The organism is Caballeronia sp. LjRoot29 (assembly GCF_964252755.1).
Lineage (GTDB): Bacteria > Pseudomonadota > Gammaproteobacteria > Burkholderiales > Burkholderiaceae > Caballeronia.
The window spans coordinates 1-55,631 of sequence record NZ_CAXUPU020000002.1; the positions used below are offsets into that span (position 1 = coordinate 1).

The following is a 55,631-nucleotide window of genomic DNA, read 5'->3' on the forward strand; positions in this document are numbered from 1 at the left end:
GCTAACGTATAACCCGCGGCGACCTGGAAAGCAGCAACCCGGCATTGACCCCGACCGCCGCCCCAGAACCAAACTCCGGGCATTGCCCCCGACCGCTAACCCCAGCCGCCCCCTACTCCTCCGCCCTCCCAAACCGCCCAATCGAAAACGCCTCAATCGGCGTCCCCGATTCCCCTTGAACAATTAGATCAGCGAGCACCGCTCCAACCCCTGGCGCAAGCAAAAACCCACCCCCCGAAAATCCAAACGCGTGCAGCAGTCGCGGCGTGGTTCCGCTAAAACCAATCACCGGATTATCATCCGGCGTACTGCCTTCCACCCCGGTCCACGTTCGCAACAACAACGCATCCTTCAACGCCGGCAAAAGCGCATACGCCGCGCGCATCACTGTCCGTGTAGTCTCCGTGAGCGGCTGAGCATACTCACCATCGCCAATCCCACGACCACCACCAATCACCACATTGCCACGCGACACCTGTCGGGCATAAATACCGCCGCCATACACCCCAAGATTGTGATCGATGAAATAGGGCAGCGGCTCAGTCACCCACATATTCGGATAGATCGGCTGCATCGGAATGGTCTCGCCAAAGTACCCGGCCACCGTGTTACCCCACGCGCCCGCAGCATTGACCAGCCAGTCACTCTGAACCTCGATCGCAGCCCCCGAGTCATGCCGCGCCTCAACAACAAACCGATCCCCCGCGCGCGCGATGTTCGTCACGGTAGTCTGCTCACGGACATCCGCACCCGCTGCACGCGCCGCACGCGCGAACGCAGGCGACACCACGCGCGGATTGGCATGACCATCACCCGGACACAACGAGCCACCCACGGCAGCCGCTCCAAGCCACGGGTATCGACGCCTGAACGCAGGTCCGCTCATCACCTGCAAATCGAGGCCGAACGGGTTGGCAAGCTGCGCGTACGCGTCGAGCGCCTCAAGATCCGCCTCGCTGCGAGCGAGGCGCAAAATGCCCCGATACAACGAACTCTCCATCGGTGCCCACGAGTTCCGGCAACTGATCCCAGATCGCTCGTGCACGCACCGCCAGAGGTAATTGTTCGGCCGGCCGCCCCTGACGACGCACGCCGCCATAGTTCACGCCGCTCGCCTGCGCGCCGCAATATCGGCGTTCGAAAAGCCCAACCTTAAGCCCGCGCCTTGCAAGCATCAAAGCCGTCGATGACCCCACCAACCCGCCACCCACTACCAGCACGTCAAACCGCAAAGTCTCAGTCATCGCGCGCGTGCTCCGGGATCGCGGCGAGATGATCGGCTGCGGATGCCTCGTCCATCATCGCTATCGATAAAGGCACAGGCTTGATCGGCGCCTGTCCGCGCAAACGTCCGACTTCGGAGATCGGTTTGCCCGTCTCCGCGCTCAGCAATTCCGCCGCCGCCGCGCCGCACATACGTCCCTGGCAGCGACCCATGCCAACGCGCGTAAGCGCCTTCAGCCGGTTGATCTCGCTTGCCTCGCCAGCTCGGATACAGCGGCGCAGCGTGCCGGCATCGATCTCCTCGCAACGGCACACGGTCATGTCATCCGGCCAGTGCGACGCGCAATCGGCGGGCGGCGCAAACGCCTGTTCCAGCCCAATACGAAACTCTGCGATATTCGCCAGTTGCCGATCGAGCTTCGCAGCCTGGGCCTGAACGTCAGCGTTCTCAACCCGATGCCCCAAGTCTTCCAGCATCGCAAGCGCTGCGCGACGGCCGGCCAGTTCCGCAGCATCGGCACCGGCAATACCCGCGCCGTCGCCGGCGATATAAACACCCGGCACCGACGTGCGGCCGGCTGAATCGCGCTCCGGCAACCACGCACGATTGAGGGCATCGAAATGAAAACGGCAGCCCGCCAGATCGGCAAGCTGCGTTTCAGAACGCAGGCCATACCCGAATCCAACCGCATCGCAGGGAATGGTCAGCTCTTGCTCGTCATCACCAATGCGATAGGTCATCGCCTGCACGGCTTTGTCGCCCGCGGCACGCACGAGCGTTACGCCACGTTCGATACGAATCCCATGCGCCATCAGCCAGCCGACATAATACAAACCCTTGGTGAACGTGGACGGCTGCCGCAACAAACGCGGCGTCGCGGCGACCTGGCGCGAGAACGGATTGGTGTCGAGCACCGCCTCCACCCGCGCGCCCGCCTTCGCGTATTGATACGCCACGAGATAAAGCAACGGCCCGGTTCCCGCCAACACCACGCGACGCCCAATCGAGCAGCCTTGCCATTTCAGCGCAATCTGCGCAGCGCCAAGCGTATAGACGCCCGGCAGCGTCCAGCCCGCAAACGGCAGCACGCGGTCAGTCGCGCCGGTCGCAATCAGCAAGTGCGAATAAGGCACCGTCCGCTGGCGTCCGGCATGCAAGGTATCGAGTTGCGCCGCGCCGCATCCCCACACCAGCGTGTCCGGCCGATAGTCGAGCCGGGATAGCAACCCTGCCATGGTCGAATGCACCGCGTCGGCCTTGGCTGCTTCCATGCCATACAGCAGCCGTTTGCTGCGGACAAAACCCGCGTCGGCCGGCGGCTGGCGATAGATCTGGCCACCCGCACGCGGCGCTTCATCGATGACGACAGGCACAATGCCCGCCGCCACCAGCGTCTGAGCCGCCCTCACGCCGGCCGGTCCCGCACCCACGATGACGACCCGATACATGCTTTTTTTATCGATGGTCGTACTCACGTTCCGTTCGCTCCGGCAGGCCGGGTCATGACGCGCATGCCTTCTTTGACGAAGGTCGAGCACGCCCGAATCCGTGTGCCCTCTTCCAGTTGTACCCAGCAATCCTGGCACGCGCCCATCAGGCAGAATCCCGCCCGCGGTTCGCCGCTGAACTCGGTGTCGCGCACTCGTCGTGTATGCAGCAGGATGGCGCTCAGCACCGTATCGCCGGTCAAGGCCGTGATCGCAACGCCGTCCAGCGTCAACGTCACCTGCTTGCGATGCACTTCCGTCAGACGCACGAATTGCGGCGCGGCATCGGTTGCGGTATGCGGCTGTCCGGTGAGTGTTGTGCTGGGAAGATTGGTCATTGCGTAGAGTGAGGTCGTGGGAGCCGAGCGAATCAATGCGTACCAATCAGGATCCGGTTCAGTCCATACACGCGGTCGAGCACGATCATCGCGCCGGCCGTAATAAAGATAACGAGCGCGGATACGGACGCCATCATCGGATCGATAGACTCCGTCGCGTACATGTACATGCGCACCGGCAACGTAATGGTCTGCGGCGACGTGACGAAGATCGACATGGTCAGTTCATCAAAACTGTTGATAAACGCAAGCAGCCAGCCGCCCGTGATGCCCGGCAGGATCATCGGTAGCGTGATACGGCGAAACGATGTCCATCGATCCGCGCCCAACGACTGCGCCGCGTGCTCGATGCTGCGATCCATGCCGCTCACCGAGGCCAGCACCAGCCGCATCACGAACGGCGTGATGATGATCATGTGCGCCGCGACAAGCCACGTGAACGAGCCGGTGGCGCCGATCATCGCGAAGAAACGCAGGAACGCAATGCCGAGCACAAGACTTGGAATCACTAGCGGCGAGAGGAACAAACCATTGAGGAATTCGCGCCCCGGAAAACGCTCACGGCCAATAGCAAGGGCCGCCGGCAAAGCCAGCGCAAGCGACAGCGTAGCCGACGCAAACGCCAACCTGATACTGTTGAAAAACGCCGAAATGAAATCCGGGTAATCGAGAATCGCGCGGAACCAGCGCAGCGAGAAACCGTGCGTGGGGAGCGTCAGCGTCTGGTCCGGCGTGAACGCAACCAGCACGATGATCACGAGCGGCGCCAGCACGAACAGGATCACGAGCGTGTGAAAACTCAGGGCAACGAGGCCGTTCTTTCGCATTGCAGCGGTCTCCTTTCCTTAACCGAGGCTTCTGGAGTAACGACGCTCCAGAACCCGGTAATACGTGATCATGATCACGAGGTTCGCAATCAGCAACAGGATCGCGATGGTCGCGCCAAGCGGCCAGTTGAGCGAGCCGAGGAATTCATCGTAGACGGCGGTGGCCGCTACTTTCAGGCGACGGCCGCCGAGCAGGCCGGGGATCGCAAACGCGCTCGCCGATAAACCGAACACCATCAGGCTGCCCGACAAAATGCCCGGCGCGATCTGCGGCAACACGATGCGCCGCAACGTGGTCGCGGGCGATGCCATCAGCGAGAGCGCCGCATTTTCCACTTGCGGATCGAGCTTCTGCAGCGAGGTCCAGACAGGGATGACCATGAACGGCAGCATGACGTGGACGAGCGCAATCACGATCGCGAAGGTCGTGTACTCCAGCTTGTACGGACCCATGCCGAACAGTCCTAAAAACTGATTAACGATACCGCCCGTGTTGAGCAACATGCTCCAGCCGAATGCGCGCACCACGACTGACACCAGCAGCGGCGCAAGGATCACGAGCAGGAACATCGAGCGCCATGGGTCGCGCATGCGATACAGCACGTACGCTTCGGGTGCACCGATCGCCACGCACAACAAAGTGGTCAGGATTGCGATGCCGAACGTGCGCGCAAAGATGGTCTGGTAGTAGCTGTCCGTCAGCACTTCAACATAGTTGCCGAACTGGAACGCCGCGATCGGACCGCTAGCCGGATCGAAGCGATAGAACGTCAGTACAACGGTCATCGCGAGCGGCGTCAGCACGAGGACCGCGAACAGGATGAACGCTGGCAGGCTCATCAGCCAGGGCGGCACGAATGCGTGCCACGGCGCGCGATCGTTCTTCAGCGCGCCGCTATTGTCGGGACCCGTCGAGTCGATGGTACTAGCCATGGCTCACTTCCTGAAGCACGCGCACGGCGTCACGATGCCAGTCGATACCAACCATCGCACCCTCTGCTACCGGCTCCGTGCCTTCGTTCTGGCTGCAAACCAGCACTTCACCAATGGCGGTATCGACGCGATACAACCATTGGCTGCCAAGGAAAAAGCGGCTCGTGACAGTGGCAGACAGGCGCCCCGTTCCCACCGCGCACAAGTGCAGTTTTTCCGGGCGAATGCATAAGGTCACCGTATCGCCTTCACGCCATATCGTGCCCGCTTCAATGCACGCAATGCCGGTCAGGTCATGCCCGAGGTCCACGTGCACTTCGTTGTGACGCGCCTCGGTCACCTTGCCCGCAAGCATGTTCGCCTTGCCGATGAACTGCGACACAAAACGATTCTCCGGCCGTTCATACGCCCGGTACGGCGAATCAACCTGCGTCACGCGCCCTGCTTCCATCACGACCACGCGGTCACTGATCGACAGCGCCTCCGATTGATCGTGCGTCACCATGACCGTCGTCGTGCCGACCTTGCGCTGAATCCCGCGCAACTCAAACTGCATCTCTTCGCGCAGCTTTGCATCGAGGTTGGACATGGGTTCATCGAGCAGCAGTACCGGTGGCTTGATCACCAACGCACGCGCAATGGCCACCCGTTGCCGCTGACCACCCGACAGTTCACGCGGATACCGCGCCGCCAGCGCATCGAGCCGCACGAGCGACAACGTCTCGCGAATCCGCTCCGCGCATTCAGCCTTGCCGATACCGCGCATTTCCAGCCCGAAGCCCACGTTCTGCGCAACCGTCATGTGCGGAAACAGCGCGTAGCTCTGGAACACCACGCCCAGGCCGCGCTTGTTCGGACGCACGTTCGTGATGTCTTTGCCATCGAGCGAAATCCGCCCGCGCGTGACATCGATAAAACCCGCGATCATTTGCAGCGTCGTGGTCTTGCCACAGCCCGAAGGCCCCAGCAGGGAAACGAATTCGCCTTTTTCAACCGAGAGGCTCACGTCGCTCACGGCGTTCAGGTCGCCGTAGGCTTTGGTCAGTTTGTCCAGCACGAGAAACGACACGGTGGCCTCCAGGGTCTAGCAGAAAAACAGTTGAACGGACGCAGGGCATTCACGCAAAAGCAACGCAAAAACAGCACGCGGACAGGCGGAACACGCCTCTGATGCAGCGGTGTCAAACGGGACAAGGGACAGAGTCGAGTGCAACGAGTGCAACAACCGGGGGATGACCGCGGAGGTCTTTCATCCGCTTGAGCAAGCGCCGCGGTTGGCGCGTGCAAGCGGACGAAAGAAGTGGCGAGGGGTGGGACGCCAGGTTTAAATCTTTTTCTGTTTCTAATTCGATTACATCAAACGTCGAACTTCACGCCTTGCGCAAGCGGCAACTCACGGCTGTAGTTGATCGTGTTGGTCGCGCGGCGCATATAAGCCTTCCACGCGTCGGAACCCGACTCACGGCCGCCGCCCGTTTCCTTTTCACCGCCGAACGCACCGCCAATCTCGGCGCCGCTCGTGCCAATGTTCACGTTCACAATGCCACAATCGCTGCCCGCCGCCGACATGAATTGCTCGGCTTCACGGATGTCGTTCGTGAAGATCGCCGACGACAAACCTTGCGGCACGCCGTTTTGCAATTGCAATGCTTCAGCGAAGTCGTCGTAGGTCATCACGTAGAGGATGGGCGCGAAGGTCTCGCGTTCGACCACGGCGGTTTGTGCAGGCATCCGAACGAATGCCGGACGCACGTAGTACGCATCGGCGTGGCCGCCTACATCCACACGCTCGCCGCCCTTCACGTTGCCGCCTTGCTCGCGGGCATCGCCTAGTGCCTTCTGCATGCCGTCGAACGCAGCACGGTCGATCAACGGACCGACGAGCGTATCCGACTCGAGCGGGCTGCCCACTTTCACCGACCCAAACGCTTTTTCCAGACGCGGCAGCAACTGGTCGACCACGCTGGTATGCACGATCAGGCGACGCAGCGTCGTGCAACGCTGACCCGCCGTACCCACTGCCGAGAAGGTCACGCCGCGCACGACCAGATCGAGGTCGGCGCTGGGCGCAACGATCATTGCGTTGTTGCCGCCCAACTCAAGGATGCTGCGACCCAGCCGCTGCGCCAGCACTTGCGCCACTTCAATTCCCATGCGCACGCTGCCGGTCGCGCTGACCAGCGGTACCTTCGGCGACTCGGTCAGCACCTGGCCCACATCACGCGCACCAAGCAGCAACTGGCTCAGGCCTTCGGGCGCTACGCCCGGATGGGTTTTATCGAATTCACGGAGCGCTTTTTCGAACAACGCGTGACAGGCGATAGCCGTCAACGGCGTTTTCTCCGAGGGTTTCCAGACGACCGCGTCGCCGCAGACCAGCGCCAGCGCCGTATTCCACGACCACACCGCGACCGGGAAGTTGAACGCGGAGATCACGCCGACCACGCCCAGCGGATGCCACGTTTCCATCATCCGATGACCCGGACGCTCGGACGCGATCGTCAGGCCGTAAAGCTGGCGCGACAAGCCGACGGCGAAATCGCAGATATCGATCATTTCCTGCACTTCGCCCAGACCTTCGGACGTCACCTTGCCCGCTTCCAGCGTGACGAGGCCGCCGAGCGCAGCTTTGTGTTCGCGCAGCACATTACCGAAAACGCGCACCAGTTCGCCACGTTGCGGCGCGGGCACGGTACGCCATTTGAGGAAAGCGGCGTGAGCAGCGTCGATCTTGCGAGCGGCATCGGCGGGGGTGTCCACGGCCAAACCAGCCAGCGTCGCGCCGTCGAGCGGCGAACGCGCCGTCAGGGCATCGCCCTTCCATTGCCCGAGATCTACACCTAGTTCGCCAAGAATATCGTTCAGTTTCATCACTTCCTCTCCATGTCGGGTGGCTGGCGGGCGCTGCGATGCAGCCCGAAGGCCACGATCCGTCAACACCGCTCTGAAACCCGCTCCAGTGCTTGAAGCACACATTCGTCGGAGCAGAGTTTCAGGGCTTAAAAAAACCGCTGCAATTGATTAATCGGCACGACTTGGTGCGTTGAAGGAACCAACTACACTCAGTCAAGCGTTCATCTGCGTTCAGGTTATCCGATTAGAACGCGTTTCGCCGGATCTGGCGAGCCTTGGGGAAACGATGCGGCAGGTTGCCTTTGAACAGGACCGGCATCTACCGGCTCGCCAGCGCGAGCTTGAGCCGCCGCACGCCCTCGAACACTTCGGCCTCGCCCGGCGCCGCGGCGAACGACAGCCGCATGCTCGATTCGTCCGGGTCACGCGCGTAAAACGCCGGTCCGGGAACGTAGATCACGTTCTGCTCGATCGCGCGCTTGAGGACATCGGCGGAATGACGGCCGCCCTTCAATCGCGCCCAGACGAACATGCCGCCTTCGGGCATCACGTACTCGATTTCATCGGGAACAAACTGGCGCAGCGCGCTGCACAACGCCTCGCAACGCTTGCGGTAAGCCAGCGCTATGGTCTGCACGTGTTCCGCCAGACGCCCGCGCTCAAGGTAGTGACGCGCCGTTTCCTGCGCGAGCGGCGAGGTGCAGAGATCGGTAGTCTGTTTTGCCACGAGCATGCGGCGCGTGATGGCAGGCGGCGCAATCGACCAGCCGATGCGCAAGCCCGGCGCCACGATCTTCGAGAGGCTGCCGAAATAGACGATCCAGTCGCTCGCACCCGGGATGGCATCGGCGAGCGCCGTGATCGGCTTTACCGGCTCACCGGAGAAACGCAGCTCGCCGTAGGGATCATCTTCGACAAGTACAAAACGGAACCGCATCGCCAGCCGTGCAAGCGCTTCGCGACGCGCCGCCGGCAAGGTCGCGCCGGTCGGGTTGGCGAAGGTCGGCACCGTGTAGAGCAGCTTCGGCCGCGTGGCCGGATCGAGCGCTTCGAGCTGCCCGGTGAGTGCATCGACGTCAATACCTTGGGCGTCGGTGCGCACCGGGATCAAACGTGCGCCCGCAAGTCGCAACGCCTGGATCGCGGCCGGGTAAGCCGGCTCTTCGATCAGCACGGCATCGCCTGGCGCGACCAGGATCTTGATGAGCAGGTCGAGACCCTGCTGCGAGCCCGTGGTCACGATCACGTCGTCCACCTCGCGCGTCACGCCGCGATCGCTCATCAAACGCAGGATCGCGCGGCGCAGGGCGGGCGAACCCGCCGTGTCGCCGTATTGCAGGCACGCAATCGGATCGGAGGCGTAAGCGTCCCCCATTGCCTGGCCGATGCCCGCGCGGTCGAAGAGATCCTTCGACGGATAGCCGCCCGCGAACGAAATCATGCCGGGCCGGCTGAGGTACTTGAAAAGCTCGCGGATCGCCGAGCCTTGCGGCGCCTTGAAGGGACCCGTGAAGTCGTACAGGTCGGCGGAGTGAGCGGCGCAATTCACGCGGCCGCCGTCATCTTGAAGATGCCGGTGGCATTGCCGGCGTCGAAACCGAGATCGAGTCTGGCTCGGCCGGTAGCCTCGTCCATGACCGTATCGCGGCTGATGAATTCGTAGAAGGAACCCGGCACGTCGCGTTCGATCCGCGCACCGTCCGCGCCAACGAACACCCGGCGCACAGGGTCAGCCCGAAACGCCGTCTGGCGCACCCGGCCTGACTTCGAAATTTCGACGCTGTCCTTGATCGGACGGCCGAGCTCGCGCTGGGCATCGGCAACGGCGAAGACATCGTCCACACGGTCGGTCGCATGGTTGAACGCGTTGCCTTCGGTCGCGATCCACGCCATTTCCGCCGACTCGGCGCGCAGCGTTTCATAGTCCGCGAGACGCGGCACCGGGTGCTGGCGCTCGAAACAGCGCACGAGCACGGGCAGCAGCTCGAGGGCAATCGCCAGCGGCAGCGAATGGTCGCGCTCCAGCTCGGCCAGCGATGCAACCGCTTGCGGCGTCAGCGGATCTACGCTTTCGCCGATCACGTTCGTCACGGCTTGCTGGAATTCGGCGCTGAAACGTTCGGGATGCAGCTCGCTCACGAAATACTGGGCGATTTCATCGGGGGCATCGACGTGCATGTACGAGCGCCCCGTCATCTTGATGCGATCGAGCGGGTACGTGCCATTCAGCACAAAACCCAGCGGCTTCAGGAGTCGTGTGAACGCGGCTTCGCCCGGGTGCAACGCGCCGGATTCGGCCCAACGCACGGTGCGCAACGCGCCGTGGTCGAACTGAACGCGGGTTTGGATGTGCAGGAGGTCATCGGTATAAGCGCGGCCTGTTGGTACGCGCTTGAGCACGTCGGCGAACAGCGCCATGTTCATGGCCTGCGCGAGTTCGGCGCGTGTGACGGTGCCCGGGGTGGCATCGGCGAGCACAGAGGGCAAGTTCATCAATCGCACTAACCCGGTGACATCGGATTCCGGAATGGCAACAGCAAGCAACGCGGCGAGATTCGAGTTCATTTATCCAGTTCCGGCTGATCAAGCGAGGTGCGAGCCCAAGGCCCGGATCGACACCCGGTAAGGCGATTCAATGGAAGCCGATTCTGGAGGGCGGCAAAAAGCCGCGCAATTGATATAAACTCATCACTTCATTCGCAAATTGCACCAAGTCGATTAATCGCGTCTATACGCGACTCGCAAACGGTACCGGTAAAACATGAGAAAAGGTATTCCCAATCTGGTCGCCTTGCAGATCTTCGAGGCCGCCGCACGGCACGAAAGCTTCACCCGCGCGGCCAATGAGCTCTCGCTTACGCAAAGCGCGGTATGCCGTCAGGTTGCGGGACTGGAAAGCCGGCTGGGCGTCGCTTTGTTCCTGCGCATCAAGAAGCGCATTGTGCTGACGGTGCATGGCCGTGATTACGCGGCGCTCGTGCGCAAGAATCTCGACCGGATCGAGCGCGATACGCTCGAATTGATGGCGCAACGCGGCGTGGGACGGATTCTGGAGATAGCGGTCGTTCCCACGCTGGCGAGTCAGTGGCTGATCCCGCGCCTGCCGCAATTTCGCGCGCTGCGGCCGGATATCACCGTGAATCTCTCCATCCGCACCGAGCCCTTCCTGTTCAGCGATTCGCCCTTCGACGCCGCGCTGTATTTCGGCGATTCGGTCTGGCCCGGGACGCAGGGGAAACTGCTGTTTCGCGAGGGCAACGTCGTGCCGGTGTGCAGCCCTTCCCTGCTCGATGCGAATGGGAACGGGAATGGGAGTGCGGCCGGTTCGTCGATTTCGCTCGAGCAACTGGTGGATTTGCCGCTGCTGCATTTATCGACACGTCCCGACGCCTGGCGCACCTGGTTTCGCCTGAACGCACTTGAGCACGATGTACGAGCGGTACGCGGTGCGCGCTATGAATTGTTCACGATGCTCACGAGCGCGGCTCAGGCCGGTTTGGGCGTCGCGCTGCTGCCGGAGATCTTGCTGGCTGACGAATTGTCATCCGGACGGCTGGTCGTGCCGCTGAATAAGCCGATGTCCGGCAAGTCCGGTTATTACCTCGTCGCCCCCGATGAAATTGCCCACGACGAACCGTTCGTCGCGCTGTCGGACTGGTTGAGTTCGATCGTGCCGCAAGTGGAAGCGGAGGTGTAGGTCAAAGGGGCGGCAGGTTCAATGACAAATCACCCGCCTTCACGAAATCGATAAAAACGCGCAACGGCGCGGGCAAATGCCGACGCCCCGGATAGTAGAGAAATGGCCCCGAAAAGGACGGCCACCACGGTTCCAGGATCGGTTCCAGCGCGCCGCTATCCAGATACGGACGCAGCATTCCCTCGAAAATGTGGATCACGCCCACGCCCGCCACTGCGGTACTGATTGCAAGCTCCATTGCCGCGCCGGGCCTGACCAGCAGCGGCCCCGTAGGATCCAGCCGCACCACCTCCCCGTCCCGCTCGAAATCCCACGTCGGCTTCGCGCCGCCCGCGAACTGGCCGCGCAAACACGCGTGTGAAAGCAGCTCACGCGGATGCTCGGGCCGACCGTGCGCATCGAGATATTCCGGTGCCGCAGCGGTCGCGAAGCGCTGCACGCGTGGACCGATAGGAATGGCAATCATGTCCTGCTCAAGCCGTTCGTCGTAACGAATGCCGGCATCGCAGCCAATTGCGAGCACATCGACGAAACCATCCTCGACCACGACTTCCACGCGAATATCGGGATAAGCTTTAAGAAACGACGCGATAACAGTCGGCAACACGATCCGCGCCGCGCTCGATGGCACATTGAGTTTCAGCGTACCGCTTGGCCTGTCCCTGAACAGGTTCAGGACATCGAGCGATGCTTCCATCTCGCTGAACAACGGCGCCAGCTTTTCGATAAGACGTAACCCCGGTTCCGTCGGAGCCACGCTGCGGGTGGTCCGGTTGAGCAAACGCAAACCCAGTTTCGCTTCAAGGCGGCGCACGGCAATGCTCAGGCTGGAAGCGGAAACGCCGCTGATCCGGGCCGCGTCGCGAAATCCGCCTGCGCGAGCAACCGACACGAACGCGGCAAGATCATTTAATTCCATGGTCACTGTGCACATTTTTAAACAACCCGTGCAATTTAGACCGGATTATCTAACAACGCAAACATCTCCATACTGCGTGCACATCCACCAAGGAGAGCGTCATGTCGAATTCCATCCCCACTAGCACCTTTGAATTTGCTGGCCGCACGGTACATCGCCTGGGCTACGGCGCCATGCAACTGGCCGGTCCCGGCGTGTTCGGGCCGCCGAAGGACCATGATGCGGCGATAGCCGTCCTGCGCGAAGCAGTGGCGTCGGGCGTCAATCACATCGATACCAGCGATTTCTACGGGCCGCACATCACCAACCAGATCATTCGCGAAGCGCTTCACCCGTACCCGGATGATCTGGTGATCGTCACCAAGCTTGGTGCTGTTCGCGGTGAAGACGCCTCATGGCTGCCGGCGATGGAACCCGAGGACCTCCGGCGCGGCGTGCACGACAACCTGCGCAATCTCGGCCTGGACGTGCTCGATGTGGTCAACTTGCGGATCATGGGAAGCATCCATTCGCCATCGGAAGGATCGATCGAAAAGCAGGTCACCGCGCTCGCCGAACTCCAGCGCGAGGGGCTTGTCCGTCACATTGGATTAAGCAACGTGACCGCGGCGCAGATTGTTGAAGCGCAGGGCATTGCGAAGATTGTCTGCGTTCAGAACCAGTACAACCTGGTGCAACGGGACGACGGCACCCTCGTCGATGAACTCGCGAGCCAGGGCATTGCGTATGTGCCGTTCTTCCCGCTGGGCGGGTTCTCGCCGATTCAATCGTCCGTGCTGTCCACAGTCGCAAAAACGGTCGACGCGACACCCTTGCAAGTGGCGCTTGCCTGGCTTTTGCATCGCTCGCCGAATATTTTGCTGATCCCGGGCACGTCGTCGGTCGTGCATCTGCGGGAGAACTTGCAGGCCGCGCAGTTGAGCTTGTCGGACGCGGTGCTCGCTGAACTGGAAGCGATCGGCGGAGTGAAGATTGAGCATTAATCGCTAAGTCTGGCGGATACGGCTGACCTGCGCGAAGCCCAGCGCGATTGCCCCTCTTGATGGGGCACCGCTGCGCTCCGCAAAGGTGTTTCCGCGTGGCAATACCGAGCGGACGAACGGCCCGTTGCTATCCGAGCGACGGGCCGTCAGGCATTGCTGGCCGACGCTTTCCGCTATCAGGCCGGGGTTCACTTCTGCGGAAACCGTCGGGCTGGATGAGGTTTCTTGTTCCGCTAGCACTTGTCCGGCGGGATCGATGATCGTGCCGTGTTGATGATCGCCCGTGTTCGACCCATTGCTAAAGACTACGAACATTCCGTTATCGGATGCTCGAGCGATTAAGGATCGTCGCAACCAGTCGGCTTCTGCATCGGTTTGTGATCCAGGCGGCCGGACTCGTTGCCCGGTGGAAAGCCGCTGTAGCGATGACTCTCCATGTCCGTCCAACCCATAGGTCCGATGTGGCGCAACGAGCAATGTCGCGCCCATCAGCGCTGTCACGCGGACGTTCTCGATCAGGTAATTATCTGCGCCAATCAAGATGCCGATACGAACGCCCCACTTCGTATCCAGCACGGTGTATTGCTCGCCGCGCTCAATGGCGGGATGTTCTGCCATCTGCAATTTCCGGTGACAACATCGCACGCCGTCCGGCATGCAAATCACATAGCTGTTGAACAACCTTCCATCCGGCGCACGCTCGATAAAACCCACGCCCGCGGCCACGCCGGTGCGCTCCACTGAATTAGCGACTTTATCGATTGAGCGACCATCAAGCGGCTCGGCGAGCATTACAAGTTCGCGGCGACGCAGCTTCAGGGTATCGCCGTATCCAGCGAGGCTGAACTCGGGGAAAACTACCAGCGAGATTCCTTGAAGCGCGGCATCGGCGAGCGACGCCGACATGTTCGCAACGTTCTGCGATGCATTCCCGCGCAACGAGCTAAGCGGGACCGCCGCAACCTTGAAGGGGGAACATGAGGATGAGGACATGCCGTGTACCGCCTGACGAAAGAGCCGTTTGGAGAGTCCATTGGACCGCCAGGCATTCGATAAGTAAAATGAATCATTTTACATATTCAATTACTTTGCGGAATGGAACTCAAACTTCTACGCGCCTTCCTGACCGTGACCGAGCTTCATCATTTCGGCCGCGCCGCCGAAGCGCTGAATGTCACCCAGCCCGCTCTCAGCAAACAGGTCGCGGCGCTGGAGGACTCATTGGGTGCGCGTCTTTTCGAACGCGGCAGGCATGGCGCCGAGCTGACATCGTTTGGCGCCGAGTTCCTTGGCGGCGCGCAAACGCTGGTACGCGATGCGGACGAACTCGTCGCGCGGGCGCGCGAAGCGAGCAGTGGCAAGCGTGGATATCTGCGCGTGGGGCTTGGGCTTTCAACCTTGACCCGGGCGCCGCAATTGATCGCGGAATTTCGAAGGCTGAATCCGAACATCAGCGTGTCGCTCAATGATCTTTCTTCCGCCGAGCAGACGCGCCGGATTCTTGCGGGGAAGCTCGATGTCGGCTTCCTTCGCATGCCGGCCGATAGGGAATTGTCGTGTGTGCCCTTGCTCAGCGAGACCTTGGCGCTCGCCGTGCCTCAGCACGCAAAATGGAAGCGCCTTCCAGCCGACCTTAATGATCTCAACGAACCCGGGTTGATCGCGCTCGCGCGCAGCAGTGGACCCGGACTAGCAGCGCAGATAGATCGCTGGTGCAGCGAGCATGGTTTCGTGCCGCGAGTGATTCAGCAGACCGATGACATCCAGTCCGTTCTCGCTGCTGTCGCCGCGGGCGTCGGCGCTGCGTTTTTGCCGTCCCGGGCGAAGTATTTGTTGCGGGATGCCAGGGTGTTGCCGCTGCGCGATCCGGCTGCCCGTTGGCAAGTCGGGTTGGCGTGGCAAACGAGCCGGGATAACGCCGTGGCTGCACGGTTCATCGAGTTTGTGCGCGCGGCGAAGTTTCCGGCGCAGTGAAGCGTCATTGCCGTGAGTCGATCCTAAAGCTAGGCATTCGTGCCGCCATCGACCGTAAGATTCGCCCCGGTGATATACGCCGCCTCGTCGCTGGCAACAAAAGCGACAATGGCCGCGATATCACCAACTTGCCCGTATCTCTTGAGCGCCGTCATCTCCAATTGAGGGATTGCCCAATCACCAGCCGCAGGATTGAGATCCGTATCGATTGGACCCGGTTGAATATTGTTGACTGTGATTCCCCGTTCGCCAACTTCTCGGGATAAGCCCTGCGTGAACATACGTATGCCGAAGGCGTCGGCGAAAGTCCGACGGTGGCCGAACCCCGGCCGATGCTGACTGCGTGATTCAGCTTGTTAAAGGTCTATTTGTGCAGGACCGCCCTCGACCCGCAAGAGGCTTTCAACCGTCTCGTTCGCGGACCGGCGGGCGCGATGATTGAAATTGTTCGCTCGCGCGATCGGAGAACGCGGGGCGAGCAATGTCAGGCATCGAACCCTTCATCGTGCGCCGTTCACGACTTCGCCGAAAACTGCAGCATGCATCTGCGGGGGTGCGCGCCAATATGGCCGGGGGGCTTCGACAGTAGCGCCGAAAGTCGCTGCCGCGTGCCACGCCCAACGTGGGTGGTAGAGCATGCCTCGGGCGATAGCCACGGCATCCGCCTGGCCACTCGATAGAATTTCCTCAGCCTGCTTTGCGTCCGTTATCAAACCAACACAGATAGTCGTCACGCCAGTTGCTCTTTTGATCTGGTTGGCGAACGGAACCTGATAGCCCGGCCCAACGCAATTTTCTGCAGGGGCGAAATTCCGCCTGAAGATACGTCGATCCAGTCAATTCCACGCGTTTCCAGTGCCTTCGCGAACTCGATGGATGGTCTGCTCTATGTCCCACCCCGCGTCTATCCAGTCCGTCGCCGAAACTTTGACACCAAGGGGCTTGTGCCTGGTCCAAACAGCGCGCACTGCGTCATAGACTTCCAACGGGTACCGCATTCTATCCACGAGCGTCCCCCCAAACTCATCGGTCCGCTTGTTCGAAATCGGGGAGAGGAACTCATGAATCAGATAGCCGTGGGCACAATGCAACTCAATAGCGTCGATGCCAAGCCGGTCTGCGCGGCGCGCGGCCGAGGTGTCTGGATTGACGATGGCGTGTTCGCGTCGGTCTGTGCGGCTGCGAGCGTTGGCAAACCCGCGACGCATAGTGACGTGGCGACGGACAACGACAAGGTGCGGACAGCATTCACGTTGAGTTTCCCCTATCGATGGGCGCACAGCGCGGTGCCGGTTACGTAACGCATCCCGCTTTGATCGGTCGGCCGGACTCACCAAACCGGAGCCCGAGATCCCGCATTCACTCAGTTCGCCTTTTCCGCCGCTGGCGGGGTCCACTTGCCCTCCAGGAGTTCGGCTCTCGGCCAGTACGCGCGGATAAAAAGTTCGAAGTCACCTGCGGGCGCCGGCAGCCAGTTGGCCACCTGGTCCGCCGCAGGGCGTTCGTGTTGCACATAAACCGTCAGCGAACCATCGGCGCCATAGACGAGATCCTTGTTTTTCGTGCCGACGGAGAACCGGTTGATGTCGTTCGGCGCGAAGAAATGTTCATTGTCATAAAGCGTCAGCGACCAGAAACCATTGACCGGTGGCAACTCACCCTTTGCGAAGGTAACGCGATATGCGCTGGCGCCGTTCAGGCGCGTTTTGTCCGGGGCATATTCGAGGCCGTAGTAGGCCGATTCGCGACGCGGATTGGCAAAAATATTCGCCTTCGCAGCGGCGGCGCGACTGTAGTAGTCGGTGCCGAACTCCGCGCCGTTCATCGGGGCAACCCAACCGTTGCCCACCGGTACGCCGGCAAAGGAGTACTGATGCAGTTCGGGCATCATCTCCTTGTCAGCGTCGATGGCTGCCTGCTTGAGTGTGTCGGCGATTTTCGGATCCTTCGCGGCGGCATCCAGCAACGAGCCGATCCAGCCATAGATCACCTCTTCGCCGGGCTGTGGCGGGACTTCCTTCATGACCGCCGGCAGTTCGGCGAAGAAGGCTTCCGGCTTGACCCACTGGGTTTCGCCCCCTCCGCCCTGCGAGCCGCCGGACGGATCGGATAACGTGGGAATCTTCGACCAGTCTTTGGTCTTGATCTTGCCGTCGTACTCGCCAAGCGGGTACGCCATGATCTGGTTCACCAGTGGCTGAATGGTCTTGCGATCCTGTGCGGTATCGTCGAGGAATGCGCGCGGGATCACATACGCGAGATTGGTGGGCGAGCGAAATACCTGCTTGATGCCTTTGGGCACACTACCGTTCCAGTTCGGACCGACCACCATGTAAAAGCCGGGCTTGGTCCCGTACATCTTGCCGACGCCGCCCAACGTATCGGTGCGCTGGTCACCGAGCTGGTAAAGCCAGAAACGGTCGCCGAAATCTGGCACCTGGAATACAACCGGCTCCTTCTCCAGCCACAGTAGGCCGAAGCCATAGACGACGTCCTGATTCGGTGTCGCGACGGCTCGCTCTTCCGGCTTGATGTAGTCGGTTAGCATCGTCAACCGGTTCAGCGGAGCCAGCGGCAACACGCCATCACCGAGGCCGGATTCGGGCACCTTTGAAAACACGATGTGGCGGTTGTGCATGTTCACCATCGGCCATCCCCAAATGTACGCGACCTTCGCAAGGTTACGTACGTAGGCCTCTGACATCTGGGTACCTGCCACCGGGCCGTGAGGAATTTTCTTGCTGACAGGGGGCACCGGTATAGCCGGTGCAGTTGCGAATGAAACATTTGAGAGGGTGATCGCGGCTGCGACCAAGGCAATCCGAGTAACTCGCGTAAAAGCCGGCGAAGCAGCAGGCAATATCGTATCCATGACGGAGCCTTTGTCCGATTGTTAAAGGTGACGGAGCGCCGCATAGTTGGTTTCGCGGGGCAAGCTATCTCGCGTTAGTAAGTCGCTGCGCAGAGGCGAACAACGAACCGAAGTGAGTGCGGCCGAGCGCATGCGTTCAATTCGACCGATATCACAAAACGGCCGTAGGGAAGATTTTTTTGTTTGGATGCATAAATGCAAGCCGACGCGATGAATGCAAGGCTGACACGCGTCTCTCGTGGGCGTCACGGCTAGCGATTACAGGACCGCGAGTCAGCGCCCGGCAGGTCCGCTTTCACGATGGAGCGGACATTCAAACGGCTGGGTGATCATGGTGGCCGCCGTCCCGTAACCGAATGCTGGCCGCCCGCATTCAATATCGCGCATTGTCGATCCCTATAAAATGGCAGCAACCCCGATTGATTGGAGACCTCCCATGATCCGATGGCTGCTGGCGATTGCCGTTGTGTTGAGCAGCGTCAGCGTGGTGACTCCGGCTCACGCAGACGTGGATTCAGACAAGGCCGCCATTTTGGAACGGCTGCAGCGTTGGACGATGGCGTTTAACGCTCGTGATGCAGCAGGAGTCTGTGACCTGTTCGCCCCTGATCTGGTTTCGACCGTTCCTGACGCGCTCGATGGCAGCCGAGACGCGATCTGCAGGAAGCTCAGTGCTGTGTTGGCGAAACCTGGGTTGCAACTCCATTACGACAGTCCTGATGTTCGCGAGATCATCGTTTCCGGCGATATCGCCGTCGTCCGGCTGTTCTGGACGCTGACTGCGCAGAAGGGTGGCGAGTCGAGCGTGAGTACGGAAGCGGGGATGGACATTTTCAAGCGCCAGCCTGATGGTAAGTGGTCCATTGCCCGGTTCATCTCGTTCAGCGCCACGCCGAACAAAGTGCTTGAGTAAGCGACCGCTAGCTGCGGCGAAGACCTGTTCCTGAGTTCAGCGTTCCTCGATAACTTAAGACCAGACAATTGCGGTCGTTCGCGTATCCCGAATCCGCGCCCCTAAAAGCGTCGGATGACGGGAAACTCGAATAAATCTTGCCGCCCCCGTGCAGTCGTCAAAGATCGCCATGCATCCCCTCACGACTTCAATTCCTAAGCGTCGAAAACAACCACCGCGTTTCCAATAGCTTCCCGCTTTTAATGACCTCATGAGCCTTGCCGATCTTCATCGCAACGGCGAGTAAGGTTCCGGTATGCAAATCGTTGATGTCGCTTTCGCGATTTGCTGAGGAGCGCCCTTGGCGGCCAGAGGCCGTCGGCGTAATGGCGTGTGCGCAGCGCAGCGCGCTCTTCCAGGCTGGAAAATCCCCAGATATGTGTGATGCGCGGTGGCCCGTCCAACGCGTACATGTTGACGACCAGATGTCTCGTGTAATCGCCCGCAGGCGCGATGGCATCGCGCCAACCGTTTAGGGTTGGCTCGAGACCGCCGGGCCTCAGGAAATAGGTTCTGAATTCGTAGAAGCTTCCGAACATCGCGGGCTCGACCTCCGGTAAGAAGGGGAACCGCGCATAGCGTTCCATGTTTATTCGTATCGCCGGGTCCGAGATTCCGAACGGTGCTGGATCCATGAGCGCGCGACTGCGCTCTTCCTCAAGCGCATCTGCGGTGTCGAACTGGCGCAGCAGTTTGACCTGGAAAAGCTCGCCGATCTCGGTACGCCATGCGCCCAGTAATCGGCCGGCGCCTTGCGCTATCCAGTCGTGCGCCGCAGCGGCCACAGCCCCCTCCGTAAGCGGCGCGCACGCAAGCGTAGTGAGTTCGTATTGCATGGCAGGCTCCAATGATTGAAATGAATAAAATCCCGCCCAACGACTGGTCAATGCGGGTGTCGGGTGGGGAGAGTAAGGACGAACTACCGCGCCTCGGCCAAATCGGCCGGCGACTGTTTGGACGAATAGTCGGCAAGCAGGCCAAAGAGAGGGTCCCATTCCTCGATGGTCAGCGCGCTGATAACACCCCTCTGTGCGAACGGGTCGTCGTCGATCATGCTTTGTACCTCCCCGCGGTTATCTGCCCGCATCACCAGGAAACCCGCCCGCAGCGGGGCGCCTCTGACGGGACCTGACGCCAGCAAACGGCATTGTTCGACCAGCGTTTTCAAATAATCGATGTGCGGAAGAACGTGCTCGTTCCACAGCGCTCCTTCCGGATGTTCCATGCGAACTATGAAAATGGCCTGCGCATCGCCGGATTACCTGCGCAAACATGGCGTACCGCGACAACCCGCTGATCTGGCTCGTCACGAATGCCTGAGTTTTGCTCCTTGGGCCTCGGAACTCAGCCGGACCTGGCAATTCCAGCGTAATGGCCGGGTGACAAAGGTGCCTGTGAAGGGGCGCTTGCGAATGAACGATTGGATCGCCCTGCACCGTGCAGCGCGCGACGGCTTTGGCGTCTTGCTAGGCTATGAACATGCTGTTGCCGAGGACCTCGCGTCGGGCGACTTGATTCAGATACTCTCGGAATACGAAGGCCCTTTCCGACCGATCCACCTGCTCTACGCGGCCGACCGTCAAATGACACTCAAACTGCGCTGTTTTGTTGACCACGTCATGGAAACGTTGGGAGAGGGACAGGAGAAGTCTTGAGTTAGATGAGGATCGAGACTTCAAGTGGCCTGCCGTGCGACGCTTCTGTACGCGTCTCGCGTGATCTTGAGCGGGTTTAGCTAAGGTATTGCTCCCCGAACTTTTGATGTAAAATACTGTACATCCATACAGCTATTGATCATGTCCGATCCCAATGGAAACATCAGCATTCCCGGTCCTCGCGCGTCTTCGGCGTTGAACCGCTCCCACGCCGGAGCGCTCCGGTGACAGCCACGCGGCACATCGCGCATCTGGACATGGACGCTTTTTATGCGTCCGTTGAACTCCTGCGCTATCCCGAGCTTCGCGGTCAACCCGTCGTGATCGGCGGCGGCAGGAACGCCACGCCAGAAGAACTGCCCGACGGCACCCGCCGCTTCAAGCGGCTGCGCGATTACACGGGCCGTGGCGTTGTCACCACCTCGACCTACGAAGCGCGCGCGTTCGGCGTGTTTTCCGCCATGGGCATGATGAAAGCCGCCGTACTCGCGCCGGACGCCATCCTGCTGCCCACCGACTTCGATTCGTATCGGCACTACTCGCGTCTTTTCAAGGAGGCCGTGGCCACGTTCACCACGCAGATCGAGAACCGCGGTATCGATGAAATCTACATCGACTTGACGGACCTGCCGGGGGATCCCGCCGAGACCGCAGCACGCATCAAGCAGGCCGTGCGCGACGCGACCGCCCTGTCGTGTTCGATCAGCGTCGCGCCGAACAAACTGCTGGCGAAGATTGGCTCGGAACTCGATAAACCCGACGGCCTGACCATCCTCACCCCCGCTGACATCCCGTTGCGAATCTGGCCGCTGCCCGTACGCAAGGTGAACGGCATTGGGCCGAAGGCGAATGAAAAACTCGCGGCTATCGGCATCGAAACTGTCGGTGATCTGGCACGCGCGGACCCCGAGATACTGCAGGCCCGCTTTGGCCGGACTTACTCGGCATGGCTCATGGAAGTAGCCCAAGGTTTCGACGAACGGCCGGTGGTGGTCAGCTCCGAGCCGAAGTCGATGAGCCGCGAAACCACCTTCGAGCGCGACCTGCATGCACGCCACGATCGCGCGGAGCTGTCGGCGGCGTTCACCGACCTCTGTACGCGCGTGGCCGACGACCTGCGTCGCAAAGGGTACGAGGGACGCACGGTCGGCATCAAGCTGCGTTACAACGACTTCAGCACGGTCACGCGTGACCTGACGGTCCCGTTTCCAACAGCCGATGCAACGGAGATCCGTCGCGCTGCAACCGAGTGCCTGAAGCGCGTGCCGCTGGACCGGCGCCTGCGTTTGCTCGGTGTACGCGTGACGGCGTTACTGCCGGCGGGGTCCTATGTCGCCGAGCCGCAATCCGTTCAGGGCGAATTGCCGTTCGCGGCGGACTGATCAATAGAGCAAGGAATAGCCAGCAAAGGAATCGACGTGTTTCAAAACGATCTGTTCGATGCCGTACCGCTCGACCTTGTGGAAGACGCCGAAAGCGGGATTCGTTACCTGCCCGGCGTGATCCCGCAGGTGATCTCACGCGCGTGGTTTGAGCAGACGCTTGACCATGTGACGTGGGGCAATCAGCGTCGCCTGATGTACGACCGCGAGGTCGATGTCCCGCGGCTGATGGCGCATTTCTCGCTGGACGCACCGGACTTGCCGGAACCGCTGATGGAGGCAGCCGTGCAAGTGCGCGCGATTGCCGGCGCGCAGTTTAATAGCGTCGGTTTGAATCTGTATCGCGATGGCAACGACAGCGTCGCGCCTCATAACGACAAGACCCAAGGGCTCGTGCAGAAAGCGCCTATAGCAATCCTTTCGCTGGGGGCGACCCGACGCATGACAATCCGCGCGAAGTCGGGCAAGGGCCGCACGCTCAATGTGGACCTGCACGCGGGCAGCGTGCTCCTCATGAGCTACGCCTCGCAATTCACGCATAATCACGGCATACCGAAGATGAGCGGCGTCGATGGGCCGCGCATCAGCCTTGCATTCAGATGCTTTGATGCTTCAACGCTCAAGCAGCGCTAAGCAGTTAGCAGCATTTCTTGTTTCAACCCTTAAGGGTTACGTCAGCAACGCGTGAAACGGGCCGTGGTATTTTTGTTTGTCTAACGATCTGGCCGCGTCAGCACTCAGCCGATTCATATGAACAACCGGGTCCGATATTTATCGGCGATCTGCATCAACGTACTCTTCCCGTGGCTCGCCTATCACCTTGCGTATCCGCAGTGGGGCCACTCGGGAGCATTGGCTGCGTCCACGCTGCCGCTGATAGCGTGGATGACATGGGACCTTCTGCGCTTTCATCACTTCGATGCGCTCAGCGCGATCGTACTGGTCGGTACTTTATTGTCGCTGGCGGTTTCATCTTTTATCGACAACGCTCATGCGCGGCTTTTTGAAGAGCCTGTCATCTCGGGTTTGATCGGCATCGCGTTTTTGATCTCACTCGCGTTTCCAAGGCCACTCGTGTTCTATCTCGGACGATCGACCGTCGCCCGCGAACAGGACGGAGGAACGGCTCAGTTCGAACAATGGTGGCGTGACAATCCCGATCTCGTAGCGGTCATTCAAAAGATGACGCTGGTATGGGGATTGGGGCTGACGGCCGAGAACGCCGTGCGGCTGGTGCTTGATATCGGCTGGGAAGACGCGACGTGGATTACTGTCGCTTCCACCATTCTGCGATATGCAGCATACGGTGGATTGACGCTATGGACCTTCCTTGAAAGAAGGCGCATGAAGCGAACGAGTCCGCCGGCCTTGCCCGTGAAGTGAATCGCGAGCCTGAAGCACCAGGGAGACGCTGGCGTTCACCGCCTCCCTGCGCTCGCTAGACAACAAGAACGCTGCTAGTTAAAACGCTTCCCAATCAGCAGCGCCAGCCAATGCAACGGGCTTCGCTTTCTCTTTGATCAGCGCCGGTGTCTTGAGCCCTGCCGCGGCCGCAACTACGCTCGAACTCACAGCAATCGCGCGTTTCTTCGGTACCGCTAGCGCACGATGCGCAACACCGTGCGCCGCGCCATGCGAAGGTTTCGCGCCAAGCGCCGGCTTGACATCCAGGCCCCGGTCGTCCAACTGGAACACAGAAACTGCCGCCTTCAACGCGCCCGCCTGATCTTCCAGCGATTGCGCAGCGGCCGCGGCTTCTTCCACCAGCGCCGCATTTTGCTGGGTGACTTCATCCATTTGCGTGACCGCGCGCGCTACTTGTTCAATACCGCTGCTCTGCTCTTCGGACGCCGCTGCAATCTCGCCCATGATGTCCGTCACGCGCTGCACCGCGCCGATGATTTCCGACATCGTGCGGCCCGCATCGCCCACCAGCGTCGTGCCGGTTTGCACGCGCGAGACCGATGTATTGATCAGTTCCTTGATCTCCTTCGCAGCCGCTGAAGACCGTTGCGCGAGACTGCGGACTTCTGCCGCGACCACCGCGAAACCTCGTCCTTGCTCGCCCGCACGCGCCGCTTCCACCGCTGCGTTCAACGCGAGGATGTTGGTCTGGAACGCGATGCCTTCGATGATCGTGATGATGTCGGCGATCTTCGTCGAACTCTGGTTGATGTCACCCATGGTGGTGACCACTTGTGAAACCACCGAGCTGCCCTTGTTCGCAATGTCCGACGCATTGGCGGCCAACGAGCTCGCCTGACGCGCGTTTTCTGCGTTCTGCTTCACGGTGCCGGTCAACTCGTCCATGCTCGATGCCGTTTCCTGCAGCGCCGACGCCTGCTCTTCCGTACGCGAAGACAAATCGATATTGCCAGCCGCAATCTGCTTGGTCGCCGATGCAATGGACTCACTGCCCGAGCGTACCGTGCGTACCGTATTCACCAGGCTGGCCTGCATCTTCGCGAGACCCGAGAGCAGTTGTCCCATCTCGTCACGCGAGGTGACAATCAGCTCGCGGCGCAGATCGCCGGCGGCAATGGCATCGAATTGCGCAAGCGCTTCTTCGAGCGGACGCCCGATCGAACGACGCAGTGACAGCCACGAGAACATGGCGGCCGCGAGACCCGCCAAAATTGACGCGATGCTGATAAGACGGAAGTCGCCGAACGATTCCTGCGAGTTGTCGTAGTCGCTCTTGGCTGAGTCGAACTGGTACTTGCGAAGCGCTTCGCCAAACGCGGCCAGCTGGTTGAACGCAACCTGCATGGCTTCGGCGGAAGCGACGATCTTGTCTGCATCGTTCGCCCTGATATTGGCGTAACCGTCGTCCATCAGCTTCTGGAGTTCAAGGCGCTTGGCCTGGAAGTCCTCAGCCAGTTTGTGTTCGCCCGGCCCCTGCGGCAGCGCCGCGTAGGTCGCCCATTCCTTGTCCGCGCGCGTGCGCATCAAGGTGCCGCGTCCAATGGCGGTTTCCGCCGCCTCGGGCTTGCCAACCAGCAAGGCCGCCCGATCGAAACTGAGCCGCTCACGGGCGGTGAACATTTCGGCGTTGCCGGCCGCGACAGCGCTAGGCATCTGGTTCATGTAGAGGCCGCGTGTCGTGTCGTTACCGCGGCTCATTCCCCAAAGCCCCAGTCCGCCAATCACGATCAGCAACAGACCCAGAAGCGCCATGGCAATACCCAGGCGACCTTTAATCGTCGAAAACATGTCGTCTCACTTTTCATATCTCACATCGATATCCGAGCGGTGGCGCGCGTCGATGCTGCGAAACGCAACCGAGGCTGGCGGCGTCATCCGGCCCATACCCTTTAACGGCAAACATGAGCGTCTCTTTAGAGATTGCTTACATCGTTAGCTTACATTTCAATAATTATTGAAATGTAAAACCGTTTGTCGTAAGCTTTGGCACATGAACTCAAACACCGTAGTCCGCGCACTGGGCGCACTTGCGCACGAGTCGCGGCTGGCAATCTTTCGGGCGCTGGTCGTGGCGGGTCCTGACGGTCTCGCGGCCGGCGACATTGCCCAGCAACTCGGCGTCTCGCCATCGGGTCTATCTTTTCATCTGAAAGACCTTTCGCACGCCGGACTGGTGGATGCACGTCAGGATGGGCGCTACATTTTCTATTCAGCGAACTTCGACGCCATGAGCGGGCTCATTGGCTTCCTCACCGAAAATTGCTGCGAAGGCGGCACGTGTTCGGTGAAGATGTTGTCGAAACGTTCTCGCTAACAGCGTGCGTAAAGAGCTAGTCGCTCTTAAACAATTCATGGAGACTCATTGCATGACCATCACGATTTACCATAATCCCGCTTGCGGCACGTCGCGCAATACCCTTGCGCTGATCCGCAATGCAGGCGTTGAACCGGAAGTGATCGAGTACCTCAAGACGCCGCCGACTCGCGACACGCTTTCCAAAACGATCAAGGATGCGGGGCTCAGCGTCCGGCAAGCGATCAGGGAGAAGGAGAAACTGTTCACGGAACTCGGTCTCGCTAATGCGGCCCTGACAGATGAACAGTTGCTCGACGCCATGCTGGCGCACCCTGTTCTCATCAATCGCCCCTTCGTGGTGACGCCTGCAGGCACGCGTTTATGCAGGCCGTCCGAATTGCTTCTGGAGATACTGCCCGATGCACAGAAAGGGCCGTTCAGCAAGGAAGACGGTGAGGTTGTGATCGATGCCAAAGGCAAGCAGGTTCGCTAATGTCATCAGGAATGCCTAATATCAGCCACGCGCATGTCGACGTTCCGAGTATCGACAAGCTGGCGCCTGAATCTGTTGCAACCCATCCGCCGCGAATTCTGCTGCTGTATGGCTCGCTTCGCCCCACTTCATACAGCCGCCTCCTCACCCTGGAGGCCGAACGCATCCTCAATCATTTTGGCGCCGAGACAAAAGTCTTCGACCCGCACGGCTTGCCGATCACCGACAGCGTTCCAGCGGATCATCCGAAAGTAGCGGAGCTACGCGCGTTATCCGCGTGGTCGGAAGGACAAGTCTGGTGCAGCCCGGAACGGCATGGAACGCTCACCTCGGTATTCAAGAACCAGATCGACTGGATCCCGCTTGAGATCGGCGCTGTGCGGCCCACGCAAGGCCGCACGCTCGCGGTCATGCAGGTCAGCGGCGGATCGCAGTCGTTCAATGCGGTGAACGCGTTGCGTGTCCTCGGCCGATGGATGCGAATGGTGACCATCCCGAACCAGTCATCTGTCGCCATGGCATACAAGGAGTTCGATGCCGACGGCCGCATGAAACCGTCGGCCTATTACGACCGCGTGGTGGACGTCATGGAGGAGCTGATCAAGTTCACGCTGCTCGTGCGCGATCGTTCGTCCTACCTGACTGACCGGTATAGCGAGCGCAAGCAAGCGTCGCCGGTCGTGGCCTCGCTCGCAAACGCCGCGATGACTCATGAAACCGCTGCCCCGGATGATGACGATGTGGAGTAAAGCCGCAATAGCGTGTCGTAAGCCTTGACTTCATTCCTCTCCAACGGATATTTTCGGTGCTGACGGATTGCTCGTACGAGCACGAGCATTGGGTTAGCGGTCAGAAGCCGCCCATGACAACCGATGGAGACAAGAATGAACAACACACTCGCCCGACGCTCTGCGTGCGGCCTCGTTGCGGCAGCCATCCTGAGCATCACCGCGAGCACGGCGCATGCAGCGGCCGACTCAGTCAAGCTTGGCTTCATTACAGATCTTTCAGGGCTCTACTCCGACTCCGACGGTCAAGGAGGTCTCGAAGCCATCCGCATGGCGATCGACGATTTCGGCGGCAAGGTGAACGGCAAGCCCATCGAATTGCTTTATGGCGATCACCAGAACAAGGCGGACATTGCGGCGTCGAAGGCGCGCGAGTGGATTGACCGCGACGGGGTCAACGGGATCATCGGCGGCACGAATTCGGCGACCGCGCTCGCGACCAACCAGATTGCCGCTGAAAAGAAGATTCCGTACATCAACGTGGGCGCGGGTGTTGATGCGCTGACCAACGAGCAATGCACGCCCTATACGGTCCATTACGCCTACGATACCGTCGCGCTCGCCAACGGCACCGGCCAGGCCGTGACGAAGCAAGGTGGCAAGACCTGGTACTTTCTGACGGCCGATTATGCGTTCGGAAAGGCGTTGGAAAAGAACACGTCGGAGGTCGTGAAGGCGAATGGCGGCCAGGTGCTCGGCGCGGTGCGGCATCCGTTATCGGCATCGGATTTCTCGTCGTTCCTGTTGCAAGCGCAGGCGTCGAAAGCACAGGTCCTGGGGCTTGCAAACGCAGGCGGCGACACCATCAACTCGATCAAGGCCGCGAAGGAATTCGGCATCACCAAGTCGATGAAAATCGCCGGCTTGCTGATCTTTCTCACGGACATCCACAGCCTCGGACTCGAGACTGCCCAAGGTCTCCTGGCCACCGATAGCTGGTACTGGAACAAGGATGCCGTGACGCGTAAATGGGCGGAGCGCTACTTTGCGAAAATGAAGAAGATGCCGACAAGCTTGCAGGCCGCGGACTATTCGGCCGCAACCACTTACCTGAAAGCAGTGCAGGCGGCGGGTTCAACTGACAGTACGAAGGTCATGGAAGAACTGCACAAGATGAAGATTGACGACATGTACGCCAAGGGCTATATCCGGCCCGACGGCACCATGATTCACGATATGTATTTGATGCAGGTGAAGAAACCGTCGGAGTCGAAGGAGCCGTGGGATTTCTATACGATCACCGCGACCATACCCGGCGAGCAGGCATTCGGGTCCAAGGCCATATCGCGTTGCGCGTTGTGGAAGTAAAGAGCAGTTCGGCAAACGATGAAGGAACGCCGGCGCATGACGTGACAGTCATGCGCCGGATGGAGGCTCAGGAGCGGTAGTCGGGAAGGTCGCTCGCTATCAGGCGCAGCGCTGCTTGCCATGCGAGTTCGATGATGGCGTCCGCATTTTCCGAGCCAAACTGCCGCGCGGTGAGTTCGCGAACATGCTCTGGCGGTATCCGCAGTTGCACGCCTCCGGCCAGTGCCTGCACCTGCGCCTGGCAAGCGCGTTCGAGAAAGTAGATTTCGTGAAACGCGTGCGCGGCCGTGGCGCCGCCTGCGAGCAGACCGTGGTTGCGCAGGATCATCGCCTTGTGCGGACCGAGATCGGCGACCAGGCGCGCACGTTCGCCGAGGTCAAGCGCAATGCCTTCATAGTCGTGGTAACCCAGCTTGCCGTAGAACTTCAGCGCATGCTGGCTGATAGGCAAAAGCCCTTGCTCTTGTGCCGACACAGCCGTCCCCGCCGCCGTATGCGTATGCACGACGAACGCAATATCCTCGCGCGCCATGTGAACTGCCGAGTGGATCGTAAAGCCCGCCTCATTGACGATAAACAGCTCGGGCGTATCGCGCGCACGCTCGTCAATCACCTTGCCTTCGTAGTCGATCTTCACAAGATCCGACGCGCGCATTTCGTGGAACAGCACGCCGTATCGATTGATCAGGAATGCGGGTTTTGAGCCGGGCAAACGCGCGGTAATATGCGTGTCGATCATGTCCGTCATGCGGAAATGCGCCATTAGCCGATACAACGCCGCGAGATCCTCGCGGACCTTTTGTTCGGCTGCCAGAATAGGCGATGTAGTCGTTTCCATGATCTGTTCCTTCCTCCCAATGACGCAGTCTTAGACTTAACAACGAAGCTTGATCATGCCTTAACAACGTCTTAGCGACGCTTCACGCCCGGCAACACGCACAGCATTTCATAAAGCAGGTTCGCGCCCAGCAGCGACGTATTCCCGCTCGTATCGTAAGGTGGCGACACTTCGACCAGATCGCATCCGATCAAGTCAAGCCCATGACAACCACGGATGATTTCCATGCCTTGAATTGTCGTCAGGCCGCCAATCTCCGGCGTACCCGTGCCCGGTGCCCACGCCGGATCGATACCATCAATGTCGAAGCTCAGGTACACCGGACCGCCCGCCACCTTGGCGCGGACTTCGGCCATCAGCGGATCTAGCGACTTGTGCCAGCACTCTTCCGCCTGCACCACGCGAAACCCTTGCCGGCGGCTCCAGTTGAAGTCATCGGCCGTATAACCCTGCGCACGCAAGCCGATCTGCACTACCCGCTCGCAATCGAGCAGCCCCTCCTCCACCGCGCGTCGAAACGTCGTGCCGTGGGCGATCTTCTCACCGAACATATGGTCGTTGACATCGGCGTGGGCATCGACATGCACAAGGCCAATCTTGCCATGCTTGCGGTGCAGCGCGCGCAGGATCGGCAGCGTAATGGTGTGATCGCCACCGAGCGTCAGCGGCACCACACCTTGCTCGACGATGCGGTCATACGACTCTTCGATGATCCGGACCGCGTCCAGCAGATTGAACGTATTGATGGCGACGTCGCCAATATCCGCCACTGACAGCGAGTCGAACGGCGCGGCGCCGGTCGCCATGTTGTAAGGCCGGATCAGGACGGACTCGGCGCGAATCCCGCGCGGGCCGAATCGGGTCCCGGCGCGCAGCGACGCGCCAATGTCCAGCGGCACGCCAATAAACGCAGCGTCCAGGCCCTCAGCGGAAGCGAGATGCGGTAAGCGCATCATGGTGGCAATGCCGCCAAAGCGCGGCATTTCATTACCGCCGAGCGGTTGATGAAAGATCTTTTCCATGGCACGTCCTCACATTGATTCGTCGAAATATCTGGATTGAATTCTGGCGCTGACCGGCGCACCGACAAAGTGCTGGTGCGAAATAATTAGTTCAGTTATTTCTAAAGTATCGGCACGTCCGGCCCGAGGGCATCGCTTCACCGCCTTTACAAGGCCGATCGCTTGCCGGCATTTACCGTATTCGATGGAGTGAGAAGTGGCCACAGTATTGCCTGAAGCACGCCTGCTACGCATTTTTACCTGCGTGATCCGGCACCAGGGTTTTGCCGCGGCGCAGCAGGAGCTCAATCTTTCCACATCGGCGATCAGCACCTACATGAGCCAGTTGGAGTCGCTGGTGGGAGTGGTGTTGTGTCATCGCGGGCGCGGCGGGTTTAGCCTGACGCCGAAAGGCGAGGAGTTTCATCAGGAAGCGTTGCGGATGCTTGGTGAAGTCGATGGGTTCGAGCGTTACGCCGCCGGGCTGCGCGGAGAATTGCGCGGCAGTATCAAGCTTGGTGTGCTGGATTCCACGGTCAGCGATAAATCGTTGCCGCTCTCCGAAGTCATTGGTGCGTTTACGCGCGAACATCCGTCGCTGCATGTGCATCTGCATGTGCAAAGCCCCTACGAATTGCAGCTTAGCGTACTGGGCAATCGCCTTGATCTGGCGATCGGCGCCTTTCAATTACGCATGAACGGGTTGATCTACCATTCGCTTTATCGCGAGCAGCACTGGTTGTATTGCAGCGATAGCCATCCGCTTTTCAACGAGCACAACATTCCGCAAGAAACGATCAGCCAGCAGCGGATGGTCGGGCGCGCGTACTGGAGTCAGACAGAGCTGGCGCGTCATGGGTTCAAGCGTAGCGAAGCGACGGTGGACAGTATGGAAGGGCAACTGATCCTGATTCTATCCGGCGCGTTTATCGGCTTTCTACCCGAACATTATGCGCAGGCCTGGGTCGACAAGGGCCGGCTGCGCGCGCTCGCACCGGCAGGGTTCGGCTATCAGGCGCCGTTTGCGTTGATCGTCAGGCGGGGGCGTTCGAAGGAACCTTTGGTTCAGACATTCCGCGATACGTTGAAAGTGCATCTTGGGCGCTAGCGCTAGCGCTAGCGGTATTGCGTTCATGCGCTGGCGCTGCAAAACGCACAACGTCGAAAAATAAGGGAATAATTTGCCACGCTGGTTCGTTTAATTCATGAGCGCGGTACATCGCGCCAGCGGTTGGTACGCGCTCGTCCAACATTCATGGGGAAACAAATGAACTTCAAACGCATTGCATCGATGTTGCTGGCTGTCCTGACCGTCTCGCTCGCCATGTCCCTTGCCGGATGCCAAACCGATGGCGCCGCTTCAGGGTCGAGTTCTGGTGGAAGCTCCAGCAGCGGCGGCTATTGATCTCGCCCGAGCGCTCACTTATTAAAGCCCAATGAAAGCATCGCGTCGATGATCGTGTTCCGGATGCTGGGACCGTGAACGGCCCGCCTCGTCCCCCCGGAGTGCCGGAGTCTGATTTCCAGCAGGCGTTGGCAGCATTCAGGGCGATCGCGGGCCAGAGCGCCGTTCTCTCGGGAGACGGTGCGGCGCAGCCATATCTGGATCCGTTCGCGCCCGGAGATGCGCACGCTTACGAAGCGTCGGCCATTGTGCTGGTATCGGATGTCGAGCAGCTTCGTGCCGTGCTCAGCGTAGCGAACCGGTATGGCGTGCCGTTGTGGAGCGTATCGACCGGACGCAACTTCGCTTACGGCGGCGCGGCACCGCGACTTAAAGGCTGCGTCGTGCTGGACTTGCAGCACATGAATCGCATCATCGAGATCAATGAGACGCTTGGTTATGCGCTGGTCGAACCGGGCGTCAGCTACTACGATCTTTATCAGGCACTTCAAGCGCGAGGCATCGGCCTGTGGCTTGATCCACCGGCTGCCGGCTGGGGCAGCGTGGTCGGCAATACACTGGAGCGCGGCTTTGGCACAACCCCGTACGGGGATCACGCAGCCATGCAGTGCGGAATGGAAGTGATGCTGGCGAACGGCGAGGTGGTCCGCACCGGCATGGGTGCAATGAACAATAATCAGGACTGGCAAGTATTCAAGGCAGGATTCGGTCCTTCCTACGACGCCATGTTCATGCAGTCGAATTTTGGCATTGTGACCAAGCTAGGCATCTGGTTGATGCCGAAACCCGAAGGCTACATGCTCTGTACATACAAGTTCCGGCACGACGCCGATCTTGAGAGCATTGTCGAGACGCTACGTCCGTTGAAACTCGATGACACGATGCAAAGCAACGCGGTCATCGAAAGTGCGGTGCGGTGGGCTGCCGGCGTGTCGACACGCAAGCAATGGTACGACGGCCCTGGTGCAATGCCCGATTCGGCGATAGAAACCATGACGCGCAAGCTCGGCATAGGCCGCTGGAACCTTCGCTTCTGCTTGTATGGTCCCGAAGCGCTGGTGAAGGCGCGTCGCCACGTGATACACCAGCGCTTCTCAGCCATCGCAGAAGCCGAGTTGATCGAATCACCCTATACGCTTGCCAACGTTGAACCCAAAGGCGGCGGCGATCGCAGTCAGGTCGGCATTCCTAATCTTGACGCATTCAACCTGCTGAACTGGCGCGGCGGCTCGGGCGCACATGTTGATTTCTCGCCGGTGTGTGCGCCGCTTGGCCGCGATGCCGTCAAGCAATATCGAATGATCAGGGATCGGGCGGCGCAGCATGGCTTCGATTACTACGGCGGTTTTACAGCCGGCCCGCGCAGCATGCACCATATTTTCGCGGCAATCTTTAATCGTGACGACCCGGCGCAATCTCGCGATGCGGGTGAACTGCTGAAGACATTGATCAACGACTTCGGCGCGGCGGGTTATGGTCAATACAGAACCCACCTCGCCTTCATGGATCTCGCTGCATCCCAGTATGATTTCAACGACCATGCATTGATGCGCATGAGCGAGAGCATTAAGGATGCGCTCGATCCGAACGGCATTTTATCGCCGGGAAAACAAGGTATCTGGCCCAGGAAGTTCAAGGAGCGCGACTGATGAAAACGGGTCGGCGTGATTTCCTTGTTACTGCGTCGCTCGCAACCGTATGCATGCGAGGGTCATGGTCTGCAACCTTACCAAGCGAGCACGCAGCGTCCGGTCACGCGCTTACCATCGTCTTCGACGAACACCTTGCAGATAGTCACGCGTTTGCTATCAGAGCACGCGCGATGGGCGCACGCATTGTGCCGCTGGGAAACGATATCGGCATGCTGTGGCTCAAGCGCTTGATGCCTCTGGCCACTTCGCCTGGGAACACCATCGCGGGACTGACGACACACGCCAATGCATTCTTGCTGACCCGTTTCGCACAAGGCATCGGCTTGCAGGTTGCTCAGGGCATCAGCGAGACGCATGTGGCGTCCGGCACGCTAGTCATGTGGCAACTGGATGCTGACGGCGCCCGGACGTCCTCCTGATTGCAGCCATCGCTCTGCGAGCCTTTCACCGAATCAACGCGATCATCCGAACCCAGCGCGACGCAACCGCGCAATCGGTAAGAAAGAGTGTATGCACCCCATCATCGCGCGTAAAAGTCCCACCGCTCTCCGCTAAAAAAACATGGCTATGAAGGCCCTTACAGCCCCATTAAGGTGCTGTTTTATGTGTGCTAGCGCACCCCGTTTCAGAAGCATGCTTATGGTTGTGATGTAGCGCACACATCTGAAGGTTTTCCCGTTGGTCCCCATAATCGGCGCCGATACACTTTGGTCAGATCGTAAAACCGGGGAAGGCAATGCAACCGATGACGGGCTTCGTGCTGTACGGCGTCTGCGCAGCAATAGTCGCCGCAATCGCTGGCAAGAAAGGACTGAGCTGGAGCGCGTATCTCCTTGTGATGCTGCCCTTGGGACCGGCGGTCGCAATCATTCTGCCGCTCTTCACTCAGGGCTCGGCAAACAGCGTCATGACAACAGCACTCGTTTTTTGCGTGCCGCTTGCAGCGCTGATGATCGCACTGTTCAGCAAGGGACCGACGACGCTGACATCGGGCACCGAATCACGCGAACAAAAAGGCGCTTGAGCGCGGCAAGCGTTCGATTTCAAACCAACGCAACTCCATTCATACGCGGATTGCCCGCACATCAATCGCGACACATTTCATCCCGAACAAAAATAACGGCGCCTGTCATCGCATGACAGGCGCCGTTATTCAACAGCCCGAACCGGGCTCGCTCAGGCCGCTACCGGCTCTTCTTCCACTGCAAGTACCGTCATCGGCTTCGACGGCGTTCCGTACGCGTAATCGAGCGTCATGCGCATATAGTCGTAGCTCTTGCGAATGGCAGCACGCACCTTGTTGATCGTCTCCACCGGCGGATTGGTGCCGAGCAACGTTGCCACGATGTCCAGGGCCATCCACGGGTGCTCATCGTCGTAATGAGCGTGCACTTTGAGCCAGCGCATTGCGGACTTGCGGATCGGCTCCGGAAAGGTCAGCGCGTACGTTTCTTCCGAGCAGACGAAACACGAAAAGTCACCCGTTGCGCCTTCCACTGCATAGTTCGTTGCCGCCACCGCCACCGCCAACTCGTCGGTAAGACTCACATGCCCGCACCAATGCGCGAGTGCATGCATTTCGCTCGGCACTTCTTGCGACAGCAGGTCATCCAGTCCAAGCCCGCTTGCCCCTGCCCATTGCAGCCAGTGCTTGGCATGCATGTTCTCAACCCGGATGTTCTGGATGAGGTAAGACCGTGCCATCCCTTCGCCATGCGAATGACCGAACCGTGCTTTCATCAGGTTCGACGCCATGAACTGTGGAAACTGCTCGATCACGGGGAAAAAACCAATCAGAAAACGTTGCGTGCTTTCGATATCGAGCGTCGCGTCCTTCATGGCCTTGCACAACGGGTGATAGACAACCTTGCTCTTCGCTTCTTCGCAATCCTTGACTACGTCCTGGAGCCATTGCGGATAGCTGGAAACGCTCTTGAGTTCGCCGGTACGGGTGAAGTCGGTATTCATCGGATGATCTCTCACAGGAATGGGTTTCAGGTGTTGGGCCGCGGCATCCTATGCGGGCAAGCCGTATCTCAACTCGCCATCGTGATGCCCGCCAAGCATCGGGGAGCAAGAGCATTTCCTATATGCAGGCGCGCACATTTCGCGGAACATTTAATCAAAACCATTTCTTCAGACAGCATTGCAACGACGCCCTTTTTTCGACGCGCAGCAGTGCCGCGGCCCGAGACGTCAGGCCGATGAAACAGTTGATAGATCAAAGACCTGCAGAGGATTTGATGCATTTCGCTCGAGATGTTTATTGGCACGGCGGATTGAATCAGGCACGTGCCGCGTCACTCGCCGCAGGCGCGTTTGCACTACATTTTGTCGGTGGCGAACTATGCGGTTCTGCTCAAGCAGCCAGCTTGGCGAGACTCATGGCAGGACGAGTTGCCTCTGGCGGATAGACATGCCAGGCGCCGTCGTCATGGCGGAAAAAGAACAACGTGAAGGTGCTGAATTCGAAGCTGACCGTGAGACGCGACGTCCGTTCCACTGCAATGCAAACGCACGGATTGCGCCCTGCGCGAAGACGATGAATGGAGCGTACGTGCAGATGCCCGGCACTCGCGGCGCCTAGCCATTTCTCAACGAGTACGCGTAAGGACTGCTCCGACGCAAGCATAATATTCTCCGAGATTTGCATTCCAATTACCCGATGAGACCATGGTAGAAGCGCAATAAACGCTTGTCCGTCGGGAGAGGTCGATTAAGGCTTCAGCCGAGGCTGGTTTTTCTGTCGGAATTTCCTTACGAGCCGTCACGCTCGGAAGTCAAACCATGTTTGATTGCATAGCGGATCAGTTCGGCGTTGTTTTCAATACCGAGCTTTTGCATGAGGCGCATCTTGTGCGTGCTGATAGTCTTGGCACTCAGCACGAGCACGTCGGCTTATCGCATTGACACTCTTGCCCGCCGCCAAAAGATGCAGCACCTGGAACTCACGGTCGGACAGAATCTCGTGCGGCGCGGCGCCGCTGGAATGGGTATCGAAGACCATGACGTCGACCAGCTTCGGATCGATGAACCGTCCGCCACCGGCGAGCTTGCGAATGGCGGCAAGCAGGATGTAGGATCGCTATCCTTCGTGACATAGCCGGTTGCACCCGCACGCACCGCGCGCGCAACGACCTGCGCTTCGTTGTGGATGCTGAGCACCAGGACCGGCAGCGCCGGGTATCCGGTGCGCGTGCGCCGGATCAGGTCGACGCCGCTGATACCGGGCATCGTCATGTCCAGGAGCAATAGGTCTACGCAGCAGCTACGCAGTTTCTCGATCACCTCGACACCCTGCGCCGCTTCGCCTGCAACTTCAATGTCCGTTGTCGTCGCCATGATCTGCTTCAGTCCGCCGCGCACGATGGCGTGATCGTCGGCTATCAGGATCCGGATCATGGGCGTTCGCCGCCGCCCAATGGAACATGAATCGATACAACGGTGCCAGTTTCAGGCGAGCTGTCAATGCGCAGAGATCCCCCAATTAACCGCGCGCGCTCGCTCATACCTAGCAGTCCGTATGAATATCCCTTGCGTGCTGCCGCGGGATCGAAACCACAGCCGTCGTCGCTGACGTAGAGGTCAAGCGTTGTCTCGGTGTTGGTCAAGGTGACGTCCACGCGCGACGCGCCCGCATGACGTGCAACGTTGGTCAGCGACGCCTGCACGATACGAAACACTGCAGTCGCATGAGCATCGTCGAGAACCGGCTCGCGGCCATTGATCCAGAGCTGGCATGACAGGCCCTTGCGTCGGCCGAAGTCCTCCACGAGCCATTCCAGCGCCGACACAATGCCGAAGTCGAGCGCCGCAGGCCTCAGGTGACTCGCGACGTTGCGCACCATCCAGATCATCTTTTCAACCAGCTCGCGCATGTCATCGGCTTTTCTGCCGGCATCCGCGTCATGGGCCAGGCGCATCTTGAGCAATGAAACGTCCATCTTCAACGCGGTCAGCAACTGCCCGAGCTCGTCATGAATTTCCATCGCGATGCGTTTTCTTTCTTCCTCACGGATTGCTTCCATGTAGGCGGATAACTCGCGTAATTGCTCGCGCGATTCCAGCAACGCGTGCTCTATGCTCTTGCGCTCGGTGATGTCCTGGATCGTGCCGACCAGCTTTAACGGCTGCATGGCGGCATCGACATCGACGCCAGCGCCGGGCATGACCTCGGCCTGGAACTGGACGATGCGCGCCACGCCGTCGGCGCCCTTGACGCGGCAATCAAGGCCGTAGGGCTGCCGTTCATCGAGCAACGCCCGCACGGCATGCCGCACCAGCGCCCGGTCCTCGCGATGCACCGTTGCAAGGAAAGTGCGGTAGTCCGGCCGCGAGAACTGCGGCGCCAACCCGAGGATCCGATACATCTCGTCGGACCAGTGGATCACGCCCGCCTTGGTGTCCCACTCCCAGTCACCCAGCCGCGCAAGCCGTTGCGCGTTCGCGAGACTCGCCTCGCTCGCCCGCAATTTTCCCTCGGCCAGTTTGCGTGCCGTCACGTCATTGAGGCCGACATAGATGGCCGGCGAGTCGTCGAAGCTCGCCACCCGGGCGGTCAGCATTGCCCAGAACGTGCTGCCGTCCGGCCGCCTGAAATTGACTTCAGTGTTGCGAAGGCCGCCGTACATGCGAAGCTGGCGCACCAGCCTGTCGCGCGTCGCGGGCTCCACGTAGAAATCGATGACATGAAGGACCGTATCGGTCCGGCAGACGAGGCCGAACAACTTTCGAAACGGCTCGTTCATGTAGAGCAGCGAGCCATGCGGCATCGACGTGATGCAAAACGGCAGCGGACTGGTCTCCACGATGTTGCGGAACCGCACCTCGCTCGAGAGCAACTTCGTTTCCGCCCGCCTGCGCTCGTCTATCTCGAGCCGCAGGCTCGCATTCGCCTGCGCGAGTTCTGCGGTGCGTTGCGCGACCCGCACCTCGAGTTCGTCACGGGCCCGCGCCAGCGCCGCTTCGGCCTGCTGGCGCACACTCACTTCATTCGACAACTGCCGGTTCTGCACGACAAGCTGCTTGTGCATCGCGCGCAACGCCAGATGCGTACTGATCCGCGCCATCATTTCGTCGATGCGGACAGGCTTCGTCACGTAGTCCGCGCCGCCGGCAGCGAAACCCTGGACGAGGTCTTCGATGCTGGTCAGCGACGTCATGAAGATCACCGGGATGTCCCGGGTGCGTTCGTCCGTCTTCAGCCGGCGACAAGTCTCGAAGCCGTCGATGCCGGACATCTTCACGTCGAGCAAGATCAGATCCGGCTGCGAAAACTGCGCGCGTTCGAGCGCCTCCTCGCCATCGAGCGCTACCAGCACGCGAAAGCCCTGGTCGGCGAGACTGTCCACCACGAGCCCGAGATTGACTGGTGTGTCATCGACAATAAGGATTGCCGGCGGCTCGCTGACGCTGCCGCTCAGGTTGGCGCTTGTTTCGCTCATGACGCCGCCCTTGCCTCAAGATGCTGCTCGACTAGCCTATCTCGATCGAAAGAAACGGACAGAACATGATGTCCTCCAGCTTTCAAATTCACTCAAATTCGCTGGCAAGAAAGGTTGACGCAAATTACCGACGCAGCTCTAACCGTTTGCCGCGAGAGTAAACGGACCGAACGAGTTCCCCAGAATCTCGTCGATGCGATCCGCGAGGTCGCACAGCACGCCCGACTCGTCTACATCGAGCGTTTCCGCGTGGAATTTCCGAAGCTCCCACATGGTGTCTGCAAGACGCCTGATCGATATGGGTCCGCTATTGATCAGCGGCCAGCAGTGCATGAGATAGGCAAGCGGAATGACGTTCCTGTTCTCGCACCATGAATCGAACAAGCGCAGGCAGATAGTGTGGATATGCTCCACCGCATTTTCGCGCTCGGACAGATACGGAATCATGGCGGATAACCGGAAGGACCCATTTTGAGCTTGAGAGTCTAGGCGGCCGAAAAATATTGCACAGTCAGGAAACGCGAAAAGTGGACAGGGACGTATGCTGATTCCCCTGTCAGAAAATCCTTACGGAGGTAAGGAATATGGCTGGATAACAGCCGGCAATGCACTCGCCCGATTGAATGCGAAAGGAGCCCCTTTAGGGACTCCTTTCGCGGCACAAGCCAAGCTCGATTCGAGCGTTCAAGACGACCTTTAAGCGTGCCGTGAACTTTCTTCTGCCAGAGGCTGGGGCGCGTTCTCCAGAGCGCTGTCGTGACGAAGCAGGAGGACCGCTGCCACGCCGACCAGCCCGGCTCCAGACAGACAAAGAAGACCTGCAGCAAAACTGCCGGTACTGTCCTTGATCCACCCCATCGCATACGGTCCGAAGAAGCCGGCCAGATTGCCGAGCGAGTTCACCGCGGCAATGCCGCCCGCTGCGGCCGCGCCCGAAAGAAAGGCGGCGGGCAGGGTCCAGATCACTGGCAGGCAGCCGAATATGCCAAAGCCGGCAATAGACAGCGCGATCATTTTCAACACAGGATCATCCAGTGCGGTCGATGCCGCAATTCCGCCGGCGGCCACCAGCAGCGGAATAGCCACATGCCACTTGCGCTCGAGCTTGCGGTCCGAGCGGCGCCCCCACAAGATCATGCTGAACGCACCGACGATGTACGGCAGCGACGTCACCAGCCCCGTCTGGACATTGCCAAGACCAAATCCCTTGACGATCTGCGGCAGGAAAAAACTCAGGCCGTAGTTGGTCGCGTTGGCGCCGAAGTAAATGAGCGCGACAGCAAGAACACGTGGGTTAAACAAGGCTTCGCGCACACTGAAAGAACGCACGGCCTCGCGCTGCGCGCGTTCTTGAGCTTGGCGGTTGACGAGCCACTCACGCTCCTCGGGTGCGAGCCAGGTTGCGTCCGCCGGTTTGTCGGTGAGATAAAACAGGACCACGAACGATAGGAACAGGGCCGGCAATGCTTCAATCAGATAAACCCACTGCCAGCCTGCGAGGTTAGCGAGTTTGTCGAGATTGAGCAGCGCACCGGAGATAGGCGCGCCTATTACGGTGGACAACGGAATGGCCACCATGAAGTAGCCGACCACGCGAGCGCGGTACGCCGCCGGAAACCACAGCGTCAGCAAGAAGATGATGCCCGGGAAGAATCCCGCTTCAGCAATCCCGAGCAACACGCGCAAGGTGTAGAACACGTGCGCGGCCGAGAATCCCGTCAACCGCGAAATCGCGGGGATGAACGCCATGGAGCCGGCCAGGATGCCCCAGGTGAACATGATCCTCGCGATCCATCGGCGCGCACCGAACTTCTCCAGCAACAGGTTGGATGGAACCTCGAAAAAGAAATAAGCGATGAAGAAAATCCCCGCGCCGAAACCGAAGGCGCTTGAGGACAACCCCAAGTCTTTATTCATCTGCAACGCGGCGAAACCGACATTGACGCGGTCCAGGTACGCGATGAAATAACAGAGGATCAGGAACGGGACGAGTCGCTTCGTCACGCGGCCCAAAGTGCGGTTTTCGAGTTCCACTAGCCTTCCCCCAAAGTCAAAGTTTTAAAGGTTCATCGACATCGTGTTCGGAATGTTCGTATCTGCTTACCGTAGAAAGCATAGTGCTCCTAAGGCGAAGCGGGAAGTAGTATGTGCCCGTGAAATCTTGTTTAATGGCGAGATAACGCGAGCCCGCCATCGGCAGAATTGGCCGAATCATGCGTACCGCAAGTCGGATTCGGGAGAATTGTCTGCGGGTAATAACGTATGAGCGACTGTAAGGAGCTCCGCTCGATTCCGTTCTTGTGTAGACCCAAACGTAAGCGCCGTGTGTCCAATCCGCGCAATTGGGCATTACCCGAGAGCACCTCGTGGCGCGTCGCCGAATAGAGTAGCGGGATATGGAGCGCGCAGCGCTTGACCTCTGTTGGAGGCCTCTCGGGAGAAGGCACATGCGAAGCGATTGGAAAGCCGGCCTTCGTGCCCTGGCCCGCGCCATCCTGATGACCGTCGTGGCCAGCCTCGTAACGACTCTGCCGACTATTGGCAGCGCCCGCGCCCAAGCCGGCACGCCAACGCTCGCAACGCCGGCCGCGCCCATGCATATCCGCATCCTTCGCGTGCAGGATGAAGTCGTTCGGGAAAGGCGCTGGGATTTTCTGATCGCGGCACTGGACCATACGACGCCCAGGTACGGACCCTACGTAATCGATGCCTACCCCGAGCCAATGTCAACGCAGCGTGAGATTGAAGAGGTCATCAACGGCCGCCTCATCAATGTGATTGCAAGCGACCCCGGTCATCCCGACCTCAATGCACAAGCCATACCGATTGCTATTCCCATCGATAAGGGACTGCTTGGTTATCGGGTCTCATTGATCCGGCGCGATCAACAAGCGCGCATCAATGAAGTCAATGACATCCAGGGCCTTCGCCTGCTGAATGTTGGTCAGGGTCAGGACTGGGGCGACGTACCCGTGTACCAGTTCAACAAGATCCCGCTCGTCACGGCAAGTCACTACGATCAACTATTTCCGATGCTGGTTCACCGCCGTTTTAACCTGTTCCCCCGCGGCGTGCTCGAGATCACGCCCGAGCTCATTTCGTTTCGCGCCCAGTACCCCGAAATGGCGATCGATACTCATCTGCTGATCCGCTATTTCTATGCGCAATTCTTTTACGTCAACAAGGCTGATCCACTTGTCGCCCGACGAATCAAGGATGGCCTGGAGGCAATGCGAAAAGATGGGAGTTTTGACGCGCTCTTCCAGAGGAATTTTGGGCAGGCCGTTGCCGACCTGCATCTGGATCGACGAGTGTTGATCGAATTGGCGAATCCGTTTGTTCCCCCGTGGGTGCCGGTTGAGCGCAAGGAGCTCTGGCTCGATCCGGTCACGGCCGGAAAACCCGGTTGAGGAAAACGTTGTAAGGCCCTAGCGGCGAAACTCCTGTTCGATCGGATTCGGTTTGATCTACATCGCAGCCATCAGACTCAGCACATTCACCACGCCCGAACGATCGTGCGAATAATCCCCTCTACGCTCGAGAAAATCTTCTGGCATTACACGGCGGGAGTGGTGTGATTATTGCGCGGCAATGGCCGTGCTTAGAGTGCATGTCATCGAGTGATCATTCATGCAGCCGGTCAAACAACCCGAGTGCCCGTCAACTGTTTAAGAATCGCTTCGCGCGGCTTCATGCCGCTATCGGATCACAGAGAACGTTTGCTAAGCTGGAACGAGCGAGCGATTCGAATGGGCCGGTGCGTTCGGAACCGGTAACAACCTCCCGGTTCCTTGGAGCGCTAGCATTTATCTTCGCAAGAGTTTTTCGAACTAACCCTCTCTTACCCCTACAATAGGCCCCGATCCATTCACAAATCCGCGTCACCGTCTTTGAGCCCACCACGCGCTTTTACTGGTCCACAGCAGCATGGTCACTGAAACCTCATCCTCTGATTCCCTCGCAGTCGCTCAGCGCGTTCGCGATCTAATGAATCGCCACGGCATTGGCAAGCGGCAGCAAACGGCCGAGCTTTGTCGAATCCTCGATCTCAGTTTCTCGCAAGGGCATAGAAAGCTGCGTGGCAATAGCCCGTGGACGCTTGCGCAGATTCGCCGCGTGGCCGACGCGTTTGGCGAGCCTGCGTTGCAGCTCTTCGACGCGAAGAACGCCGATGTCGACGACACTGAAGGCACTGCCCAGGATGCCGTCCTGATGCTTGGCGCAATCGAAATTCCGTGCGTTGCGTGGATTGGCGAAGCACTCGATCCGGGCAGCCGTCCGGATTTCATCGCCCAGAACATGAACGGACGCTGGCTCGTGACAACGCACGAAGGCGTGTTGCTGCATGCCGCTCACGATGTCCACAAGATCGAGATCCAGCCGCGTCGCACAGACATGGACAAGCCGCTGATCGCGGTCGTGGACGACGATCAGACTTCAGCCGACAACCTGCACGATTATCTCGAGCGCAGCGGTTTCACAGCGGTCGCGCTGTATGGCCTGGACGGGTTTTCGCAAGCGCTGCAGACGCAAGTGTTCGACGCGGTGGTGATCGACTGGCTGTTCGGCGCGCATACGTCCGCCGACGCTATCCGCGCTGTGCGCAACTCCGACAACCCGGATGCACCCATCTTCGTATTGACGGGCGAGCTGACGACCGGCAAGGCGAGCGAGTCGGAAATCAGCGACATCATCCAGCGCTATAACGTCACCTGTTTCGAGAAGCCGGCACGCATGGCAATTCTCGTGGCGGACTTGTCAAAGCGCTTGCAACGCACCTGATTTTCTCCGCCCAACACCCAACGTCAAAGCTCAATGAATTCGTCGTGTTGCCGATAAAGCCCGCGCCAAGGCGCTTTTCAGCACTTCGTAGCGCACTGGTTTGAGCAGGTAATCGAAGAACAGAATGGCGGCGCTTGGGTCCACCAGATCCGGCGCGTATGCGCTCACCGCAATCACCGGCAAGCTCGCGCCCGCCGCCCGCCGTGCGCGATATTCGTTCACGAACGAGTACCCGTCCTTGCCCGGCATGTGCAGGTCGGCGAGGATCACATCGGCCTGATTGTTCTCCAGCCATGCGAGCGCGCTGTCCACGTCGGACATGGCCACGCTTGCATAACCCAGGTGCGCCAGCATTTCAGTGAGCGACTCGCGGATGGAATCGTGATCGTCTATGACCAGCACGCGTGCTTTCCTTATCGGCGGCAAGTCGGCAGGCGCGCGCTCGCGCTCGGGCATTCGCGCCACCGGTGCAGCGGGCAAACTCACGCGGAACGCGGCGCCCTGCCCGACATCGCTCGACACATTGACTACGCCGCCCAACAACTCGACCAGTCCGCGCACGACGGCCAGGCCCATGCCGGCACCATCGAAACGCCGGGTCGTCGATGAATCGAGCTGCGTGAATTCCTTGAAGATCAGCGGCAACTGCTCGCGCGCAATCCCGGGACCAGTGTCGATAACGGAGATATCGAGCCGTTCAAGCGAGCGTTCGAAACGCACATCGACTGAACCGGAATCGGTGTACTTGATCGCGTTCGTCACCAGGTTCGTCACGATCTGACGCAGCCGGTGCTGGTCCGATTCCACCAGCCCCGCCTCGCCCGTAAACTGCCCGCGTAACATCAGACCCTTCGCCACCGCCGCCGGTGTGTTCGCGTCCACAATCGAGTCAAGCAGTTCCATGGGATCGAACACAGTCAGCCGCAATTCAAGCTTGCCGGCGCCGAGCCTCGCGAAGTCCGTCAGGTCGCGCATCTGCGCTTCAAGATGGCGTGCGCCGGTCTCGAGCCGCTGGATGATCTTGCGATCGGCTTCACTGTGCAGGTTCAGTTCAAGCAGTTCCACCGACGACACAATGGCATGCAGCGGCGTGCGCAATTCGTGGCTGATCATGCCGAGGAACGCGTCCTTCGCCTGCGATGCCTCGCGTGCAGCGCGGGTTGCCTGATGCTGCGCTTCGAGCGCCGCGCGTTGCTGGTGAATCAGGCGCGAACGCCGCTGGCCGTTGAGCAGCAGCATGGCGGTGGCGACCATGGAGAGCAGCGCGAGCAGCATGCCCGCCGCGAACAGGTAACGCCGCTTTGAAACGAAATCGCGCGCGATGTAGTCACGCTCAGCCACGTCGACCACGCGGCGTCCGTTCGCCAGTTCGTTCACCGCGTCCTGGTTCTGCCGCAATACGCCGATGATCTTCAGCGTGCGCCCGGGCTCCTTCTTCAACGAATCAATATCGGGTTCGATAGACTCGAGCGCCGCTTCCAGTTGCCGCAGGATCTCTTGCTGGCGGCTTCGCAGGGTACCGCTATCGGAGAGCATCGCGGTGGACGTGGTGACAACAGCGAGCTTCGATTCAAGCACCTCGAAGCGGAGCTGGATCTCGTCGGTGTCGGCGTCAATTCCGCTGCGATACAGCAGGATCTGGTTCGCAAAGCGGCCGTACGCAATCTGGAATTGCGCACCGTCCCAGTAGAAACCGTCATACGGCATGGTGAGTTGCTGCGTGGTCTGGTTCGCCAGCAGCACGGAATACAGCACGTAGCCCACGCCGCCAAGCGGCGGTGCAATGGCTGCCGCAACCAGCATCGCGACTTTGAAACGGCGCAGCCCCGCACGCATCATTTCACGACCATCCCTTTGATCTGCCACACGAACTTAGCTTCCGCTGCCGAACCACTCAGCTCCGACGGATATGCGTCGCGCGGATAAATCAGGAATAGCGGACCAAACTTGTCGACCGTAAGGCGCACGCCGTTCCTGCTGTAAGCCAGGATCGCGCCGTAACGCTCCGCTTCCGCCGCGCTCACCGTGTAGGAATAGTCGTCGATCGTGCGCAATTCGACGGCGTCGCCACGTGCATTCACGAGGTTCAGCACGTCACCCAGGAGCGGCCCGGAAAAGGTGGACTTCGGCGTCCAGGTGGTCGAAGTGGTGATGGTGTGGACAGGAAGCTTGAGGAGTTCGGCTTCGCCGATGTGATAGACGCTATGGTCAGCGTCGTTAGTACGCCCGATCAGTCCCTGCACGTCCAGCGCCAATGGCGCGGCGCTCACGGCAAGCGGCAACACGGCAAGTAGCGAAGCCGCGAGCCTTCTTAAGACCTGCTGTTGTGTCATGGCGGCGGTCAATGCTGTTCGTCGAATGCGTGCGCCGCACGCTCGGACGCCACCACGATCAACTTCATGGTGGCACGCGTCGCGCCGACAAAGAATTTGCGTGCGACCTGTTCGTCGAACGTGTCGAAATCGACTTCGGTCAGGATCACGCAAGGCGCCGATTGCCCCTTGAACCGATAGATCGATTCGAGCAGCACGTCACCTTCGCGATACTCTGGATTCCCGAACAAATCGTACGTTCCGGTGAAGCTGCGCAAGCGATGCGGCCCGAGCTGGTCAACCGACGTCAGCACCGAACCTTCGCGCCCGCGAAACGACAATACCGCGATGTCCTGCTTCCGGTAGCCGAGCGCCAGCGCCTGGGTGATCGCCCGCTTGGTCGCTTCGATCACTTCGTCGGGATGGCCGTTTTCGTAGGTGGAAAGACTGACTTCGGAGCCATCGAAAGGACTGCCGGCGTCAAGCCGTACCTCGCGTCCGACGATCCGGCGGATGTACGCCAGCAAGTCGCGCGGACTGCGATAGTTCGTGGTCTCGCGTAGCGTGGTCCAGCCGGGCAGTGGCACGGGATCGCGAAAATACAGGTTCTGCATGGGATCTTCGAGCCACCACCACGCGCCGTCCGGCTTCAGCAACCGGGCCAGCGCATCCACCCACGCCGCATGGAAATCCTGGCCTTCATCGACAATCAATACGTCGAACTTCCAGTGCTCCGCGATCTCGACATTCGCGAAACGCTCCTCCAGCGTGGTGAATACGTTCGGCTGGCTGAAATCCGGCGGCGTGCCGGCATCGCGCGTCACGCTGGCGCTGAGCTGGTGATAGTTGGCAATGCGTGCTTCCGGCGGTGCGACCAGCCGGATGTGATCAGCGAGCGGACGGTTGAAACAGACGTACAGCACGCTGCGGCCCTTCGCCACCGCGTCACGCATCACTTGCACGGCCAGTTGCGTCTTGCCCGAGCCGGCCGTGCCAATCACGCGCAGCCTGAACGGCTCGAATTCCAACCGGCGCGCCCACGTAGCGAGACCTCCCGAGAGGCGGGTGACGAGCATGTCGGCCTGACCGACGAGCGCGTTGGTATCGGGCGTGAGGGCGAGTTCGTCGGAGAGAAAATGATGGATCCGCGCAGACGCTTCGAAACGCGGCTCGTCGGGCGGCAGGATATCCAGCACGACGGACGGCAGCATCGCCTTGCGACTGGCATCGACAATACGCGCTTCGGGCACGCCTGCAATGGACACGTCCTTCACTGTGTAATCCGGGCAATACAGCAGCTCTTCAATCCGGTAGGTACCCGCGCCGAATGCGGCGGTGAAGCGGCGGTGCAAGTTCTCGAGCGTCCGTGCAAGCTGGATGGCGACGCTGCGCTCTTTCTGCATGTAGACTTTCATCAGGCCCGCGGGCGTCTCACGCAGGAACCCCGCCTTTTGTTCGATGACCAGCACCCGGCCCGACGGCGCGACCACCACGAAGTCCGCTTCGCCGAACACCGAAAAACCTTCGTTGATGCGGGTCCAGTGAACACCGTGATACACGGTGTAGTCGTCGGGGAGTTTTGCGAGCAGCGCCAGCGTGTCGAGTTCACGCACGGCAGCGCCGGTCGCTTCCATATTCTTCCAGTCGTCGGGGACGATTCGAGCCATGCTTCGCCTTCGGGCCTAAGTGCGTATGAATGCGTGTAAAGCCGGAAAGACCCTGATTCAAGCGGGATTCCGGCAACCAGCGGCCATTGTACGCAAGCCGCGCGGCCGTCCCGGATCAGTCCGCAAAATCGTATTTGCCGCCACGCTGCAATGCGCGTTGAAACGCGGGACGCTCATGAATCCGCTTAACGAAAGCCGCAACATGGGGAAGCTTCTTCGCGCCCGCACGCTGGATTGCGGCTTCGAGCGGGAAGCTCATTTGCACGTCGGCGGCGCTAAAGGAATCGCCTGCGAACCATTCGGACTTCGACAGTTCGCTCTCGATGAAACCGAAGTGCAGTTTCAATTGCGGGTCGATGAAACTATCCTGCATGGTCTGCGCGATCCGGCGCGCGACAGGCTTGACGAAGAACGGCATGCGCGCGCTGCCAATGCGCAGCGCCACCAGCTTGAGCAACAGCGGCGGCATGGCGGAGCCTTCGGCGTAGTGCATCCAGTAGTTATAGCGAAGGCGCTCAGGCGTGGTCCCGTGCGGCGGCGCAAAACTCCCTTGCCCATAACGCTCGTTCAGGTACTCGATGATCGCGCCGGACTCGGCGATCGTCTGGCCGTCGTCCGTGATGACCGGCGACTTCCCCAACGGATGCACAGCGCGCAACTCGGGCGGCGCGAGCATGGTGTTGGGGTCGCGCTGATAACGCTTGATTTCATACTCGACGCCCAATTCTTCAAGCATCCAAAGCACGCGTTGCGAACGGGAATTGTTGAGATGGTGAACAATGAGCATGGGTGATTGCCGTGGAGATTGAGAGCCGGGGTTTAAATCCGAGGTTGCAGTGCGGGCGCAAACGCGCCAAGAATACAACATGGCTGCGTACGGGCGTTCGCATTCATACCGAGCTTATCCTCGGTTTGGTGTCGAATTCGTGGGTAAGGCCCGATTTGTGCAGCTGCCGCTTTTGCAACTGCGATCGAAAGCGGGTTGCCGTTCGCTGCTATTCCAAGTTTCCCGAAATCAAAACAACACAAAAGGACCATTCGATGACCCTGGTTATTTATCTGTTGGGCTGGCTGATCCTGATCGGCGGCGTGTCATGGGCGCTGGTCGCCATGCACGTCGCGCAGCACACCATCATGATTGTCGATGTGATCTTGCTGGGCTTTGCGGTGATCACCGGCGCGACTCGCGCGCGCAACCGCGACCGGTCGTAGGATCGTCATCAGCGTGCAGGACGCGCTTGTCCTGCACGTACGAAATCGCGCTGCGAATAAACGCTACGACAACACGCGCGAGTTGAGCGACTGCTGGATCAGTGTCACGAGTGCGTCGGGGTGCGCGGGTTTGGTCATGAAGTGCTGGAACCCTTCGCCGATGCTTCGCAAGCGGTACTCGTCGCCGTCGTGGCCGGTGAGCGCAATCGCTATCGATGGCGTCAGGTTGCCTCGAATCTCATGATCTCGCAGGCGCTGGATCAGGTAAAAGCCATCCATCATCGGCAGGTCGATGTCGCAGATGACGGCGTCGGGTAACTCCCGGATGACAGTCTCGGCGCCCTCTTCGGCGTCCGACACGGCGAAGACTTCAGCGCCTTCTTCCTCCAGCAGCATTCGCAGTGATTCGCGGCTCTCCAGGTCATCTTCGATCAGCACAATCCTGGTACGTCCCAGTCTCGCTACTTCATTCATCATTATCTTTTCTAACAGCCCAAACTGGATTCTGGTGCCAATGTCGCGGCTCTCGCCTCTCACCCACTGCGGACCTTACGGCACGACGGCATGAGATCCATGCGGCACCGTGTGATCTGCCGCGTGCGCCGGTGTCGAACGTCGCGCGGATTGCAAATTCAACGGGCGCAGTATGCCTCATTGCTCACTTATTGCCTGTCGAGCAAACCTGCAGCAAAAAACAGACCGAGCGCAGAAACTGCATGAGGAACCACGGCGAAAGCCTCTCTACGCGGGGCTTTGCGCAAACCCTAATGAGTTCACTTCAGTGACGCGCTAGCGCATGCATCGCTCTGTTTCAGCAATCGGGCTGGTAATTTTTTACCGTGTGTACCGGTTCGAAAGTTCAGACTTATCGATGCCGCTATCACGATGAAAGTTTCGCCGCGGCATGAGTCGCAGCATGCGTTGCGGCATGGGTTGCCGGATGCGTCACCACATGATGAGTCCGCAACAGCGCACGATATTCGGTCGGCGTCAGGCCCACGGTCGCCTTGAACTGCCGCGTGAACGCACTGTGATCGGTGTAACCACATAACGCGGCTACGTCGGTGACCTTGTCGTGTGTGACGAGCAGCGCCGTAGCTGCATCGAGCCGCGTCTTGAGCAACACTTGACGCGGCGTCAGATGAAATACCTTGTGGAAATAACGCTCCAGCTGGGCAATCGACATGTTCGCCATCGACGCCAGATGCGGCATGTTCAGCGGCTGCACGAAGTTGCTCTGGATATGTTGCACGACGGCCGCGAGCCGGCTGTAAGCCGGGTGCGTCCCTTCGTCTGCCTGCAGGTCGCGTGAGATGCCGGCGAGACCGACCACCGTGCCGTGCGCATCGTGGAGCGGCTGCTTGGACGTCATACACCAGCCGGGCTGACGCGCCGGGTAGAGATGCAGTTCCAGCTGGTCGATCATCGGGTTGCCCTGCGCGATGATGGCCTGGTCCTGCGCCGTATAAATGCGGCCAAAGCGCTGCGGAAAGACTTCTTCCGCGGTTTTGCCAAGCAACCCCAGCTTGTCCTTCAGGCCGCAACGCGAGGCCAGCGCGCGGTTCACAAGCGCGTATCTCGCCTGCGCGTCCTTCACGAAGAATACGATATCGGGCATCGCGTCGAAGACCGGTTCCAGCAGCCTGAAATGCTGCAGCATGGCCTCGAGCGTCGCCGCGCCCGCGGGGGCAGCGAGCGTGGCGTGCAAGCCGGGGGGCGCGGCGCCGTGTTCGGGTTCAGCATGCGCCGGACGGTCCGTCGTAATGGTCATTCGCGTCTCGCTGGCGTCGTCGGGGTCCGCAAGTGCCGCCCATGCCCCGCATGCTGCGGGCAGAGGACGCGCACCTCGTTGCGCCCGATTATAGAGGCGAGAAGCGTCCGTCAAAATTGGTGTTGACGACAGGCAGGCGTGGAAAAATCAGAGGACGAATGAATGGCGCAAGCGTTGCACGGACTTCAGCTCAGGCTGCGGGAATACCCCAAGCGAATGGGTCGGTGCTGTCGAAGCAAAGCCGGCCCTCAGCCATGATGTGCGCATGTCCTGTGATGGTCGGAATGACCGCCTGGCCCGCGAGTTCGTCCGAGTGCCGGTAGCTCGCTTCGAACACGCTGCCGATGATGCTTTCCTGCCGCCACACTTCACCCTCCGCCAGTTTGTTGTCGGCGGCGAGACACGCGACCTTCGCGCTTGTGCCCGTGCCGCAAGGCGAACGATCGTAGGCGCTGCCGGGACACAGCACGAAATTGCGGCTATTGATTCCCGCACGCGGCGAGTCCGCGAACAATTCAATGTGGTCGATCATCGCGCCGTCTGCGCCGGTAATGCCTTGCGCTTGAAGTGCCTCGCGAATGGCGTCGGTGAACGCTGTCAATCTGGTCAGGTTCGTGGCAACGAGATCCTGGCCGTGATCGGCTACGAGAAAAAACCAGTTGCCGCCCCAGGCGATATCGCCCGTCAGCGGCCCATAACCCTCCACATTCACGCGGACCGCTTGCCGGTACCGATACGCCGGTACGTTTCGCACGCTCACGCTGCCGTCCGGATGCAAGGTGGCGTCGACAAACCCTGCAGGGGTCTGGATCCGGTGCAAACCCGGTTGAATCTTCCCTAAGTAAGCAAGGGACACGATCAGGCCAATCGTGCCGTGGCCGCACATGCCGAGGTACCCGACGTTGTTGAAGAAGATGACGGCCGCCGCACACGCGGGGTCGTCCGGCTCGCACAACAATGCGCCTACGATTACGTCCGAACCGCGTGGTTCGGTGACCACGCCCGCGCGCCAGCCGTCGTGTTTCGTCCGAAGGTTTTCCAGGCGCTCAGCAAGCGTGCCGCCGCCTAGATCCGGTCCACCGGACGTGACAAGACGGGTGGGCTCGCCGCCGGTATGGGAGTCGATGAAGCTTAGGGTTTTCATGCTGACATCGTAGAAATTCGGGCGCGAACCGTCTTGGTGCCGCTCAGCGAATTTGATGCCGATTTCGGCATAGATGACATCGATTTGCCAAGTCCCTAAGCGCCGGGATATCGAAGGCCCATGGCGTAATTCCGGCGCAGATAAGCCGCTAGTTCCGAAGGCCGGGACATGCCGGTTGTGCCGAAATCGGCATCGCAATCGCGCGCAACATGCAAGACGGCCCTTTCTGCAATGCTTAGACTTCACCCATCGATTACTTTTAGGAGAGCCGCCATGGCGCATATCTGGGAAGGCGTAATGCCCGCCGTCACGACCAAGTTCAATGCGGATTTCAGCATAGACCGCGCTTGGACTAAGAAGAATATCGAGGCTCAGATCGCGGCCGGGGTCGACGGCATTATCGTCTGCGGATCGCTTGGCGAAGCATCGACACTCTCGCTCGATGAGAAACTGGACGTGCTCGATATTGGAGTCGATGCAGCCCAGGGACGCGTGCCCGTCCTGCTGACGATTGCGGAAAACAGCACGCTCGACGGTTGCCGCCAGGCGGAACTTGGCGTCAAGCACGGCGCTGCCGGTTACATGGTGCTGCCGGGTTTGCGTTATTTGTCGGACCGGCGCGAAACGCTCAACCACTTCCGCGTGGTCGCCAGTGCGAGTCCGTTGCCGATCATGGTCTACAACAATCCGCTCGCGTACGGCGTTGATGTGACACCGGAAATGTTCGCCGAACTCGCCGACGAAAAGAAGCTCGTTGCGATCAAGGAATCGGCCGGCGATGTACGCCGCTTCACGGATCTCATCAATGCGGTCGGCGATCGCTACGCGCTCTTTTGCGGCGTCGATAACCTCGCGATGGAAGCCTGCCTGATGGGCGCGCACGGCTGGGTTGCAGGGCTGGTTTGCGCGTTCCCTGACGAGACCGTGGCCATCTTCAAGCTGCTCAAGGCAGGGCGTCTGGAAGAGGCACGTGCGATCTATCGCTGGTTCGCGCCGCTGCTGGCGCTCGATGTTTCGGCCAAGCTCGTGCAGAACATCAAGCTGGCCGAAGCCATGGTCGGTCTGGGCACCGAACCGGTCCGGCCGCCGCGCTTGCCGCTTGCCGGTGACGAACGTCTCGCGGTGGAAGCGTTGATCAAGCGTTCGATCGAAACCCGGCCGGTCTTGCCGACGTTCTAAATCGGGCTTTCCCTGCGGCGGGTACGGACTTGTTCTCATTGAAACAAGTCCGTACCCGCCGCAGTTTTATCGATGTCCAATACTGGAAAATCTCACCTCCAGCCTTAAAAACGAGCCTCTTATGGCTCCGTTTACCTCGTTCAGCGCGCTCCGCCTGAACGCAAATGCAAGCCGTCCGCGCCCGCCCCAAAGCCCTCAAAATCGGCCAGGTACCGTTTGACTTCAAGACACAAATCGGGCATTCGTTATATTCTACGGAATATCACGGTACTATTCTTTTGCTCCTGACTAATCGCCTTACGGTCATGCCGTCCGCGGTCATTCTGTCGCGAAGAAACCGATCCAATCATGCATTTCGAGGATTCACCCATGTCCGGGCTAAAGGCATCCACACCCCGCGCTCCCACTTCCGTTTCGCTGCGCCGCGACCTGTCGGTTGCGATCACGCCGCTCAACTCGGCCCACAATCCTGAGCGCACAGAAGCGATCAGGGAAGTGGTCGATGCATTCCGGAACCTGCGCGCAAGTGTCGCCCGTTTTGTCCTGATGCTCGAAGACATCCGCGGTAATGCCCGCTCCCTTGAATCCACAGCCGGCCAGTCGTTCAGCGATCTTTTGTCTTCGCTTGAAGAGCACGCTCGCGCGCTCGATTTCGGCCGCCTCGACGACCTGACGTTTGCTATCGAAACCGCCCGCACGGCTGAGCAGCAGCGGGATCAGGTATTCCTGGCCGCGCCCGGCAGCGGGACGGCCAGTCTTCAGCAGGTTGCGCGAAACCTCGAGCGTCTGGACGCCACTTTCGTCGGCTTATGCGTTGAGCACGTCCTTGAAAGGCACTACAAAGATCGTGCGAGCAGCGACGTGTCTGCCTGAACGCCAGTGATCTGACCAGAGCCGCTAAGCATTGATTTCGTCGAAACAGCCGTGCAGGTTCGTACCGTTATATTCAATGGTATATTTCGATATCCGTTCATCGAGCAGGCTAAAGGCCGTTGTCTGTTCAGCCGTTTGATATCCAGACAGTTTTCGAGGTGAATGTGCAATCCGTTCCCCCCTTCCGCCTTGCCCGCACGCCCTCCACTGAATCGACCAGCGCTGCGGGTGCTTATGCCGGCGCTCACGCCGGCCCGGCGGACGCTTGCTGCACGCCCACCGAAGCAGACCTTCGCAGTCCGCACCGCCGGGCGCGGCTGGCAGATCTGGATTCGCACTTGCATTGCTCGGTCATCGGCACCTGCCTGAGCACGAACGAGCTTAGAAAACTCGTGCCGAAGTTTACAGATCTCGACCGGCAGCAGGCTACGGATCTGGAGATTCATCACGCGGCAGTGGAACTGGCCATTGATGGCGGCGCGGGCGGGAAAGCACTGCAGAAGGCGCTCGATGCCCGTTACTCGGGCGCCGTGCGCCGCTTCGACACCGCAAAGGATCCTGAAGCCCTGCTCGCGCTCTGGAAAGAGTCGCTCAAGAGCGGTGATATTCCACCGGCGTACTGGGCGTTGATGACGCATCCGGAAGCCATCCTGAGCGTGCGCCAGGCTGCATTCGGCGACGTGCATATGTTGTCCCATCTCGTTGGCGCGGCTAACCGGGCTGACATCCGCCGCCTGGTTGCGCTCGAAGAGGAAAATGCGGCGCTCAAGGACAAGATCGAGCGCCAGCAAGACAAACTACATGAATTGACGGCCGAGCGCGATGCGTCATTGCGCCAGTTGAGCACGCAAGTGGCCGAGTTGTCGGCGAAGGCCGAGCGCAGGCCGGAGCCTTCCGAGGCAGGACTGGAAGCTGAAGTCCAGGCGCTGCGCGAAGCACTGGTTGCGCGCGACGAACGTCTCGCGATTCATACGAGCCGGAGAGAAACCGCCGAGCAACGCGCGCTGGATGAACAGCGCCATGCGCATGGCTTGAGCCAGCGGCTGGACGACACCATTGCGATGCTCAACGTCGTGCAGGCTGAATGCAATGCGCTGGAACAGGCGTTGGTGGCTCAGGGCAGTGAAGCGGGTTCAAAGGCCGAGGAACTCAGCAACCTGAGTGGCAAGCGCGTGGTTTATGTGGGCGGCCGGCCCGGTTCGAATGCCGCGCTAAGGCAACTGGTCGAATCGGCGGGAGGCGATTTTATCGTCCACGATGGCGGCATAGAAGACCGCAAGGGCATGTTTGCCGCTGCGCTCCCGCGAGCGGACATTGTCGTGTTTCCGGTCGACTGTATAGACCACGATTCAATGAACCGGCTCAAGCGCGTATGCGACCGCCATCAGGTGGACTATCACCCGGTAAGAACCGCGAGCGTTGCGAGTTTTGTCGAACTGATGACCCGGCTTGGCCGCGCGGCGTCGCAGTCCTCGTCGCAATCACCGCAATCCGGTACGCCGCCAGCTTCCCGGTTTTGCCTGCGGCACGGCTAAGCGCTCAGGCGCCCAGACTTCAATGCGGCACTCACAGGATCAGCGCTTCATGAGCCTGGTCAGCGCGGAAATCTGCGGCGCGCAGGTCTTCGCCGCTTCCGCTTCAATCTCGCGATAAAGCCGCACGATCTTTTCGCCGACGGGCGTCAGCACGCAACCACCGCCGGCTGAGCCGCCCGTCTCCGATGACGTAGCGGGCGCCTTGAGCGTGCGGTTCAGTTCGTCGATGAGCAACCATGCCCGCCGATACGACATGCCCAGGCTGCGCGCGGCAGCCGAGATCGAACCATGCTCATGCACGGCCTCGAGTAAATCGATTTTCCCGGGGCCGATTGCCACGGCATCCGCCTGGCGAATGCGCATGCGAAAACGCACCTCGGGCTGACGGGATAAGGAAGAAGTCGCTGGA

54 protein-coding genes and 3 pseudogenes (1 of these 57 running past the window's edge) are annotated in these 55,631 nt (G+C 60.0%); 24 read left to right on the plus strand and 33 right to left on the minus strand.

Translation table 11 applies throughout. The features are described 5' to 3' along the window. Positions 1-112: 112 nt before the first annotated feature. The 9 genes and pseudogenes from ACSQ83_RS02130 to ACSQ83_RS02170 form a co-directional block, all read right to left on the minus strand. A pseudogene (locus ACSQ83_RS02130) lies at positions 113-1,244 on the minus strand (NAD(P)/FAD-dependent oxidoreductase). Next, positions 1,237-2,673, minus strand: coding sequence for an FAD-dependent oxidoreductase (locus tag ACSQ83_RS02135; protein ID WP_436227280.1), 1,437 nt, complete (start codon positions 2,671-2,673; stop codon positions 1,237-1,239). Before ACSQ83_RS02135 ends, ACSQ83_RS02130 begins: the two are co-directional and overlap by 8 nt. A gap of 23 nt (positions 2,674-2,696) precedes the next feature. Next, the gene (locus ACSQ83_RS02140; protein WP_436227090.1) at positions 2,697-3,050 is read right to left on the minus strand and encodes a (2Fe-2S)-binding protein; all 354 of its coding nucleotides are present in this window, start codon (positions 3,048-3,050) and stop codon (positions 2,697-2,699) included. Between the two features lie 32 nt (positions 3,051-3,082). Beyond that, positions 3,083-3,877 (minus strand): ABC transporter permease, encoded by a 795-nt coding sequence (locus ACSQ83_RS02145; protein WP_277033763.1) that lies wholly within the window; start codon positions 3,875-3,877, stop codon positions 3,083-3,085. 18 nt (positions 3,878-3,895) lie between these two features. Beyond that, on the minus strand, positions 3,896-4,810 hold the full coding sequence (locus ACSQ83_RS02150) for an ABC transporter permease (protein ID WP_436227091.1): 915 nt from the start codon (positions 4,808-4,810) through the stop codon (positions 3,896-3,898). Beyond that, the gene (locus ACSQ83_RS02155; RefSeq protein WP_436227092.1) at positions 4,803-5,879 is read right to left on the minus strand and encodes an ABC transporter ATP-binding protein; all 1,077 of its coding nucleotides are present in this window, start codon (positions 5,877-5,879) and stop codon (positions 4,803-4,805) included. The genes ACSQ83_RS02150 and ACSQ83_RS02155 overlap by 8 nt, the downstream gene beginning before the upstream one ends. A gap of 287 nt (positions 5,880-6,166) precedes the next feature. Beyond that, on the minus strand, positions 6,167-7,681 hold the full coding sequence (gene amaB / locus ACSQ83_RS02160; protein WP_414949358.1) for an L-piperidine-6-carboxylate dehydrogenase: 1,515 nt from the start codon (positions 7,679-7,681) through the stop codon (positions 6,167-6,169). A gap of 301 nt (positions 7,682-7,982) precedes the next feature. Continuing rightward, positions 7,983-9,212 (minus strand): PLP-dependent aminotransferase family protein, encoded by a 1,230-nt coding sequence (locus tag ACSQ83_RS02165; protein WP_414949356.1) that lies wholly within the window; start codon positions 9,210-9,212, stop codon positions 7,983-7,985. Then, positions 9,209-10,156, minus strand: a complete 948-nt coding sequence (locus tag ACSQ83_RS02170; protein ID WP_436227281.1) for a DUF1338 domain-containing protein — start codon at positions 10,154-10,156, stop codon at positions 9,209-9,211. Before ACSQ83_RS02170 ends, ACSQ83_RS02165 begins: the two co-directional genes overlap by 4 nt. A 268-nt stretch (positions 10,157-10,424) precedes the next feature. Here ACSQ83_RS02170 and ACSQ83_RS02175 point away from each other — a divergent pair, with 268 nt between their 5' ends. Continuing rightward, a complete protein-coding gene (locus ACSQ83_RS02175; protein ID WP_414949354.1) occupies positions 10,425-11,360 on the plus strand; it encodes a LysR family transcriptional regulator in 936 nt (311 codons plus the stop codon). A 1-nt stretch (position 11,361) separates the two neighbouring features. Here the strand turns inward: ACSQ83_RS02175 and ACSQ83_RS02180 are convergent, their stop codons facing one another. Further along, positions 11,362-12,279, minus strand: coding sequence for a LysR family transcriptional regulator (locus ACSQ83_RS02180; RefSeq protein ID WP_436227093.1), 918 nt, complete (start codon positions 12,277-12,279; stop codon positions 11,362-11,364). Between the two features lie 101 nt (positions 12,280-12,380). Here ACSQ83_RS02180 and ACSQ83_RS02185 point away from each other — a divergent pair, with 101 nt between their 5' ends. After that, positions 12,381-13,262 carry an aldo/keto reductase family oxidoreductase gene (locus ACSQ83_RS02185; protein WP_436227094.1) on the plus strand — a complete coding sequence of 294 codons (882 nt, stop codon included), beginning with the start codon at positions 12,381-12,383 and terminating at the stop codon, positions 13,260-13,262. A 3-nt stretch (positions 13,263-13,265) separates the two neighbouring features. On the opposite strand, the gene ACSQ83_RS02190 is transcribed toward ACSQ83_RS02185, so the two are convergent. Then, positions 13,266-14,255 (minus strand): nitrilase-related carbon-nitrogen hydrolase, encoded by a 990-nt coding sequence (locus ACSQ83_RS02190; RefSeq protein WP_414949350.1) that lies wholly within the window; start codon positions 14,253-14,255, stop codon positions 13,266-13,268. 102 nt (positions 14,256-14,357) lie between these two features. On the opposite strand from ACSQ83_RS02190, the gene ACSQ83_RS02195 reads away from it, so the two are divergent. Then, entirely contained in the window at positions 14,358-15,236 is an 879-nt protein-coding gene (locus tag ACSQ83_RS02195) for a LysR family transcriptional regulator (protein WP_436227095.1), read from the plus strand. A 29-nt stretch (positions 15,237-15,265) separates the two neighbouring features. On the opposite strand, the gene ACSQ83_RS02200 is transcribed toward ACSQ83_RS02195, so the two are convergent. Both ACSQ83_RS02200 and ACSQ83_RS02205 read right to left on the minus strand, forming a co-directional pair. Then, positions 15,266-15,517 carry an SDR family oxidoreductase gene (locus tag ACSQ83_RS02200; RefSeq protein ID WP_436227096.1) on the minus strand — a complete coding sequence of 84 codons (252 nt, stop codon included), beginning with the start codon at positions 15,515-15,517 and terminating at the stop codon, positions 15,266-15,268. A gap of 219 nt (positions 15,518-15,736) precedes the next feature. Further along, a pseudogene (locus ACSQ83_RS02205) lies at positions 15,737-16,369 on the minus strand (tRNA-dihydrouridine synthase); the annotation flags it as partial. Here ACSQ83_RS02205 and ACSQ83_RS02210 point away from each other — a divergent pair. Further along, positions 16,298-16,537: a hypothetical protein gene (locus ACSQ83_RS02210; protein ID WP_414949395.1), complete on the plus strand. Its 240-nt coding sequence runs from the start codon at positions 16,298-16,300 to the stop codon at positions 16,535-16,537. The pseudogene ACSQ83_RS02205 and the gene ACSQ83_RS02210 sit on opposite strands and share 72 nt — an antisense overlap. Before the next feature lie 62 nt (positions 16,538-16,599). On the opposite strand, the gene ACSQ83_RS02215 is transcribed toward ACSQ83_RS02210, so the two are convergent. After that, positions 16,600-17,940 (minus strand): DUF1254 domain-containing protein, encoded by a 1,341-nt coding sequence (locus tag ACSQ83_RS02215; protein ID WP_436227097.1) that lies wholly within the window; start codon positions 17,938-17,940, stop codon positions 16,600-16,602. 604 nt (positions 17,941-18,544) lie between these two features. On the opposite strand from ACSQ83_RS02215, the gene ACSQ83_RS02220 reads away from it, so the two are divergent. Beyond that, a complete protein-coding gene (locus tag ACSQ83_RS02220; protein ID WP_414966758.1) occupies positions 18,545-19,021 on the plus strand; it encodes a YybH family protein in 477 nt (158 codons plus the stop codon). Between the two features lie 248 nt (positions 19,022-19,269). Here the strand turns inward: ACSQ83_RS02220 and ACSQ83_RS02225 are convergent, their stop codons facing one another. Both ACSQ83_RS02225 and ACSQ83_RS02230 read right to left on the minus strand, forming a co-directional pair. Continuing rightward, complete coding sequence (locus ACSQ83_RS02225) at positions 19,270-19,845, minus strand: NIPSNAP family protein (protein WP_436227098.1); 576 nt, start codon at positions 19,843-19,845, stop codon at positions 19,270-19,272. A 134-nt stretch (positions 19,846-19,979) separates the two neighbouring features. Beyond that, on the minus strand, positions 19,980-20,285 hold the full coding sequence (locus ACSQ83_RS02230; RefSeq protein WP_436227099.1) for a YciI family protein: 306 nt from the start codon (positions 20,283-20,285) through the stop codon (positions 19,980-19,982). Between ACSQ83_RS02230 and ACSQ83_RS02235 the strand changes: the two genes are divergently transcribed. From ACSQ83_RS02235 to ACSQ83_RS02250, 4 genes are all read left to right on the plus strand, one after another. Continuing rightward, positions 20,284-20,715 (plus strand): LysR substrate-binding domain-containing protein, encoded by a 432-nt coding sequence (locus ACSQ83_RS02235; RefSeq protein WP_436227100.1) that lies wholly within the window; start codon positions 20,284-20,286, stop codon positions 20,713-20,715. The two genes, ACSQ83_RS02230 and ACSQ83_RS02235, sit on opposite strands and share 2 nt — an antisense overlap. Before the next feature lie 224 nt (positions 20,716-20,939). After that, a complete protein-coding gene (gene dinB, locus ACSQ83_RS02240) occupies positions 20,940-22,097 on the plus strand; it encodes a DNA polymerase IV (protein ID WP_414949340.1) in 1,158 nt (385 codons plus the stop codon). A 36-nt stretch (positions 22,098-22,133) separates the two neighbouring features. Next, complete coding sequence (locus tag ACSQ83_RS02245; protein WP_436227101.1) at positions 22,134-22,730, plus strand: alpha-ketoglutarate-dependent dioxygenase AlkB family protein; 597 nt, start codon at positions 22,134-22,136, stop codon at positions 22,728-22,730. Between the two features lie 117 nt (positions 22,731-22,847). Continuing rightward, positions 22,848-23,480, plus strand: a complete 633-nt coding sequence (locus tag ACSQ83_RS02250; RefSeq protein WP_414949338.1) for a VC0807 family protein — start codon at positions 22,848-22,850, stop codon at positions 23,478-23,480. A 78-nt stretch (positions 23,481-23,558) separates the two neighbouring features. Here ACSQ83_RS02250 and ACSQ83_RS02255 read toward each other — a convergent pair whose 3' ends face one another. Continuing rightward, positions 23,559-25,310: a methyl-accepting chemotaxis protein gene (locus tag ACSQ83_RS02255; protein ID WP_414949337.1), complete on the minus strand. Its 1,752-nt coding sequence runs from the start codon at positions 25,308-25,310 to the stop codon at positions 23,559-23,561. 202 nt (positions 25,311-25,512) lie between these two features. On the opposite strand from ACSQ83_RS02255, the gene ACSQ83_RS02260 reads away from it, so the two are divergent. The 4 genes from ACSQ83_RS02260 to ACSQ83_RS02275 all read left to right on the plus strand — a co-directional run bounded on the left by ACSQ83_RS02260 (position 25,513) and on the right by ACSQ83_RS02275 (position 28,407). Beyond that, positions 25,513-25,836, plus strand: coding sequence for an ArsR/SmtB family transcription factor (locus tag ACSQ83_RS02260; RefSeq protein WP_436227102.1), 324 nt, complete (start codon positions 25,513-25,515; stop codon positions 25,834-25,836). Positions 25,837-25,888: 52 nt separating this feature from the next. Next, complete coding sequence (gene arsC / locus ACSQ83_RS02265) at positions 25,889-26,311, plus strand: arsenate reductase (glutaredoxin) (protein WP_436227103.1); 423 nt, start codon at positions 25,889-25,891, stop codon at positions 26,309-26,311. After that, on the plus strand, positions 26,311-27,060 hold the full coding sequence (gene arsH / locus ACSQ83_RS02270) for an arsenical resistance protein ArsH (protein ID WP_414966765.1): 750 nt from the start codon (positions 26,311-26,313) through the stop codon (positions 27,058-27,060). The genes arsC and arsH overlap by 1 nt, the downstream gene beginning before the upstream one ends. 135 nt (positions 27,061-27,195) lie before the next feature. Next, positions 27,196-28,407, plus strand: a complete 1,212-nt coding sequence (locus ACSQ83_RS02275; RefSeq protein WP_414949331.1) for an ABC transporter substrate-binding protein — start codon at positions 27,196-27,198, stop codon at positions 28,405-28,407. A gap of 67 nt (positions 28,408-28,474) precedes the next feature. Here the strand turns inward: ACSQ83_RS02275 and ACSQ83_RS02280 are convergent, their stop codons facing one another. Beyond that, positions 28,475-29,245 carry a class II aldolase/adducin family protein gene (locus tag ACSQ83_RS02280; protein ID WP_436227104.1) on the minus strand — a complete coding sequence of 257 codons (771 nt, stop codon included), beginning with the start codon at positions 29,243-29,245 and terminating at the stop codon, positions 28,475-28,477. A gap of 71 nt (positions 29,246-29,316) precedes the next feature. After that, entirely contained in the window at positions 29,317-30,267 is a 951-nt protein-coding gene (speB, locus tag ACSQ83_RS02285; RefSeq protein WP_414949329.1) for an agmatinase, read from the minus strand. A 196-nt stretch (positions 30,268-30,463) separates the two neighbouring features. Between speB and ACSQ83_RS02290 the strand changes: the two genes are divergently transcribed. The 5 genes from ACSQ83_RS02290 to ACSQ83_RS02310 all read left to right on the plus strand — a co-directional run bounded on the left by ACSQ83_RS02290 (position 30,464) and on the right by ACSQ83_RS02310 (position 34,327). Next, positions 30,464-31,354 carry a LysR family transcriptional regulator gene (locus tag ACSQ83_RS02290; protein WP_436227105.1) on the plus strand — a complete coding sequence of 297 codons (891 nt, stop codon included), beginning with the start codon at positions 30,464-30,466 and terminating at the stop codon, positions 31,352-31,354. 159 nt (positions 31,355-31,513) lie between these two features. After that, a complete protein-coding gene (locus ACSQ83_RS02295; RefSeq protein WP_414949327.1) occupies positions 31,514-31,651 on the plus strand; it encodes a hypothetical protein in 138 nt (45 codons plus the stop codon). A 74-nt stretch (positions 31,652-31,725) separates the two neighbouring features. Next, a complete protein-coding gene (locus ACSQ83_RS02300) occupies positions 31,726-33,300 on the plus strand; it encodes an FAD-binding oxidoreductase (protein ID WP_436227106.1) in 1,575 nt (524 codons plus the stop codon). Next, entirely contained in the window at positions 33,300-33,722 is a 423-nt protein-coding gene (locus ACSQ83_RS02305; protein ID WP_436227107.1) for a hypothetical protein, read from the plus strand. Before ACSQ83_RS02300 ends, ACSQ83_RS02305 begins: the two co-directional genes overlap by 1 nt. Positions 33,723-34,039: 317 nt before the next feature. Continuing rightward, a complete protein-coding gene (locus tag ACSQ83_RS02310; RefSeq protein ID WP_414949323.1) occupies positions 34,040-34,327 on the plus strand; it encodes a hypothetical protein in 288 nt (95 codons plus the stop codon). Positions 34,328-34,479: 152 nt separating this feature from the next. On the opposite strand, the gene ACSQ83_RS02315 is transcribed toward ACSQ83_RS02310, so the two are convergent. The 6 genes and pseudogenes from ACSQ83_RS02315 to ACSQ83_RS02340 form a co-directional block, all read right to left on the minus strand. Then, on the minus strand, positions 34,480-35,271 hold the full coding sequence (locus ACSQ83_RS02315; RefSeq protein WP_414966769.1) for a TenA family transcriptional regulator: 792 nt from the start codon (positions 35,269-35,271) through the stop codon (positions 34,480-34,482). A gap of 391 nt (positions 35,272-35,662) precedes the next feature. Further along, positions 35,663-35,935 (minus strand): hypothetical protein, encoded by a 273-nt coding sequence (locus ACSQ83_RS02320; protein ID WP_414949321.1) that lies wholly within the window; start codon positions 35,933-35,935, stop codon positions 35,663-35,665. Between the two features lie 125 nt (positions 35,936-36,060). Continuing rightward, positions 36,061-36,705: pseudogene (locus ACSQ83_RS02325) on the minus strand (response regulator). Continuing rightward, a complete protein-coding gene (locus ACSQ83_RS02330) occupies positions 36,702-38,747 on the minus strand; it encodes a response regulator (protein ID WP_436227108.1) in 2,046 nt (681 codons plus the stop codon). The pseudogene ACSQ83_RS02325 and the gene ACSQ83_RS02330 overlap by 4 nt, the downstream one beginning before the upstream one ends. A gap of 138 nt (positions 38,748-38,885) precedes the next feature. Next, the gene (locus ACSQ83_RS02335) at positions 38,886-39,194 is read right to left on the minus strand and encodes a hypothetical protein (RefSeq protein WP_414949319.1); all 309 of its coding nucleotides are present in this window, start codon (positions 39,192-39,194) and stop codon (positions 38,886-38,888) included. Positions 39,195-39,443: 249 nt separating this feature from the next. Continuing rightward, complete coding sequence (locus ACSQ83_RS02340; RefSeq protein ID WP_436227109.1) at positions 39,444-40,781, minus strand: MFS transporter; 1,338 nt, start codon at positions 40,779-40,781, stop codon at positions 39,444-39,446. 362 nt (positions 40,782-41,143) lie between these two features. Here ACSQ83_RS02340 and ACSQ83_RS02345 point away from each other — a divergent pair, with 362 nt between their 5' ends. Both ACSQ83_RS02345 and ACSQ83_RS02350 read left to right on the plus strand, forming a co-directional pair. Next, the gene (locus tag ACSQ83_RS02345) at positions 41,144-42,157 is read left to right on the plus strand and encodes a hypothetical protein (RefSeq protein WP_436227110.1); all 1,014 of its coding nucleotides are present in this window, start codon (positions 41,144-41,146) and stop codon (positions 42,155-42,157) included. Between the two features lie 517 nt (positions 42,158-42,674). Beyond that, the gene (locus tag ACSQ83_RS02350; RefSeq protein WP_414949315.1) at positions 42,675-43,529 is read left to right on the plus strand and encodes a helix-turn-helix domain-containing protein; all 855 of its coding nucleotides are present in this window, start codon (positions 42,675-42,677) and stop codon (positions 43,527-43,529) included. 30 nt (positions 43,530-43,559) lie between these two features. On the opposite strand, the gene ACSQ83_RS02355 is transcribed toward ACSQ83_RS02350, so the two are convergent. The 4 genes from ACSQ83_RS02355 to ACSQ83_RS02370 all read right to left on the minus strand — a co-directional run bounded on the left by ACSQ83_RS02355 (position 43,560) and on the right by ACSQ83_RS02370 (position 48,295). After that, complete coding sequence (locus tag ACSQ83_RS02355; RefSeq protein ID WP_414949314.1) at positions 43,560-45,395, minus strand: ATP-binding response regulator; 1,836 nt, start codon at positions 45,393-45,395, stop codon at positions 43,560-43,562. Continuing rightward, positions 45,365-45,862: a molybdopterin-dependent oxidoreductase gene (locus ACSQ83_RS02360; RefSeq protein WP_436227111.1), complete on the minus strand. Its 498-nt coding sequence runs from the start codon at positions 45,860-45,862 to the stop codon at positions 45,365-45,367. The genes ACSQ83_RS02355 and ACSQ83_RS02360 overlap by 31 nt, the downstream gene beginning before the upstream one ends. A gap of 8 nt (positions 45,863-45,870) precedes the next feature. Next, on the minus strand, positions 45,871-47,508 hold the full coding sequence (locus tag ACSQ83_RS02365; protein ID WP_414949310.1) for an ATP-binding domain-containing protein: 1,638 nt from the start codon (positions 47,506-47,508) through the stop codon (positions 45,871-45,873). Positions 47,509-47,623: 115 nt separating this feature from the next. After that, on the minus strand, positions 47,624-48,295 hold the full coding sequence (locus tag ACSQ83_RS02370) for a glutathione S-transferase family protein (RefSeq protein ID WP_436227112.1): 672 nt from the start codon (positions 48,293-48,295) through the stop codon (positions 47,624-47,626). Positions 48,296-48,549: 254 nt separating this feature from the next. Here ACSQ83_RS02370 and ACSQ83_RS02375 point away from each other — a divergent pair, with 254 nt between their 5' ends. Beyond that, the gene (locus ACSQ83_RS02375) at positions 48,550-48,720 is read left to right on the plus strand and encodes a hypothetical protein (protein ID WP_436227113.1); all 171 of its coding nucleotides are present in this window, start codon (positions 48,550-48,552) and stop codon (positions 48,718-48,720) included. Positions 48,721-48,783: 63 nt separating this feature from the next. Here ACSQ83_RS02375 and ACSQ83_RS02380 read toward each other — a convergent pair whose 3' ends face one another. From ACSQ83_RS02380 to ACSQ83_RS02390, 3 genes are all read right to left on the minus strand, one after another. Next, a complete protein-coding gene (locus tag ACSQ83_RS02380; RefSeq protein ID WP_414949308.1) occupies positions 48,784-49,197 on the minus strand; it encodes a response regulator in 414 nt (137 codons plus the stop codon). A gap of 403 nt (positions 49,198-49,600) precedes the next feature. Continuing rightward, a complete protein-coding gene (locus ACSQ83_RS02385) occupies positions 49,601-50,380 on the minus strand; it encodes a helix-turn-helix domain-containing protein (RefSeq protein ID WP_436227282.1) in 780 nt (259 codons plus the stop codon). Between the two features lie 301 nt (positions 50,381-50,681). Further along, entirely contained in the window at positions 50,682-51,635 is a 954-nt protein-coding gene (locus ACSQ83_RS02390; RefSeq protein ID WP_436227114.1) for a 4-hydroxyproline epimerase, read from the minus strand. A 273-nt stretch (positions 51,636-51,908) separates the two neighbouring features. Here ACSQ83_RS02390 and ACSQ83_RS02395 point away from each other — a divergent pair, with 273 nt between their 5' ends. The 3 genes from ACSQ83_RS02395 (at position 51,909) to ACSQ83_RS02405 (ending at position 55,222) form a co-directional block, all read left to right on the plus strand. Next, the gene (locus tag ACSQ83_RS02395; RefSeq protein WP_414949306.1) at positions 51,909-52,814 is read left to right on the plus strand and encodes a dihydrodipicolinate synthase family protein; all 906 of its coding nucleotides are present in this window, start codon (positions 51,909-51,911) and stop codon (positions 52,812-52,814) included. 369 nt (positions 52,815-53,183) lie between these two features. After that, the gene (locus ACSQ83_RS02400) at positions 53,184-53,687 is read left to right on the plus strand and encodes a hypothetical protein (protein ID WP_436227115.1); all 504 of its coding nucleotides are present in this window, start codon (positions 53,184-53,186) and stop codon (positions 53,685-53,687) included. Positions 53,688-53,851: 164 nt separating this feature from the next. Continuing rightward, the gene (locus tag ACSQ83_RS02405; protein WP_436227116.1) at positions 53,852-55,222 is read left to right on the plus strand and encodes a DUF2325 domain-containing protein; all 1,371 of its coding nucleotides are present in this window, start codon (positions 53,852-53,854) and stop codon (positions 55,220-55,222) included. A gap of 39 nt (positions 55,223-55,261) precedes the next feature. On the opposite strand, the gene ACSQ83_RS02410 is transcribed toward ACSQ83_RS02405, so the two are convergent. Continuing rightward, on the minus strand, positions 55,262-55,631 hold the 3' portion of the coding sequence (locus ACSQ83_RS02410; RefSeq protein ID WP_299709654.1) for a winged helix-turn-helix domain-containing protein. The gene runs 32 nt beyond the window's last position; 370 of the gene's 402 nt are visible here — the last part of the coding sequence; the start codon falls outside the window, past its right edge — the gene reads right to left on this strand; the stop codon is at positions 55,262-55,264.

What these genes read in the sequence shown, in the direction of transcription:
- ACSQ83_RS02135 (WP_436227280.1), bottom strand. Translation starts at nt 2,673, where the DNA reads ATGTATCGGGTCGTCATCGTGGGTGCGGGACCGGCCGGCGTGAGGGCG.
- ACSQ83_RS02140 (WP_436227090.1), bottom strand. Translation starts at nt 3,050, where the DNA reads ATGACCAATCTTCCCAGCACAACACTCACCGGACAGCCGCATACCGCA.
- ACSQ83_RS02145 (WP_277033763.1), bottom strand. Translation starts at nt 3,877, where the DNA reads ATGCGAAAGAACGGCCTCGTTGCCCTGAGTTTTCACACGCTCGTGATC.
- ACSQ83_RS02150 (WP_436227091.1), bottom strand. Translation starts at nt 4,810, where the DNA reads ATGGCTAGTACCATCGACTCGACGGGTCCCGACAATAGCGGCGCGCTG.
- amaB (WP_414949358.1), bottom strand. Translation starts at nt 7,681, where the DNA reads ATGAAACTGAACGATATTCTTGGCGAACTAGGTGTAGATCTCGGGCAA.
- ACSQ83_RS02170 (WP_436227281.1), bottom strand. Translation starts at nt 10,156, where the DNA reads ATGAACTTGCCCTCTGTGCTCGCCGATGCCACCCCGGGCACCGTCACA.
- ACSQ83_RS02175 (WP_414949354.1), top strand. Translation starts at nt 10,425, where the DNA reads ATGAGAAAAGGTATTCCCAATCTGGTCGCCTTGCAGATCTTCGAGGCC.
- ACSQ83_RS02180 (WP_436227093.1), bottom strand. Translation starts at nt 12,279, where the DNA reads ATGGAATTAAATGATCTTGCCGCGTTCGTGTCGGTTGCTCGCGCAGGC.
- ACSQ83_RS02185 (WP_436227094.1), top strand. Translation starts at nt 12,381, where the DNA reads ATGTCGAATTCCATCCCCACTAGCACCTTTGAATTTGCTGGCCGCACG.
- ACSQ83_RS02190 (WP_414949350.1), bottom strand. Translation starts at nt 14,255, where the DNA reads ATGTCCTCATCCTCATGTTCCCCCTTCAAGGTTGCGGCGGTCCCGCTT.
- ACSQ83_RS02195 (WP_436227095.1), top strand. Translation starts at nt 14,358, where the DNA reads ATGGAACTCAAACTTCTACGCGCCTTCCTGACCGTGACCGAGCTTCAT.
- ACSQ83_RS02200 (WP_436227096.1), bottom strand. Translation starts at nt 15,517, where the DNA reads ATGTTCACGCAGGGCTTATCCCGAGAAGTTGGCGAACGGGGAATCACA.
- ACSQ83_RS02210 (WP_414949395.1), top strand. Translation starts at nt 16,298, where the DNA reads ATGAATCAGATAGCCGTGGGCACAATGCAACTCAATAGCGTCGATGCC.
- ACSQ83_RS02215 (WP_436227097.1), bottom strand. Translation starts at nt 17,940, where the DNA reads ATGTCAGAGGCCTACGTACGTAACCTTGCGAAGGTCGCGTACATTTGG.
- ACSQ83_RS02220 (WP_414966758.1), top strand. Translation starts at nt 18,545, where the DNA reads ATGATCCGATGGCTGCTGGCGATTGCCGTTGTGTTGAGCAGCGTCAGC.
- ACSQ83_RS02235 (WP_436227100.1), top strand. Translation starts at nt 20,284, where the DNA reads ATGCGAACTATGAAAATGGCCTGCGCATCGCCGGATTACCTGCGCAAA.
- ACSQ83_RS02230 (WP_436227099.1), bottom strand. Translation starts at nt 20,285, where the DNA reads ATGGAACATCCGGAAGGAGCGCTGTGGAACGAGCACGTTCTTCCGCAC.
- ACSQ83_RS02250 (WP_414949338.1), top strand. Translation starts at nt 22,848, where the DNA reads ATGAACAACCGGGTCCGATATTTATCGGCGATCTGCATCAACGTACTC.
- ACSQ83_RS02255 (WP_414949337.1), bottom strand. Translation starts at nt 25,310, where the DNA reads ATGTTTTCGACGATTAAAGGTCGCCTGGGTATTGCCATGGCGCTTCTG.
- ACSQ83_RS02260 (WP_436227102.1), top strand. Translation starts at nt 25,513, where the DNA reads ATGAACTCAAACACCGTAGTCCGCGCACTGGGCGCACTTGCGCACGAG.
- arsC (WP_436227103.1), top strand. Translation starts at nt 25,889, where the DNA reads ATGACCATCACGATTTACCATAATCCCGCTTGCGGCACGTCGCGCAAT.
- arsH (WP_414966765.1), top strand. Translation starts at nt 26,311, where the DNA reads ATGTCATCAGGAATGCCTAATATCAGCCACGCGCATGTCGACGTTCCG.
- ACSQ83_RS02275 (WP_414949331.1), top strand. Translation starts at nt 27,196, where the DNA reads ATGAACAACACACTCGCCCGACGCTCTGCGTGCGGCCTCGTTGCGGCA.
- ACSQ83_RS02280 (WP_436227104.1), bottom strand. Translation starts at nt 29,245, where the DNA reads ATGGAAACGACTACATCGCCTATTCTGGCAGCCGAACAAAAGGTCCGC.
- speB (WP_414949329.1), bottom strand. Translation starts at nt 30,267, where the DNA reads ATGGAAAAGATCTTTCATCAACCGCTCGGCGGTAATGAAATGCCGCGC.
- ACSQ83_RS02295 (WP_414949327.1), top strand. Translation starts at nt 31,514, where the DNA reads ATGAACTTCAAACGCATTGCATCGATGTTGCTGGCTGTCCTGACCGTC.
- ACSQ83_RS02305 (WP_436227107.1), top strand. Translation starts at nt 33,300, where the DNA reads ATGAAAACGGGTCGGCGTGATTTCCTTGTTACTGCGTCGCTCGCAACC.
- ACSQ83_RS02310 (WP_414949323.1), top strand. Translation starts at nt 34,040, where the DNA reads ATGCAACCGATGACGGGCTTCGTGCTGTACGGCGTCTGCGCAGCAATA.
- ACSQ83_RS02315 (WP_414966769.1), bottom strand. Translation starts at nt 35,271, where the DNA reads ATGAATACCGACTTCACCCGTACCGGCGAACTCAAGAGCGTTTCCAGC.
- ACSQ83_RS02320 (WP_414949321.1), bottom strand. Translation starts at nt 35,935, where the DNA reads ATGCTTGCGTCGGAGCAGTCCTTACGCGTACTCGTTGAGAAATGGCTA.
- ACSQ83_RS02330 (WP_436227108.1), bottom strand. Translation starts at nt 38,747, where the DNA reads ATGAGCGAAACAAGCGCCAACCTGAGCGGCAGCGTCAGCGAGCCGCCG.
- ACSQ83_RS02335 (WP_414949319.1), bottom strand. Translation starts at nt 39,194, where the DNA reads ATGATTCCGTATCTGTCCGAGCGCGAAAATGCGGTGGAGCATATCCAC.
- ACSQ83_RS02345 (WP_436227110.1), top strand. Translation starts at nt 41,144, where the DNA reads ATGGAGCGCGCAGCGCTTGACCTCTGTTGGAGGCCTCTCGGGAGAAGG.
- ACSQ83_RS02350 (WP_414949315.1), top strand. Translation starts at nt 42,675, where the DNA reads ATGGTCACTGAAACCTCATCCTCTGATTCCCTCGCAGTCGCTCAGCGC.
- ACSQ83_RS02360 (WP_436227111.1), bottom strand. Translation starts at nt 45,862, where the DNA reads ATGACACAACAGCAGGTCTTAAGAAGGCTCGCGGCTTCGCTACTTGCC.
- ACSQ83_RS02365 (WP_414949310.1), bottom strand. Translation starts at nt 47,508, where the DNA reads ATGGCTCGAATCGTCCCCGACGACTGGAAGAATATGGAAGCGACCGGC.
- ACSQ83_RS02370 (WP_436227112.1), bottom strand. Translation starts at nt 48,295, where the DNA reads ATGCTCATTGTTCACCATCTCAACAATTCCCGTTCGCAACGCGTGCTT.
- ACSQ83_RS02375 (WP_436227113.1), top strand. Translation starts at nt 48,550, where the DNA reads ATGACCCTGGTTATTTATCTGTTGGGCTGGCTGATCCTGATCGGCGGC.
- ACSQ83_RS02380 (WP_414949308.1), bottom strand. Translation starts at nt 49,197, where the DNA reads ATGATGAATGAAGTAGCGAGACTGGGACGTACCAGGATTGTGCTGATC.
- ACSQ83_RS02385 (WP_436227282.1), bottom strand. Translation starts at nt 50,380, where the DNA reads ATGCTGCAGCATTTCAGGCTGCTGGAACCGGTCTTCGACGCGATGCCC.
- ACSQ83_RS02390 (WP_436227114.1), bottom strand. Translation starts at nt 51,635, where the DNA reads ATGAAAACCCTAAGCTTCATCGACTCCCATACCGGCGGCGAGCCCACC.
- ACSQ83_RS02395 (WP_414949306.1), top strand. Translation starts at nt 51,909, where the DNA reads ATGGCGCATATCTGGGAAGGCGTAATGCCCGCCGTCACGACCAAGTTC.
- ACSQ83_RS02400 (WP_436227115.1), top strand. Translation starts at nt 53,184, where the DNA reads ATGTCCGGGCTAAAGGCATCCACACCCCGCGCTCCCACTTCCGTTTCG.